Origin of the sequence: Streptomyces sp. NPDC048751 (genome assembly GCF_043198595.1) — a bacterium.
In the GTDB taxonomy this organism is placed as follows: Bacteria; Actinomycetota; Actinomycetes; order Streptomycetales; family Streptomycetaceae; genus Streptomyces.
Genome location: NZ_JBICUX010000002.1, coordinates 169,435 through 224,302, shown reverse-complemented (window position 1 = coordinate 224,302; position 54,868 = coordinate 169,435). Strand labels below are relative to the sequence as shown.

The 54,868-nt window shown below is 70.3% G+C and carries 56 protein-coding genes (2 of these 56 running past the window's edge); 28 read left to right on the top strand and 28 right to left on the bottom strand.

The window, feature by feature from the left end; all coding sequences use genetic code 11:
• Window positions 1-1,094: the 3' portion of an NACHT domain-containing protein gene (locus tag ACGFNV_RS07915; RefSeq protein WP_393620353.1), read on the top strand. 2,512 nt of this gene lie to the left of the window's left edge; 1,094 of the gene's 3,606 nt are visible here — the last part of the coding sequence; its start codon lies beyond the left edge, outside the window; its stop codon occupies window positions 1,092-1,094.
• 97 nt (window positions 1,095-1,191) lie between these two features.
• Here ACGFNV_RS07915 and mctP read toward each other — a convergent pair whose 3' ends face one another.
• The 3 genes from mctP to ACGFNV_RS07900 form a co-directional block, all read right to left on the bottom strand.
• A complete protein-coding gene (gene mctP, locus ACGFNV_RS07910) occupies window positions 1,192-2,820 on the bottom strand; it encodes a monocarboxylate uptake permease MctP (RefSeq protein ID WP_393620352.1) in 1,629 nt (542 codons plus the stop codon).
• Window positions 2,817-3,083 carry a DUF3311 domain-containing protein gene (locus ACGFNV_RS07905; RefSeq protein ID WP_393620350.1) on the bottom strand — a complete coding sequence of 89 codons (267 nt, stop codon included), beginning with the start codon at window positions 3,081-3,083 and terminating at the stop codon, window positions 2,817-2,819. The genes mctP and ACGFNV_RS07905 overlap by 4 nt, the downstream gene beginning before the upstream one ends.
• 137 nt (window positions 3,084-3,220) lie before the next feature.
• On the bottom strand, window positions 3,221-3,985 hold the full coding sequence (locus ACGFNV_RS07900; protein WP_393620348.1) for a GntR family transcriptional regulator: 765 nt from the start codon (window positions 3,983-3,985) through the stop codon (window positions 3,221-3,223).
• Between the two features lie 340 nt (window positions 3,986-4,325).
• On the opposite strand from ACGFNV_RS07900, the gene ACGFNV_RS07895 reads away from it, so the two are divergent.
• The 4 genes from ACGFNV_RS07895 (at window position 4,326) to ACGFNV_RS07880 (ending at window position 9,190) form a co-directional block, all read left to right on the top strand.
• A complete protein-coding gene (locus ACGFNV_RS07895) occupies window positions 4,326-5,609 on the top strand; it encodes an extracellular solute-binding protein (protein ID WP_393620347.1) in 1,284 nt (427 codons plus the stop codon).
• Between the two features lie 235 nt (window positions 5,610-5,844).
• Window positions 5,845-6,834: a carbohydrate ABC transporter permease gene (locus tag ACGFNV_RS07890; RefSeq protein WP_393620345.1), complete on the top strand. Its 990-nt coding sequence runs from the start codon at window positions 5,845-5,847 to the stop codon at window positions 6,832-6,834.
• A complete protein-coding gene (locus ACGFNV_RS07885; RefSeq protein ID WP_393620344.1) occupies window positions 6,831-7,673 on the top strand; it encodes a carbohydrate ABC transporter permease in 843 nt (280 codons plus the stop codon). The genes ACGFNV_RS07890 and ACGFNV_RS07885 overlap by 4 nt, the downstream gene beginning before the upstream one ends.
• Before the next feature lie 8 nt (window positions 7,674-7,681).
• On the top strand, window positions 7,682-9,190 hold the full coding sequence (locus tag ACGFNV_RS07880) for a glycoside hydrolase family 3 protein (protein ID WP_393620342.1): 1,509 nt from the start codon (window positions 7,682-7,684) through the stop codon (window positions 9,188-9,190).
• 146 nt (window positions 9,191-9,336) lie between these two features.
• On the opposite strand, the gene nagB is transcribed toward ACGFNV_RS07880, so the two are convergent.
• A complete protein-coding gene (gene nagB / locus ACGFNV_RS07875; protein WP_393620340.1) occupies window positions 9,337-10,122 on the bottom strand; it encodes a glucosamine-6-phosphate deaminase in 786 nt (261 codons plus the stop codon).
• Between the two features lie 510 nt (window positions 10,123-10,632).
• Between nagB and ACGFNV_RS07870 the strand changes: the two genes are divergently transcribed.
• Window positions 10,633-12,108: a sensor histidine kinase gene (locus ACGFNV_RS07870; protein ID WP_393620338.1), complete on the top strand. Its 1,476-nt coding sequence runs from the start codon at window positions 10,633-10,635 to the stop codon at window positions 12,106-12,108.
• A 218-nt stretch (window positions 12,109-12,326) separates the two neighbouring features.
• On the opposite strand, the gene ACGFNV_RS07865 is transcribed toward ACGFNV_RS07870, so the two are convergent.
• Both ACGFNV_RS07865 and ACGFNV_RS07860 read right to left on the bottom strand, forming a co-directional pair.
• Entirely contained in the window at window positions 12,327-12,584 is a 258-nt protein-coding gene (locus ACGFNV_RS07865; protein WP_003992873.1) for a WhiB family transcriptional regulator, read from the bottom strand.
• Between the two features lie 317 nt (window positions 12,585-12,901).
• Window positions 12,902-13,870: a diacylglycerol/lipid kinase family protein gene (locus ACGFNV_RS07860; protein ID WP_393620336.1), complete on the bottom strand. Its 969-nt coding sequence runs from the start codon at window positions 13,868-13,870 to the stop codon at window positions 12,902-12,904.
• A gap of 116 nt (window positions 13,871-13,986) precedes the next feature.
• Between ACGFNV_RS07860 and ACGFNV_RS07855 the strand changes: the two genes are divergently transcribed.
• Entirely contained in the window at window positions 13,987-14,451 is a 465-nt protein-coding gene (locus tag ACGFNV_RS07855) for a hypothetical protein (RefSeq protein WP_393620334.1), read from the top strand.
• 30 nt (window positions 14,452-14,481) lie between these two features.
• Here the strand turns inward: ACGFNV_RS07855 and ACGFNV_RS07850 are convergent, their stop codons facing one another.
• The 3 genes from ACGFNV_RS07850 to ACGFNV_RS07840 all read right to left on the bottom strand — a co-directional run bounded on the left by ACGFNV_RS07850 (window position 14,482) and on the right by ACGFNV_RS07840 (window position 16,553).
• The gene (locus ACGFNV_RS07850; RefSeq protein WP_393621451.1) at window positions 14,482-15,600 is read right to left on the bottom strand and encodes an RNA polymerase sigma factor SigF; all 1,119 of its coding nucleotides are present in this window, start codon (window positions 15,598-15,600) and stop codon (window positions 14,482-14,484) included.
• Window positions 15,601-15,617: 17 nt separating this feature from the next.
• On the bottom strand, window positions 15,618-16,031 hold the full coding sequence (locus ACGFNV_RS07845) for an anti-sigma regulatory factor (protein WP_004925829.1): 414 nt from the start codon (window positions 16,029-16,031) through the stop codon (window positions 15,618-15,620).
• Window positions 16,032-16,292: 261 nt separating this feature from the next.
• A complete protein-coding gene (locus tag ACGFNV_RS07840) occupies window positions 16,293-16,553 on the bottom strand; it encodes a UBP-type zinc finger domain-containing protein (RefSeq protein ID WP_393620332.1) in 261 nt (86 codons plus the stop codon).
• Window positions 16,554-16,613: 60 nt separating this feature from the next.
• Between ACGFNV_RS07840 and ACGFNV_RS07835 the strand changes: the two genes are divergently transcribed.
• On the top strand, window positions 16,614-18,212 hold the full coding sequence (locus ACGFNV_RS07835; RefSeq protein ID WP_393620330.1) for a Na+/H+ antiporter: 1,599 nt from the start codon (window positions 16,614-16,616) through the stop codon (window positions 18,210-18,212).
• A gap of 29 nt (window positions 18,213-18,241) precedes the next feature.
• Here ACGFNV_RS07835 and ACGFNV_RS07830 read toward each other — a convergent pair whose 3' ends face one another.
• Both ACGFNV_RS07830 and ACGFNV_RS07825 read right to left on the bottom strand, forming a co-directional pair.
• Window positions 18,242-19,150, bottom strand: a complete 909-nt coding sequence (locus ACGFNV_RS07830; protein WP_393620328.1) for a 1-aminocyclopropane-1-carboxylate deaminase/D-cysteine desulfhydrase — start codon at window positions 19,148-19,150, stop codon at window positions 18,242-18,244.
• 54 nt (window positions 19,151-19,204) lie between these two features.
• Entirely contained in the window at window positions 19,205-19,795 is a 591-nt protein-coding gene (locus ACGFNV_RS07825) for an N-acetylmuramoyl-L-alanine amidase (RefSeq protein ID WP_393620326.1), read from the bottom strand.
• Window positions 19,796-20,101: 306 nt separating this feature from the next.
• On the opposite strand from ACGFNV_RS07825, the gene ACGFNV_RS07820 reads away from it, so the two are divergent.
• The 3 genes from ACGFNV_RS07820 (at window position 20,102) to ACGFNV_RS07810 (ending at window position 23,552) form a co-directional block, all read left to right on the top strand.
• Complete coding sequence (locus ACGFNV_RS07820; RefSeq protein ID WP_393620325.1) at window positions 20,102-21,508, top strand: family 2B encapsulin nanocompartment shell protein; 1,407 nt, start codon at window positions 20,102-20,104, stop codon at window positions 21,506-21,508.
• Window positions 21,509-21,533: 25 nt separating this feature from the next.
• Window positions 21,534-22,667 carry a family 2 encapsulin nanocompartment cargo protein polyprenyl transferase gene (locus ACGFNV_RS07815; RefSeq protein ID WP_393620324.1) on the top strand — a complete coding sequence of 378 codons (1,134 nt, stop codon included), beginning with the start codon at window positions 21,534-21,536 and terminating at the stop codon, window positions 22,665-22,667.
• A gap of 285 nt (window positions 22,668-22,952) precedes the next feature.
• Window positions 22,953-23,552 carry a GNAT family N-acetyltransferase gene (locus ACGFNV_RS07810; protein ID WP_393620322.1) on the top strand — a complete coding sequence of 200 codons (600 nt, stop codon included), beginning with the start codon at window positions 22,953-22,955 and terminating at the stop codon, window positions 23,550-23,552.
• A gap of 35 nt (window positions 23,553-23,587) precedes the next feature.
• On the opposite strand, the gene ACGFNV_RS07805 is transcribed toward ACGFNV_RS07810, so the two are convergent.
• Window positions 23,588-24,178 (bottom strand): TetR/AcrR family transcriptional regulator, encoded by a 591-nt coding sequence (locus ACGFNV_RS07805; protein ID WP_393620321.1) that lies wholly within the window; start codon window positions 24,176-24,178, stop codon window positions 23,588-23,590.
• Window positions 24,179-24,297: 119 nt separating this feature from the next.
• On the opposite strand from ACGFNV_RS07805, the gene ACGFNV_RS07800 reads away from it, so the two are divergent.
• From ACGFNV_RS07800 to ACGFNV_RS07790, 3 genes are all read left to right on the top strand, one after another.
• Entirely contained in the window at window positions 24,298-24,882 is a 585-nt protein-coding gene (locus ACGFNV_RS07800; RefSeq protein ID WP_393620319.1) for a dihydrofolate reductase family protein, read from the top strand.
• A gap of 26 nt (window positions 24,883-24,908) precedes the next feature.
• Window positions 24,909-25,115, top strand: a complete 207-nt coding sequence (locus tag ACGFNV_RS07795; RefSeq protein WP_393620317.1) for a hypothetical protein — start codon at window positions 24,909-24,911, stop codon at window positions 25,113-25,115.
• Between the two features lie 73 nt (window positions 25,116-25,188).
• Window positions 25,189-25,449 (top strand): hypothetical protein, encoded by a 261-nt coding sequence (locus ACGFNV_RS07790; RefSeq protein WP_393620315.1) that lies wholly within the window; start codon window positions 25,189-25,191, stop codon window positions 25,447-25,449.
• A gap of 47 nt (window positions 25,450-25,496) precedes the next feature.
• Here the strand turns inward: ACGFNV_RS07790 and ACGFNV_RS07785 are convergent, their stop codons facing one another.
• The 3 genes from ACGFNV_RS07785 to ACGFNV_RS07775 form a co-directional block, all read right to left on the bottom strand.
• Window positions 25,497-26,252, bottom strand: a complete 756-nt coding sequence (locus ACGFNV_RS07785; protein ID WP_393620313.1) for a VOC family protein — start codon at window positions 26,250-26,252, stop codon at window positions 25,497-25,499.
• A 42-nt stretch (window positions 26,253-26,294) separates the two neighbouring features.
• Window positions 26,295-26,711, bottom strand: coding sequence for a VOC family protein (locus tag ACGFNV_RS07780; RefSeq protein WP_133927149.1), 417 nt, complete (start codon window positions 26,709-26,711; stop codon window positions 26,295-26,297).
• Between the two features lie 72 nt (window positions 26,712-26,783).
• Window positions 26,784-27,176 (bottom strand): helix-turn-helix domain-containing protein, encoded by a 393-nt coding sequence (locus ACGFNV_RS07775; RefSeq protein ID WP_393620311.1) that lies wholly within the window; start codon window positions 27,174-27,176, stop codon window positions 26,784-26,786.
• Between the two features lie 102 nt (window positions 27,177-27,278).
• Here ACGFNV_RS07775 and ACGFNV_RS07770 point away from each other — a divergent pair, with 102 nt between their 5' ends.
• The 4 genes from ACGFNV_RS07770 (at window position 27,279) to ACGFNV_RS07755 (ending at window position 30,551) form a co-directional block, all read left to right on the top strand.
• The gene (locus tag ACGFNV_RS07770; RefSeq protein WP_393620310.1) at window positions 27,279-28,433 is read left to right on the top strand and encodes an anion permease; all 1,155 of its coding nucleotides are present in this window, start codon (window positions 27,279-27,281) and stop codon (window positions 28,431-28,433) included.
• Window positions 28,434-28,451: 18 nt separating this feature from the next.
• Entirely contained in the window at window positions 28,452-28,688 is a 237-nt protein-coding gene (locus ACGFNV_RS07765; RefSeq protein ID WP_133927146.1) for a hypothetical protein, read from the top strand.
• A 63-nt stretch (window positions 28,689-28,751) separates the two neighbouring features.
• Window positions 28,752-29,663 (top strand): polyphosphate kinase 2, encoded by a 912-nt coding sequence (gene ppk2 / locus ACGFNV_RS07760; protein WP_393620308.1) that lies wholly within the window; start codon window positions 28,752-28,754, stop codon window positions 29,661-29,663.
• 69 nt (window positions 29,664-29,732) lie between these two features.
• Window positions 29,733-30,551, top strand: a complete 819-nt coding sequence (locus ACGFNV_RS07755) for a class I SAM-dependent methyltransferase (RefSeq protein ID WP_393620306.1) — start codon at window positions 29,733-29,735, stop codon at window positions 30,549-30,551.
• A gap of 135 nt (window positions 30,552-30,686) precedes the next feature.
• Here the strand turns inward: ACGFNV_RS07755 and sodN are convergent, their stop codons facing one another.
• Window positions 30,687-31,082, bottom strand: coding sequence for a superoxide dismutase, Ni (gene sodN / locus ACGFNV_RS07750; RefSeq protein ID WP_133927143.1), 396 nt, complete (start codon window positions 31,080-31,082; stop codon window positions 30,687-30,689).
• Window positions 31,083-31,227: 145 nt separating this feature from the next.
• Here sodN and sodX point away from each other — a divergent pair, with 145 nt between their 5' ends.
• Window positions 31,228-31,680, top strand: coding sequence for a nickel-type superoxide dismutase maturation protease (gene sodX, locus ACGFNV_RS07745; protein ID WP_393620304.1), 453 nt, complete (start codon window positions 31,228-31,230; stop codon window positions 31,678-31,680).
• Here sodX and ACGFNV_RS07740 read toward each other — a convergent pair.
• Window positions 31,566-32,213, bottom strand: coding sequence for a CGNR zinc finger domain-containing protein (locus ACGFNV_RS07740; protein WP_393620302.1), 648 nt, complete (start codon window positions 32,211-32,213; stop codon window positions 31,566-31,568). The genes sodX and ACGFNV_RS07740 overlap by 115 nt on opposite strands.
• Window positions 32,214-32,313: 100 nt before the next feature.
• Here ACGFNV_RS07740 and ACGFNV_RS07735 point away from each other — a divergent pair, with 100 nt between their 5' ends.
• Entirely contained in the window at window positions 32,314-33,084 is a 771-nt protein-coding gene (locus tag ACGFNV_RS07735) for a class I SAM-dependent methyltransferase (RefSeq protein WP_393620300.1), read from the top strand.
• 68 nt (window positions 33,085-33,152) lie between these two features.
• Here the strand turns inward: ACGFNV_RS07735 and ACGFNV_RS07730 are convergent, their stop codons facing one another.
• Genes ACGFNV_RS07730 through ACGFNV_RS07720 form a run of 3 tightly spaced genes read right to left on the bottom strand, consistent with a single transcriptional unit; the run spans window position 33,153 to window position 35,898 of the window.
• Entirely contained in the window at window positions 33,153-33,905 is a 753-nt protein-coding gene (locus tag ACGFNV_RS07730) for an amino acid ABC transporter ATP-binding protein (protein ID WP_393621449.1), read from the bottom strand.
• A 50-nt stretch (window positions 33,906-33,955) separates the two neighbouring features.
• Window positions 33,956-34,894 (bottom strand): amino acid ABC transporter permease, encoded by a 939-nt coding sequence (locus ACGFNV_RS07725; protein WP_393620299.1) that lies wholly within the window; start codon window positions 34,892-34,894, stop codon window positions 33,956-33,958.
• A 38-nt stretch (window positions 34,895-34,932) separates the two neighbouring features.
• Window positions 34,933-35,898, bottom strand: coding sequence for an ABC transporter substrate-binding protein (locus ACGFNV_RS07720; RefSeq protein WP_393620298.1), 966 nt, complete (start codon window positions 35,896-35,898; stop codon window positions 34,933-34,935).
• 550 nt (window positions 35,899-36,448) lie between these two features.
• On the opposite strand from ACGFNV_RS07720, the gene ACGFNV_RS07715 reads away from it, so the two are divergent.
• The 4 genes from ACGFNV_RS07715 (at window position 36,449) to ACGFNV_RS07700 (ending at window position 39,700) form a co-directional block, all read left to right on the top strand.
• Complete coding sequence (locus tag ACGFNV_RS07715) at window positions 36,449-37,672, top strand: NADP-dependent malic enzyme (RefSeq protein WP_393620297.1); 1,224 nt, start codon at window positions 36,449-36,451, stop codon at window positions 37,670-37,672.
• A 174-nt stretch (window positions 37,673-37,846) separates the two neighbouring features.
• Entirely contained in the window at window positions 37,847-38,815 is a 969-nt protein-coding gene (locus ACGFNV_RS07710; RefSeq protein ID WP_393620296.1) for a zinc-binding dehydrogenase, read from the top strand.
• A gap of 112 nt (window positions 38,816-38,927) precedes the next feature.
• On the top strand, window positions 38,928-39,137 hold the full coding sequence (locus tag ACGFNV_RS07705; protein ID WP_018571396.1) for a helix-turn-helix domain-containing protein: 210 nt from the start codon (window positions 38,928-38,930) through the stop codon (window positions 39,135-39,137).
• The gene (locus ACGFNV_RS07700) at window positions 39,137-39,700 is read left to right on the top strand and encodes a Clp protease N-terminal domain-containing protein (protein WP_393620295.1); all 564 of its coding nucleotides are present in this window, start codon (window positions 39,137-39,139) and stop codon (window positions 39,698-39,700) included. Before ACGFNV_RS07705 ends, ACGFNV_RS07700 begins: the two co-directional genes overlap by 1 nt.
• Window positions 39,701-39,739: 39 nt before the next feature.
• On the opposite strand, the gene ACGFNV_RS07695 is transcribed toward ACGFNV_RS07700, so the two are convergent.
• Both ACGFNV_RS07695 and ACGFNV_RS07690 read right to left on the bottom strand, forming a co-directional pair.
• The gene (locus ACGFNV_RS07695) at window positions 39,740-40,831 is read right to left on the bottom strand and encodes a helix-turn-helix transcriptional regulator (protein ID WP_393620293.1); all 1,092 of its coding nucleotides are present in this window, start codon (window positions 40,829-40,831) and stop codon (window positions 39,740-39,742) included.
• A gap of 1 nt (window position 40,832) precedes the next feature.
• Window positions 40,833-41,858, bottom strand: a complete 1,026-nt coding sequence (locus ACGFNV_RS07690; RefSeq protein WP_393620291.1) for a DUF4097 domain-containing protein — start codon at window positions 41,856-41,858, stop codon at window positions 40,833-40,835.
• 139 nt (window positions 41,859-41,997) lie between these two features.
• On the opposite strand from ACGFNV_RS07690, the gene ACGFNV_RS07685 reads away from it, so the two are divergent.
• A complete protein-coding gene (locus tag ACGFNV_RS07685) occupies window positions 41,998-42,861 on the top strand; it encodes a hypothetical protein (protein ID WP_393620289.1) in 864 nt (287 codons plus the stop codon).
• Between the two features lie 55 nt (window positions 42,862-42,916).
• Here ACGFNV_RS07685 and ACGFNV_RS07680 read toward each other — a convergent pair whose 3' ends face one another.
• The 5 genes from ACGFNV_RS07680 to ACGFNV_RS07660 form a co-directional block, all read right to left on the bottom strand.
• Window positions 42,917-43,096, bottom strand: coding sequence for a DUF6104 family protein (locus tag ACGFNV_RS07680; RefSeq protein ID WP_385280322.1), 180 nt, complete (start codon window positions 43,094-43,096; stop codon window positions 42,917-42,919).
• A gap of 250 nt (window positions 43,097-43,346) precedes the next feature.
• Window positions 43,347-47,150: a multifunctional oxoglutarate decarboxylase/oxoglutarate dehydrogenase thiamine pyrophosphate-binding subunit/dihydrolipoyllysine-residue succinyltransferase subunit gene (locus ACGFNV_RS07675; protein ID WP_393620287.1), complete on the bottom strand. Its 3,804-nt coding sequence runs from the start codon at window positions 47,148-47,150 to the stop codon at window positions 43,347-43,349.
• 292 nt (window positions 47,151-47,442) lie between these two features.
• Entirely contained in the window at window positions 47,443-48,549 is a 1,107-nt protein-coding gene (locus ACGFNV_RS07670) for an ATP-binding protein (protein ID WP_133927132.1), read from the bottom strand.
• Window positions 48,546-49,286 (bottom strand): response regulator transcription factor, encoded by a 741-nt coding sequence (locus tag ACGFNV_RS07665; protein WP_133927131.1) that lies wholly within the window; start codon window positions 49,284-49,286, stop codon window positions 48,546-48,548. The genes ACGFNV_RS07670 and ACGFNV_RS07665 overlap by 4 nt, the downstream gene beginning before the upstream one ends.
• A 123-nt stretch (window positions 49,287-49,409) precedes the next feature.
• Window positions 49,410-50,087, bottom strand: a complete 678-nt coding sequence (locus tag ACGFNV_RS07660) for a spermidine synthase (RefSeq protein WP_393620285.1) — start codon at window positions 50,085-50,087, stop codon at window positions 49,410-49,412.
• A gap of 163 nt (window positions 50,088-50,250) precedes the next feature.
• On the opposite strand from ACGFNV_RS07660, the gene ACGFNV_RS07655 reads away from it, so the two are divergent.
• From ACGFNV_RS07655 to ACGFNV_RS07645, 3 genes are all read left to right on the top strand, one after another.
• Complete coding sequence (locus ACGFNV_RS07655; RefSeq protein WP_393620283.1) at window positions 50,251-51,054, top strand: rhomboid-like protein; 804 nt, start codon at window positions 50,251-50,253, stop codon at window positions 51,052-51,054.
• A 342-nt stretch (window positions 51,055-51,396) separates the two neighbouring features.
• Window positions 51,397-53,820: an endopeptidase La gene (lon, locus tag ACGFNV_RS07650; protein ID WP_393620281.1), complete on the top strand. Its 2,424-nt coding sequence runs from the start codon at window positions 51,397-51,399 to the stop codon at window positions 53,818-53,820.
• A 203-nt stretch (window positions 53,821-54,023) separates the two neighbouring features.
• Window positions 54,024-54,485, top strand: coding sequence for a MarR family winged helix-turn-helix transcriptional regulator (locus tag ACGFNV_RS07645; RefSeq protein WP_393620280.1), 462 nt, complete (start codon window positions 54,024-54,026; stop codon window positions 54,483-54,485).
• A 41-nt stretch (window positions 54,486-54,526) separates the two neighbouring features.
• Here ACGFNV_RS07645 and ACGFNV_RS07640 read toward each other — a convergent pair whose 3' ends face one another.
• Window positions 54,527-54,868 carry the 3' portion of a hypothetical protein gene (locus tag ACGFNV_RS07640; protein WP_393620279.1) on the bottom strand. 447 nt of this gene lie beyond the right edge of the window, so only the last 342 of its 789 coding nucleotides appear in the window; its start codon lies beyond the right edge, outside the window; the stop codon is at window positions 54,527-54,529.

The following is a 54,868-nucleotide window of genomic DNA, read 5'->3' as shown; positions in this document are numbered from 1 at the left end:
CCGTCGACGAGGCCCACCGCGACGAGGCCCAGGAGCGCCTCGCCAAGTGGCTGCGCCACCTCGACCCGGCCCACGCCGGCAGCGCCGATCTGCCGCTCCCCCTGGAGGCGGCGCTGGCCAAGGGCTTCAAGTTCGCGGCGAACCGGCGCCGGACCCACCCGCACACGGACCAGGGCAGCCGCGCCGACCTGATCCGGCAGGCCGAGACGTTCCTGCAACGGTCCCGCTGCTGGTACGCGCAGCTCAGCCTGCTCCACGCGCTGTGCCTGTGGGAGCTCCCGGACACCGTCGGCCTCCCCCCTGGGCAGGGCGACGGCGACCCGTCGGCACGGCCGTCCAGGAGGATCGGCGGCACGACCGCCGTGGACACCGTCCGGCGCTGGCTGTCGACGGCCGGCACGGTCAACAGGCCGCCGGGTCAGCTCAGCGGGAACGGCGAGGACGGCGAGAACGGGGCCTCGCCCCGGCGGCGTCTGCACCCCTTCGTCAGCGAGGCGGGAGACCTGGTGGCCCTCGCCCTGGAGACCGGGCAGCCCGAACGCTTCCTCTGGATCGACGAGAAGGGCGTGGCCGACAACATCGGCTCCCGGGTGGGCCAGCTCGACGGGTCCCGTCGGCACAACCTGTGGATCCCGCCCTCGGTCGGCTGGAGCACCCTGGACGGGCGCGCCCAGCGACTCGTCGCCGATGTGCTGGTCCTGCTCAACCTCGTCGAACGGGACGGCAATCCCGACGAGGTCGAGGACCGGATGGCCCGCGTGGAGCAGCCCGGCCTGTCGCTCCCGCCGTGCATCCGTACCAAGCGCGAGCCGCTGGAACCCGGCAGGCCGGCCGGTACCGCCGTTCCGCCCGCGCCGGGTTCGAACTGCCTGCCCGACTGCAAGTTCAAGCTGTGCCCGTATCCGCCGCGCGGGAGTGTGCCCCGGGACGAGATACGCGAGCCGTTCTGCCGGCAGCAGCAGGCACTGCTGCCCGGGCGGGTGCGGCGGTGCTTTCCCCGGGGGCTGCGGAGGAAGACGCCGCCGTGGGTCAGCATGCGGGTGCGGGAACTGGACCGGTTCTGGGACGCGATGGCCCGGCGTACGCGTTCGTAGCGACGGTGGGGGACAGGCAGGCGGGCCGCCGTTGGTCCTGCTCTCGGCGGCCCGCTGCTGGTGGTTCGTGCGTTCCCGCGCCCCTGTGGGGCGGGTTTCAGTGGGAGCTGCCCGCGGTGGCCGGCGGCAGTTCCACCTGGACGCCCGGGTCGCCCGCGTCCGCCGTGTAGTCCTCCGGGCTCGTCTCGTCGATGCCCTCGGGGGCCTTGAGGGCCTTCAGGACGAAGGTCAGGACCACGGTCACCGCGACGTTCAGGACGAACGCCGTGAAGCCGATGTAGCCGATCTCGCCGATGCCGGGGATCTCCTTCGCCGAGCCGCCGAAGTGCTTCTGCGTCGGGGAGGCGACGCCGTACGCGGCGACCGTGCCGTAGACCATGCCGACGGCCCAGCCGGCGAGGAGGGCCCAGCGGTGGAACCAGCGGGTGAAGAGGCCGCCGACGAGGGCCGGGAAGGTCTGCAGGATCCAGATGCCGCCGAGGAGCTGGAAGTTGATGGCGACCGTCTTGTCCATGGTGAGGACGAAGACCAGGGCGCCGACCTTCACCAGGAGTGAGACGAGCTTGGAGACGCGGGTCTCCTCCTTGGGCGTGGCGTCCGGCTTGATGAAGTCCTTGTAGATGTTGCGGGTGAAGAGGTTCGCGGCCGCGATCGACATGATGGCCGCCGGGACGAGCGCGCCGATGCCGATCGCCGCGAAGGCCACGCCCGCGAACCAGTCCGGGAACATGTTCTCGAACAGCTGCGGGATCGCCAGCTGACCGTTGGTCACCTTGACGCCGGCCGCGATGGCCATGAAGCCCAGCAGGGCGAGCAGGCCCAGCATCAGCGAGTACAGGGGCAGGATCGTGGTGTTGCGCCGGATCACCTCACGGCTGCGCGAGGACAGCGTCGCCGTGATCGAGTGCGGGTACATGAACAGGGCCAGTGCCGAGCCCAACGCCAGTGTGGCGTACGTCCACTGGCCGGCCTCGGCCGGTGCCAGGGCGCCGCGCGGCTTGCCGGTCGCGGGGTTGGTCTGGCTGAACGCCTCGCCCGCCTTGGCGAAGATGTCGTCGAAGCCGCCGAGCTTGATCGGGATGTAGATGATCGCCACGGCGATGACGATGTAGATCAGCGTGTCCTTCACGAACGCGATCATCGCCGGGGCCCGCAGGCCCGAGGAGTAGGTGTACGCCGCAAGCACGCCGAACGCGATCAGCAGCGGGAGGTCCTTGACGAACCAGTTGGTGTCCTCGCCGCCGCCGACGCCCATGACGTCCAGCACCGCCTGGATGCCGACCAGTTGGAGCGCGATGTACGGCATGGTCGCGAGGATGCCGGTCAGCGCCACCGCGAGGGACAGGCCCTTCGAGCCCCAGCGGCCGCGGACGAAGTCGGACGTCGTCACGTACCCGTGCTTGTGGGAGACCGACCACAGGCGGGGCAGGAAGGTGAAGATCAGCGGGTACACGAGGATCGTGTAGGGCACCGCGAAGAAGCCGGCCGCGCCCGCCGCGTAGATCGCCGCCGGTACGGCGACGAAGGTGTACGCCGTGTACAGGTCGCCGCCGAGCAGGAACCAGGTGATCCAGGTGCCGAACGACCGTCCGCCCAGGCCCCATTCGTCGAGGCTGTGCTCGTTCTCGGCCCTGCGCCAGCGCGAGGCCAGGAAGCCCATGACCGTGACGGCCAGGAAGAAGAAGATGAAGACGCCGAGCGCGACGCCGTTGACGCCGTCGTTCACTTCGACGCACCGCCCTTCTCCGTCGCGCGGGCGCGCTGGTCACGCTGCCACAGCTTGTACGCGATCATGGTCAGCACCGTGGAGAGCAGCACCCACAGCATCTGGTACCAGTAGAAGAACGGGATGCCGATGAAGGCGGGGTCTGTCTTGGCGTACGAGCCCACCCACAGCATCGCCACGAAGGGCGCGAGGAGGCAGAGGGCGATGACGACGCGCGCGGGCGTCACCACCGGCCCTCGGCTCACTTCCGGGGCTTCTGACATTGTGACTCCGTCCCCTCACTGATCACCTGTAATGCGCAGGAAATCTAGGTGACGGCGTCCCGACAGCGAAAGCCCCCGTCCGCATATCGGTCCCCAAACGTTGCCGTTGAGCTGCGGATACGGGGGCTCGGACCTGCCTACTCGGTGGGCCGCTTGAGTCGCGCGACGAACTTGTAGCGGTCGCCCCGGTACACCGACCGCACCCACTCCACCGGCTGCCCCTCCTTGTCCAGCGAGTGCCGGGAGAGCATCAGCATCGGCAGGCCCACGTCCGTGCCGAGCAGACCGGCCTCGCGCGGGGTGGCCAGGGACGTCTCGATGGTCTCCTCGGCCTCCGCGAGGTGGACGTCGTAGACCTCCGCCAACGCCGTGTAGAGGGACGTGTACTTGACCAGCGACCTGCGCAGCGCCGGGAAGCGCTTGGCGGACAGGTGGGTGGTCTCGATGGCCATCGGCTCGCCGTTGGCCATGCGCAGTCGCTCGATGCGCAGGACGCGGCCGCCCGCGGTGATGTCGAGGAGGTCGGCCAGGGTGTCGTCGGCCGTGATGTAGCCGATGTCGAGGAGTTGCGAGGTGGGTTCGAGGCCCTGGGCGCGCATGTCCTCGGTGTACGAGGTGAGTTGCAGGGCCTGCGAGACCTTCGGCTTCGCGACGAACGTGCCCTTGCCCTGGATGCGCTCCAGGCGGCCCTCGACGACCAGTTCCTGGAGTGCCTGGCGGACGGTGGTGCGGGAGGTGTCGAACTCGGCCGCGAGAGTCCGCTCGGGCGGGACCGGCGTACCGGGCGCCTGGGTCTCCGTCATGTCGAGCAGGTGCCTCTTCAGGCGGTAGTACTTGGGCACACGCGCGGTACGGACGGTCGCCCCAGCCTCGTTCTCCGCACTGCTGACGTCGGTGCTCATGGCCTGCCTTCCCGGCTCCGGATGCGGGTCACATCGTGGCACGTGTGCGGCGGTGCCGGCCCGCCGCTTGCGTGATCTGTTCTGTATACCGCCGCAGCCTTCGCTGGTCTAGTCCACCAGGGCAAGTGGTCTACCGGGATCCCTTCTCCGGTGTCCATGTTTTCGACGGTTTCTTACTTAAAGGTTCCTGCATATGTAGGTCGCATAACGGCTGGTCGGAGGGGGTTCGGCCACCCTTGACAGGCTTATTGGTCTGAGCCAAGCTCTGCGCACTGGTCTACACCATTGGTCCAGGTCCCGGCCCGTGGGCGGGGGATGTGGCATCCCTGAGGAGGGTGGCGTGAAGCGCAAGCTGATAGCCGCGATCGGTATCGCGGGCATGATGGTCTCCATCGCGGCGTGCGGTGACGACAAGGGCAGCGGGGGCTCGGACAAGGGCGCGGACGCGAAGGAACTGACCGTCTGGCTCACCGTCGACGCCCAGAACAACTGGCCGGACCTGGTGAAGGCCGCCGACGCGGCGGTGCAGAAGAAGCACCCCGGCGTCAAGATCAACCACGAGTACTACGGCTGGCCCGACAAGAACGCCAAGCTCGACGCGGTCCTCGCCACCGACAAGGTCCCCGACGTGGTCGAGATGGGCAACAGCGAGATGCTGAGCTACATGGTCAAGGGCGCCTTCGCCCCGGTCGACCCGGCGAAGTTCACCAACTCCGACCAGTGGCTGGACGGCCTCAAGACCTCCGTCACCTACGACGGCAAGACCTACGGCGTGCCGTACTACGCGGGCGGCCGGGTCGGCAACTGGCGCAAGGACATCTTCGCCTCCGTCGGCGTCAAGTCCACCCCGAAGACGTACAAGGAACTGACCGCCGCCCTGGACAAGGTCCAGAAGAAGGAAGGCAACAAGTTCAGCGCCTGGTACCAGCCCACCCGCGACTGGTACGCGGCCATGTCCTTCGTCTACGACGCCGGCGGCTCGATCGCGGTCGATTCGGGCGGCCAGTGGAAGGCCAACCTCTCCTCGCCCGAGTCCGTCAAGGGCCTGAAGGAGTTCAAGAACGTCGTCGACAAGTACATGCACGGCGACAAGACCAAGGACGAGTCCGACCGCTACATCGTCTACGGCCAGGGCAAGTCCGGCATGATCTTCGGTGCCGCCTGGGAGGGCGCGACCTCCGAACTCCCCGACAACGACAAGTCCGGCAAGCTCAAGGGCAACCTCGAGAACTTCGTGATGCCCGGCCCGTCCGGCAAGAACCTCCCCGTCTTCCTGGGCGGCTCCGACCTCGCCATCCCGGTGAAGTCCGACGCGCAGGCCCTCGCCGCCGAGTGGATCAACGCCTTCACCGGGCCCTCCGGCCAGAAGGGCCTGATCGCCAAGGGCAACCTGCCCAACAACAAGATCGACCTCGCGCCCCTGAAGAACGACCCCGCGACCGCGGTCCCGGCCACCGCGGCCGAGTCCAACTGGTTCGTCCCGATGGCGCCCGGCTGGGGCCAGGTCGAGAAGGCCCAGATCCTGCAGACCATGCTGCAGAACATCGGCACCGGCAAGGAGACCGTCGCGGCGGCGGCCAAGGAGGCCGACGCCGCGATTGACAAGGTCATCAACACCAATTGAACCCTTCACCGCCACTCGGGGCGGTGAATCCCTGGCTCACGTTGCCCGGTCGCTCACCGAGCGACCGGGTCTCACACGATCAGCACCAGCCGGGTTGGAACCAGCCCGGATGCGCAAAGCCTGCAAGGACGTTGCTGCGCCAGCTTGGTTCTCGCCAGCACACCGTAACCGTACCACTTCGTACAGCTACCGAGCTTGATTTCCTGTACGACGAGGGACCGCTGAGGAGCGCGCCATGAGTGCCGCAGACACCACCACCCCTGCCAAGGTGCCGCAAGCGCGGCAGGCACCACCGCCACCACCGGCCGTCGTGAAGCAGCCACCCGGAAGACGGCGCTCCGGTGCCGCCGTCCCCTGGCTCCTGCTCGCGCCCTGTCTGCTGATCCTCGCCCTCGTCATGGGCTATCCGATGGTCCGCCTGGTCACCCTGTCGTTCCAGAAGTTCGGGCAGTCCCAGCTGTGGGGCTTCCAGCCCGCGGAGTCGGTCGGGTTCGACAACTTCACGAACGTGCTCGGCGACGGGGAGTTCTGGCAGGTCGTCGTCCGCACGATCGTCTTCGCCGCCGGCTGCGTGATCTTCACGATGGTCGCAGGCATGCTGATCGCGCTGCTGCTCCAGCGGGTCTCCGGCTGGGTGAAGACCCTGGTCAACATCGCGCTGGTGGCCAGCTGGGGCATGCCGATCATCGTCGCCACCACCGTCTTCAAGTGGCTCTTCGACGCCGACTACGGCATCCTCAACGCCCTGCTCAGCAAGCTGCCGGGCGTCGAGCTGATCGGCCACAACTGGTTCGCGAGCGGGCCGCAGGGCCTGGCCGTGATCATGCTCCTGGTGGTGTGGGGGGCGGTGCCCTTCGTGGTGATCACCCTGAGCGCCGGTCTCACCCAGGTCCCCGCCGAGTTGGAGGAGGCCGCCCGGCTGGACGGCGCGGGCTCGTGGGGCGTCTTCCGGTACGTCACCCTGCCCGTCCTCAAGCCGATCGTCGTGATGCTCACGACCCTGTCGGTCATCTGGGACATGGGCGTCTTCCCGCAGGTCTTCGTGATGCGCAACGGCCACCCCGAGGCCGAGTTCCAGCTCCTCACCACCTACTCCTACGACCGCGCCTTCGTGGTCAACGACTACGCGCAGGGCTCGGCGATCGCCCTCATCACCGTGGTGCTGCTGCTCGGTGTGGTCGCCGTCTACATGCGTCAGATGCTGAAGATCGGAGAGGTCGAATGAGTGCGCTCACCCCTCCTGCGCGCCGCAGGTCCAAAGCCGGCTGGAACCTCCTGGGCCTCCTCGTCTTCGCCACCGCCGGCTTCCCCGTCTACTGGATGCTCAACACGGCGTTCAAACCGGCCAAGGACGCGATCGACCCGGACCCGAGCCTCCTGCCCACCAGCCTCACCCTGGCCAACTTCCGCCGCGCGCTCGCCATCGCCGACTTCTGGGGCCCGGTCGGCCGCAGCCTGGTCGTCTCCCTCGCGGTGGTGGCGATCGGCATCGTGGTCGGCATGCTGGCCGCGCTCGCCATCTCCCGGTTCGCCTTCCGCGGCCGCAAGATCGTGATCGTGGGCATCCTCGCGGTCCAGATGGTCCCGTTGGTCGCCATGATCATCCCGGTCTTCCTGCTCCTCAACGACCTGGAGCAGTACGACAAGCTCACCGGCCTGATCATCACCTACCTGACCTTCATCCTTCCCTTCACGGTGTGGACCCTGCGCGGCTTCATCGTCAACATCCCCAAGGAGCTGGAGGAGGCCGCGATGGTCGACGGCTGCTCCCGCACCGGCGCCTTCGTCCGGGTCGTCTTCCCCCTCCTCGCCCCCGGCATGGTCGCCACCTCCGTCTACGGTTTCATCCAGGCCTGGAACGAGTACCTGTACGCCCTCATGCTCCTCAGCCAGAAGCACCAGACCGCGACCGTCTGGCTCGGCAACTTCACCACCAAGCACGGCACGGAGTACGCCCCGATGATGGCCGGCTCCACGATGATGGCCGTGCCGATCGTGGTCCTGTTCCTCCTCGTCCAGCGCAAGATGGCCGCGGGTCTGACCGCGGGCGCCGTGAAGGGATGACACCACCCGTGACGACAACCGCCCACGGCACCGACACCCTGACCCGGGACGCCCTCACCGTCCTCCAGCCCGGCTTCACCGGCACCACCGCCCCCGACTGGCTGCTGCGCCGCCTCGGTGAAGGGCTCGCCTCCGTCGGCCTGTTCGGCCGCAACATCACCTCGCCCGAGCAACTGGCCGCCCTCACCGCCCAGCTGCGCGCCGAACGCGACGACGTGCTCGTCGCGATCGACGAGGAGGGCGGCGACGTCACCCGCCTCGAGGTCCGCACCGGCTCCAGCTTCCCCGGCAACCACGCCCTCGGCGCGGTGGACGACGTCACCCTCACCCTGGAGGTCGCCGCCGAGCTGGGCCGCCGGCTCGCCGCCTGCGGGGTCAACCTCAACTGGGCCCCGTCCGCCGACGTGAACTCCAACGCCGCCAACCCGGTCATCGGAGTCCGCTCCTTCGGCGCCGACACGACCCTCGTCGCCCGCCACACCGCGGCCTACGTCACGGGTCTGCAGTCCGCCGGCGTCGCCGCCTGCACCAAGCACTTCCCCGGCCACGGCGACACCGCCGTGGACTCCCACCACGCCCTCCCCCGCATCGACGTCGACCCCGGGGTCCTCGCGGAACGCGAGCTGGCCCCGTTCCGCGCCGCGATCGCCGCCGGGACGCGCGCCATCATGAGCGCCCACATCCTGGTCCCCGCCCTGGACCCCGACCGCCCGGCAACGTTGTCCCGCGGCATCCTCACCACCCTGCTCCGCGGCGAACTCGGCTACCGGGGCCTGATCGTCACCGACGGCATGGAGATGCAGGCCATCGCCGGCACCTACGGCATCGAACGCGGCAGCGTCCTCGCCGTCGCGGCCGGCGCCGACGCGATCTGCGTGGGCGGCGGCCTGGCCGACGACGAGACCGTACGACGCCTGCGGGACGCCCTCGTCACGGCGGTGCGCGCCGGGGAACTCCCCGAGGAACGCCTCGCCGACGCGGCGGAACGCGTACGGGCCCTGGCCCGCTGGGCGACGACGGCGGCCCCCGAGGATGGCGTCGGGGGCCGGCCCGACGTGGGCCTCGTCGCCGCCCGCCGCGCCCTGCGCCTGACCGGTGCGGAGCACTTCAGCCCGCTCACCGAGGCGCCCTACGTGGTGGCCCTCACGCCCGTCGCCAATTTCGCCGTCGGTGACGAGACCCCCTGGGGCGTCGCCGCGGAACTCGCCCGCCGGCTGCCCGGCACGCGGACCGGCAGCTTCGCCGGAGAGGACGCCGCGACCTCGGCGCTCGCGGCGGCCGGGGAGCGGCGGATCGTCGCCGTCGTCCGCGACGAGCACCGCCACCCCTGGATGACGAAGGCCCTCGACACCCTCCTCACGGCCCGCCCCGAGACCGTCGTCGTCGAGATGGGCCTCCCTCAGGCACCCCCTCGCGGCGCCCTCCACATCGCCACCCACGGCGCCGCCCGCGTCTGCGGCCGAGCGGCAGCCGAGGTCATCACGGGGGACCGGGACGGGGGGAGTGGCCCGGAGTAGGAGGAGGGGAGTAGGGCGGAGCAAGATCGGAGCCGGAGCAGGAAAAACGCCGGATCAAGAGTTGCAGGAAGGCGCCGGGTTCCCCGAGGGAGCCCGGCGCTTTCGCGCGTGGGGCCGCGTCGGCCCACGTCGGTCCGTGTCGGGCCTTAGATCCCCTGCCAGTCCGGCTTGTTGGCGTAAGTGTGCCGGAAGTAGTCCGCGAGCTTCAGCTTGGAGGCGGCGGCCTCGTCGACCACGACCGTCGCGTGCGGGTGCAGCTGGAGCGCGGAGGCGGGGCAGACCGCCGCGACCGGCCCCTCGACGGTCGCCGCGACCGCGTCGGCCTTGCCCTCGCCCGTGGCGAGCAGCACCAGGTGGCGCGCCTCCAGGATCGTGCCGATGCCCTGGGTGATGACGTGGTGCGGGACCTGCTCGATGTCGCCGTCGAAGAAGCGGGCGTTGTCGATCCGGGTCTGCTCGGTCAGCGTCTTGATCCGGGTGCGCGAGGCGAGCGACGAGCACGGCTCGTTGAACCCGATGTGCCCGTCGGTCCCGATCCCGAGCAGCTGGAGGTCCACCCCGCCGGCCTCGGCCAGCGCCCTGTCGTACGCCTCGCTCGCCGCCTGCACGTCCTTGGCCGTGCCGTCCGGCCCCAGGAAGGCGCCCATGCCGATGCCCAGCGGCTCCAGCACCTCGCGCCGCAGCACCGAGCGGTACGACTCCGGGTGGTCGGCCGGCAGCCCCACGTACTCGTCGAGCTGGGCTATCCGCGCGCGGGAGGTGTCCACGGCGCCGGAGCGCACCTTGGCCACCAGCGCCCGGTAGATGGGCAACGGGGTGGAGCCGGTGGCCACACCGAGCAGCGCGTCGGGTTTGCGCCGCAACAGCCCCGCCATGGCCTCGGCGATGAGCTCGCCGCCCGACTTCGCGTCCGGAACGATGACAACTTCCACGCTGGGCCTGCCGTTCTGGAGAGATCTGTAGGAGCTGAGGGGGCCGAATGCGGCTATGTGGTTTAGACCAATCTAGCAGAGGCGGATTAAATTGCCATGGCATCCGGCCCCGCACATGAACCCACAAGCGTTAGGCTGCGTGGTGGATGTAAGGGCACCCCGCCGGTGTGGTCCGCCCGGGGAAAGCGCCAACAACAAACAGGCTCCAACGCATGGACACGCCCAGTGGTCTAGTCCACAATTGCGTGGGAGAAGTGCACAGCGAGAACAACGCAGACCTCCGTCTTCCCCGCACAGGAAGGCGGACCGAGGATCCGGAGCTCTCTGCCCTGACTGCCCCGGTTCCTCATCCTTCGGCCGGACGGGACCGCACACCCCGCGGCCGATGTTGCTCCGGGCTGCGGTGCCGGGAGGGTTGAGGGTCCCTCCCAGGCGCCGCGGCCCGCGGGTGTTCTCAGGCCCCGTCACTGGTCGCGAACCTTGTCCGTACCGCCAGGTACGCTCGCACACGTGCCCTCCATGAACGAACTCGTACGCCAGCACACCGCCCTCGACGACTCCGATCTCGAGTGGCTCCACCTGCTGGTCTCGGAGTGGCAGCTGCTCTCCGACCTCTCCTTCGCCGACCTCGTCCTGTGGGTCCCCACGCGCGACGGCACCCGCTATGTCTCCGTCGCCCAGATGCGGCCCAACACCGGCCCCACCTCCTACCAGGACGACATGGTCGGCCACCTCGTCCCGCGCGGCCGCCGCCCCATGCTGGACGCCGCGCTCGACGAGGGCCGGATCGTGCGCGAGGGCGACCCCGAGTGGCGCGAGGAGGTTCCGGTGCGGGTCGAGTCGATCCCCGTACGACGTGACGGCTGCGTCCTCGGTGTGATCGCCCGCAACACCAACCTCCTCACCGTGCGCACCCCGAGCCGCCTGGAGCTGACCTACCTCCAGAGCGCGTCCGACCTCGCGCAGATGATCGCGGCGGGCTCCTTCCCCTTCCCCGACCAGCAGATGGACATGGACGCCGCGCCCCGCGTCGGCGACGGTCTGATCCGCCTGGACGCGGACGGCCTCGTCCAGTACGCCTCCCCGAACGCGCTGTCCGCCTACCACCGCATGGGCCTCGCCTCCGACCTGGTCGGCCAGCACCTGGGCCGGACCACCGCCGAACTGGCCCCGACCCGGGGCCCGGTGGACGAGGCGCTGTCCAAGGTCGCCAGCGGTTGGGCGCCGCGCGAGTTCGAGATCGAGGCCAACGACGGGGTCATCCAGTTCCGGGCGATCCCGCTCAAACCCAAGGGGATCCGCATCGGTTCGCTGGTGCTGCTCCGTGACGTCACCGAACTGCGGCGGCGTGAGCGCGAGTTGATCACCAAGGACGCGACCATCCGGGAGATCCACCACCGGGTGAAGAACAACCTCCAGACGGTCGCGGCCCTGCTGCGTCTCCAGGCCCGGCGCATCGACTCCGAGCGCGGCCGCGAGGCCCTCGAGGAGGCCGTCCGGCGAGTGGGCTCGATTGCGATCGTGCACGAGACGCTCTCCCAGAACCTCGACGAGCGCGTGGAGTTCGACGAGATCGCCGACCGCGTCCTCGCGATGGTCGCCGAGATCTCCCCGGGCAAGGTCGCCGGCCGGCGCAGCGGCCGCTTCGGCATCCTGGACGCGGAGGTGGCCACCCCGCTGTCGATGGTCCTGACGGAGATCCTCCAGAACGCCCTGGAGCACGGCTTCCGCGAGGGCGACACCGGCACCGTCGAGGTCTCGGCGGTCCGCGGCGGTACGACGAAGGAGGCCCGCCTCCTGGTCACCGTCCAGGACGACGGCGTCGGCCTGCCCGAGGGCTTCGACCCGCACACCTCCGGCAACCTGGGCCTTCAGATCGTACGGACGCTGGTGGAGGGCGAGTTGGGCGGCACCTTCGACATGGTCCCGGCACCGGAGCGGGGCACCCGGGTCATCCTGGACGTCCCGGTGCAGGCGCAGAAGTAGCGGGCCGGCGAGGGGACTTCCGAACAGCCGGAGCTTCGCAACAGCCGAGCGGCTTTTGGACAGCAAAGAGCCCCGGCCCGTTCAGGGGGCCGGGGCTCAACAGCTCGTTGCCAGCGTGTGCTGCGCATCGGGGGTACTGCGCGCTGCGGCTCGGGGGCGGGAGAAGCGTACGCGGTGTACGCGCCGCCAAGCTCAGGCTGTCAGCAGGGGTGGGTGTGTCAGGCGGAGGCCTGACGGGCCCGGTTGCGGGCGGCGCGGCGCTTCATGGCGCGGCGCTCGTCCTCGCTGAGACCACCCCAGACGCCGGAGTCCTGGCCGGACTCGAGCGCCCACTGCAGACACTGCTCGATCACCGGGCAGCGACGGCAGACGGCCTTGGCTTCCTCGATCTGCAGCAGCGCAGGACCGGTGTTGCCGATGGGGAAGAAGAGCTCGGGGTCTTCCTCGCGGCAAACGGCGTTGTGACGCCAGTCCATGGCTGCTACCTCTCCTTGATTACGTGCAGGTTGCTTGTGAATGTGAACGCTTTCACGAATCCCTCAACAAGTGAAGGGCCGACTGCCAGGTTCCCTGGTGTGGTCCTGTGATTCGTGGAGGGGTTCTGGTGATCAGTGGAGGCTGGTGTTGCGGGCCGTCCCGATCGCCACGTAGAGACTCGCAAACCTCAGCGGCGGATACAACCCCTTCTGGAAAGTTTTTTTTGATTCCTCGGTGTCGACTAGGTCACAGCCGTACTTCCATGGGGTGGATCCTGGCCTAAACGTTCGAGTGAAAGGAGTTTAGCCAGTTCTGCTCACACAATCACACGCAGTGCACGGCGTACGCCTGTGAACGTCACGCTCGTTCGCAGCCCGAGGTGGTCGCCGTCCATCTGGAGGGGCAGCGGGGCCTTCGAATGCAAGGTGAACTCGCTCAGATCGTGCAGGGAGACGGCGTGCTTTCCACGGGGTCCGCGCTCGGGGGACGAAGTGAGCAACTGGGTGCCATACCGGGCAACCGAGGCGGTGGACAGACGGCTGAGACCGAAGAGATCGAGGCCGGTATCGAACGAGGCCTTAGGTGACGCGTACACCGGGCGATTGCCCAGATAGGTCCACGGAGACGTGTTGCAGATTATGGACAACACCAAATCGGTCACCGGGTCGCCGTCCGGCCGCTCCAGCGTGATCGTCCCGTGCCGGCGGTGCGGCTCCCCCAGGAGTTGGCGAACGGCCTGGCGGACGTAAAGAGCGTGTGTGGATTTCTTGCCGCGTTCGCGGTGCTGTTCCACCCGGCCCACCACACCCGCGTCGAAGCCGAGCCCCGCGTTGAAGGTGAACCAGCGTGACGGGACCGCCTCGTCCTCGGTGCCCGGCGTGCCCGAGGTCAGCCCGAGACCGACCGTACGCTCGCTGCCCTCACGCAGGGCGTCCAGCAGGGCGCCGGTGGCCTCCACCGGGTGGTTGGGCAGACCCAGGGCGCGGGCGAAGACGTTGGTGGAGCCGCCGGGGACCACGGCGAAGCCGGGCAGGCGGTCCGGGTCGGGGCCGGCGTGCAACAGGCCGTTGACGACCTCGTTGACGGTGCCGTCACCGCCGAGGGCCACCACCAGGTCGACGTCCGAGCTCTCGGCGGCCTGTCGGCCCAGGTCGCGCGCGTGGCCGCGGTACTCGGTGGTGACCGCGTCGAGCTTCATCTCGCTCGCCAGCGCGTGGATCAGGACATCGCGCGTACGTGCGCTTGTGGTGGTAGCCGCCGGATTGACCACGAGAAGTGCACGCATGCATGGCAGCGTACCTACTGGGTGGTACCGGGCACAGGGCGAGGTGGGGATCTGGTAAGAGATCCCCGCGTGAGCCTCGACACGGGTGCGCGCGGTGTGCGGGCTACCCTTCAAGGGTGAGCAGTGAGCAGATCTCCAGCAGCCCCGCAAGCGCCCCGGAAGGCAGCCCCGGAACCGAGGGTCCGCGTCCGCGGCGGCTGACGTATGCCGCCCTGCTCGCCGCGGCGGAGGGTCTCGCGCTGGTGGTCGGCGGGGTCTGGATCCTCGTCCTCGGGCTCACGGGGGACCCTGACGACCGGCAGCAGGCCGTCACCGGTGGGGTGACGCTGGTCGTCCTCGCGCTGCTGCCGCTGCTCGCCGCCCGCGGACTGCTCGCCCGGCGCAGCTGGAGCCGGGGGCCCGCCGTCATCACGCAGATCATGGCGCTGCCGGTGGCCTACAACCTGCTCCAGGCCGACAGCATCGCGATCCCGGCGGGCATCGCGCTGGCGGCCGTCGCCGTCACGGCGCTCGTCCTGCTCGTCAACGGCGAGACGACCCGGGCCCTCGGGATCCGCGGGCCCGGCAACGCGCAGAAGTAGCCCTCGCTTCCGCGCCGTCACTCGCGCCGTTCACTCCTCCACGAGGAGCTTCTCCCGCAGCTGGGCCAGCGTCCGTGCCAGCAGCCGGGAGACGTGCATCTGTGAGATGCCGACCTCCTGCGCGATCTGCGACTGGGTCATGTTGCCGAAGAACCGCAGCAGCAGGATCCGCTTCTCGCGCGGCGGCAGGTCCTCCAGGAGCGGCTTGAGGCTCTCCCGGTACTCGACGCCCTCCAGCGCCTCGTCCTCCGCGCCCAGGGTGTCCGCGACCGCCGGCGACTCGTCGTCGGTGTCGGGCACGTCCAGGGACAGCGTGGAGTACGCGTTGGCGGACTCCAGGCCCTCCAGGACCTCCTCCTCCGAGATCGACAGCTTCTCGGCGAGTTCATGGACCGTGGGGGAGCGGCCGTGCAGCTGCGACAGCTCGGCCGTCGCCGTCGTGAGCGCCAGGCGCAGCTCCTGCAGCCTGCGTGGGACGCGCACCGCCCAGCCCTTGTCGCGGAAGTGCCGCTTGATCTCGCCGACGACCGTCGGGGTCGCGTACGTCGAGAACTCCACGCCGCGGTCCGGGTCGAAGCGGTCGACCGACTTGATCAGACCGATCGTGGCGACCTGGGTGAGGTCGTCCAGCGGCTCACCGCGGTTGCGGAACCGGCGCGCGAGGTGCTCCACGAGCGGCAGGTGCATGCGGACCAGCTTGTTGCGCAGCTCCGCGTACTCGGGGCTGCCGTCCTGGAGTCCGCGCAGCTCGACGAACATCGCCCGCGCCCCGCTGCGGTCGTGGGGCTCGTGGCGCGTGGCCTCCACGGCCCGCGTCTGATGGTCGTCGTCTCGCTCGTGCTCGCTCATCGTCCCGCCCGTCGCCCTTCCCCGAGCTCTCGCCTCGTCCCCCACCGCCGGCTTCGCTCGAGCGGGGGCGCCTCCATGGACGTGGGAGCTCCCGATCGGCTGCTCCCGAGGCGCGCTGCGCACGGCACCTTCCCGATCCCACTGCCGGTCGTCGTCCGGGAAGCCGGCCTCCGCGGAGTCCTCCTCCGGATGCGGCCGGGCCTGTTCGGGGATGCCGTCGATGCCGTCCGCCATGCGTCGGGAACCACCCGGAGCCTGCTCGGCCGGGAGCTCCCGTGTGCCGCGCTCTTCGTCCCGCACCGGCCCGTCCCCGTTCCTCACGCCGGCCCGGGTCCCGCGCCGCGCTGTTTGTAGAGGCTGATCGACACGGTTTTGTCCTCGTCCACGGCGGAGGAGACCTTGCCCGCGAGCGCGGACAGCACCGTCCAGGCGAACGTGTCCCGCGAGGGGGCGTGACCGTCGGTGGTCGGCGCCGAGACGGTGACCTCCAGCGAGTCGTCGACCAGTCGGAAGACGCAGCTCAGCACGGAGCCGGGGACGGCCTGCTGGAGCAGGATCGCGCAGGCCTCGTCGACCGCGATGCGCAGGTCCTCGATCTCGTCCAGGGTGAAGTCCAAACGGGCCGCGAGGCCGGCCGTGGCCGTCCGCAGCACCGACAGGTAGGCACCCGCAGCCGGCAGCCGGACTTCCACGAAGTCCTGGGTCGCGGGCTCGCCTGCGATCTGGGACACCCTCACCTCCATGGTGGTACAAGCTTTTCGGGGCCGAGGGTCGCCCCCCGGGGTAACGCGAAGTGTGGTTCAGCGGTGACGCTACCGCGCTCGGAACTTTCCTGTCCGCAGGACCCCAACCCCTTGCTGTCACTCATAGTAAACACATGAATACACACAGTGGCTAGAGGTTCTGCGGGCCCAAATGGGAAGAGCGCGCGCCGGATTGACGTACCCAGACGTCAGACGGTCGAACCGTCCGGGCCCGAGGGCGTCCCGGCGTCATACGAGTACATGGTCCACGAAGCACCAACGCCAGTTCTCGCCGGGTTCGAAGGTCCTCATCACGGGGTGGTCGGAGCCTTTGAAGTGCTCCGTGGCGTGCCGCCCCGGTGAGGTGTCGCAGCAACCGACGTAACCACAGACCAGACACTTCCGCAGTTGTACCGGGTGGGTACCGTCGGCCAGGCACTCCGGGCACGTCTCGCTGAGCGGTTCGGGCTCGGGGTGCGGCAGCGCGTCGGCGTGCGTGCACTGTTTCATGATTGCCAGATTACGACGGGCGTGCGGGCAACCGCGCGGAAAAACGAGGGCGGGCCGGACATGGACGTGATGCCACTGCTGTTGCTGGTGGCGGGCAGCGCCGTGATCGCGGCGGCCGCCCGGCGCACTCCGGTGCCCGCACCGCTGCTGCTGGTCGCGGTGGGCCTCGCGGCGTCGTACCTCCCGGGGGTGCCCGACTACACCCTCGATCCCGACGTCGTCCTGCCCCTCCTGCTGCCGCCGCTGCTGTACACCTCGGCCACCGACAGCTCCTACCTGGACCTGCGGGCCCAGCTGCGGCCGGTGGCACTGCTGTCGGTCGGGTACGTCCTCTTCGCGACCTTCTTCGTCGGCTGGGCCGCCTATGTGATCGTGCCCGGGCTGCCGCTCACGGCGGCGCTGGTGCTGGGCGCGGTGGTGGCGCCGCCGGACGCGGTCGCGGCCACCGCGGTGGCACGCCGGGTCGGACTGCCGTCGAGGATCACCACGATCCTCCAGGGCGAGTCCCTGCTGAACGACGCCACCGCGATCACCGCCTACAAGGTGGCCCTCGCCGCGGTGGTCGGCGAGGGCGTGACCTGGGCCGGCGGCGTCGGCGAGTTCCTGCTCGCGGCGGTCGGCGGCGTCGGGGTCGGCCTGGTCCTGATGGCACCGCTCCACTGGCTGCGCACACACCTGAAGGAGCCGTTGCTGCAGAACACCCTCTCCCTGCTGATCCCGTTCGTCGCGTACTCGACCGCCGAGCAGTTCCACGCCTCCGGCGTCCTCGCCGTGGTCGTCGTGGCCCTCTACCTGGGCCACCGCGCGTGGGAGGTCGACTTCGCCACCCGCCTCCAGGAGGAGGCGGTGTGGAAGATGGTCGCCTTCGTGCTGGAGTCGGCGGTCTTCGCGCTGATCGGACTGCAACTGCAGGTCGTCCTGAGGGGCCTCGGCGAGTACGAGGGTGTCGACGCCGCCTGGTACGCGATCGCGGTCTTCCTCGTGATCGTGGCGGGCCGGTTCCTGTGGGTGTATCCGGCGACGTTCCTGCCGCGCCTCATGTCCGCGCGGATCCGGGAACGCGAGGACAACCCGACCTGGCGGGGCCCGATCGTCATCGCCTGGGCCGGGATGCGCGGGGTCGTCTCCCTCGCCATCGCCTTCTCCATCCCGATCACCGTGGACCACGGCGACGCCCCCTTCCCGCAGCGCAACCTCATCCTGTTCCTGACCTTCACGACCGTCATCGGCACACTCGTCGTACAGGGCCTCACGCTGCCCCCGCTGATCCGGCTGCTGAAGTTCCCCGAGCCCGACCCTCAGCAGGCGACGCTCGCCGAGGCCAACGCCCAGGCACAGGCGTCCCGGCGCGCCGAGGAGCGACTGGACGCCCTCCTGTCCGACGAGCGCAACGCCCTGCCGCCGCCTCTCGCCGACCGGCTGCGCAGCGTCCTGGAGCGGCGCCGCAACGCCGTCTGGGAGCGACTGGGGCAGGTCAACCCCATCACCGGCGAAACCGTCGACGACACCTACCGGCGGCTCGCCGGCGAGATGATCAGCACCGAGCGCGAGGTGTTCGTCCGGCTGCGCGACGCCCGCTACATCGACGACGAGATGCTGCGGACGCTGCTGCGCAGGCTCGACCTGGAGGAGGCGGCCGCCTATCGGGAGGCGACGTAGGGCGTCCTTCTCAGCTCTCGGGCCGCCTCTCAGCTCTCGGGCCGCCCCGTGACGATCGCCGCGAGCGTGGTTCCCCGGGGGAAGGCGCCCTCCCCCGTGAGGGTGACAAGTCCGTAGAGCAATTTGGCGACATAGAGACGCTCGACGGGCAGGCCGTGCCGCTCTTCGAAGTCGTCGGCGAAGGCGTGCAGTTCGGGGGTGGTGCGGGCGTAGCCACCGCAGTGGAAGCGGTCGTCGAGGGTCCAGTCGCCGCGGAGGGAGCCGAAGGCCCGTATCTGGAGGGCCTCGGTGTCGGCGGTCAGGAAGCCGCCCCTGAGGACGGGTATGCCGAGCGCGCGCTGACCGGGGGCGAGCCCGGCGGCCAGACCGGCGAGCGTTCCGCCGGTGCCGCACGCGACGGCCACGACGTCGGCGTGCCCGCGCAGCTCCTCGCCGAGGGCACGGCAGCCCCGGACGGCGGTCTCGTTGCTGCCGCCCTCGGGGACGACGTACGCGTCCTCGGCGCCGGTCGCGCGGAGGATCGCCGTGAGGGTGTCGGACTCGGTCTTGCGGCGGTACGTCGCCCGGTCGACGAAGTGCAGCCGCATGCCGTCGGCCGCGCAGCGGGCCAGGGACGGGTTCAGGGGGCGGTCGGCCAGCTCCTGACCCCGGACCACGCCCACGGTGCGCAGGCCCAGCAGGCGGCCAGCGGCGGCGGTGGCGCGCAGGTGGTTGGAGTACGCGCCACCAAAGGTGAGGACCGGCCGCCCCGCTGCGACGGCCAGGTTGGGCGCGAGCTTGCGCCACTTGTTGCCGATCAGCTCCGGGTGGACGAGGTCGTCGCGCTTGAGGAGCAGCCGGACGCCGCGCCGGTCGAACCGCTCGTCCTCGACCTCCACCAGGGGCGAGGGCAGCCGGGGGCGCAGGGCTGCGAGGTCGGTGACGTCGTGGCTGCTCACGGCACCATTGTCGCCCGCGCCCCCGGCCGGTTCCCCGGGGGTTTCGGGCGACGCTCACTTCAGGCGGTCGCGCACCCGCTCCCGCATCGACGCCATCGTGAACCCGAGCGGGTCGACCTTGCCCGGTCGCCACTCCAGGTGCCCGATGACCGACCGTTCGGACCAGCCGTGGTGCCGGCAGATGGCCGCGGCGGCCCGCCCGATGGCCTCCAGCTGGACCGCGGGCCAGGGGTCCTCGCCGTCGCCGAGGTTCTCGCACTCGAAGCCGTAGAAGTGCCGGTTGCCGTCGGAGTTCTTCTCGTTGTCCGGGGGCAGCGCCTCCTCGGAGATGACCGCGCGCAGCACGTCGTCGTCCCCGGAACCCGCGTGGTTGGCCCGCCCGTAGCCGACGAGGTGGACCGTGCCGTCCTTGGCAATGACACCGTGGCACAGCGGCCCCGGCAGGTCGTCGCGGCCGTCCCGGCAGATCCGCACGGTCCGCGCGGTGCCCTCGGTCACCGAATGGTGGATCATCACGCCGTGGACAGGGCCCCAGGGCCCCTTGTGGTTGCGGTTGTGGTGCCGCCAGTCACCGACTTCGACGACCTCGAGCCCCTCGGCTCTCAAGGCCTCCAGGAACGTGCCCGCGGACATGGGAAGGGCCATGACCCCCTCCTTCGCGCTGCGGACGGCCGCCGGTCGCGGCCGCCTCGTACCGCATGCTTCTACCGAAACCGGACGTTCCGAGTCACCATCATTCGCACGGTGTGCGAGCGGATCAGGACAAGTCGGAAATCTCGCACTTGAGTGGGTGAGGGCCGGGTGAAGCCCCCTCTCTGCCCCGTCGACCGATGATCCATTCCCGCTCTTTCGGGTAATAGCACCGCCACGTTCCGTGATGGAAGGCTTGCTCGCGAGATCAGTGCCCGGCGCAGATCGGCGCCGGTGCATTCCTTTGGAGGGCATTTCTCTATGTCGGTAGGCGAAGAGGTCCGCACGGATCAGGGCAAGCCGCAGCAGAGCCTCGGCACGGCGGCAGCGCGGAACCTGGCCACCACCACCAAGTCCGCACCGCAGATGCAGGAGATCAGCTCCCGCTGGCTGCTGCGGGTGCTGCCCTGGGTGAACGTGCAGGGCGGCACGTACCGGGTGAACCGGCGCCTGACCTACGCCGTCGGGGACGGCCGCATCACGTTCGTCAAGACCGGCGACCGCGTCGAGGTCATCCCCGCGGAACTGGGCGAACTGCCCGCCCTGCGCGCCTACGAGGACGAGGAGGTGCTGTCGGAGCTCGCTCAGCGCTGCCGGCAGCGGGAGTTCGCCCCCGGCGAGGTGATCGCCTCCTTCGGCAGCCAGACCGAGGAGGTGTACCTGCTCGCGCACGGCAGGGTCGAGAAGATCGGCACCGGGCCCTACGGCGACGACGCGGTCCTGGGAGTGCTCGCCGACGGCGGCTACTTCGGCGACCAGGCCCTGCTCGACCCCGAAGCCATCTGGGAGTACACCGCCCGGGCGGACACCGCCTGCACGGTGCTGATCCTCTCCCGTCAGGACGTCGACCAGGTCGCGGAGCGCGCCGACACCCTGCGCGAGCACCTCCAACGGCTGCGGGCCATCCCCGAGCAGCGCACCAACAAGTACGGCGAGAAGGAGGTCGACCTCGCCGCGGGGCACTCCGGCGAGCCCGACATCCCGCACACGTTCGTGGACTACGACGCCCGGCCGCGCGAGTACGAACTGAGCATCGCCCAGACCGTGCTGCGCATCCACTCGCGCGTGGCCGACCTCTACAACCAGCCCATGAACCAGACCGAGCAGCAGCTGCGGCTGACGGTCGAGGCGCTGAAGGAGCGCCAGGAGCACGAACTCATCAACAACCGGGAGTTCGGTCTGCTCAACAACTGCGAGTACGACCAGCGGATCCAGCCGCACGACGGCGTGCCCAGCCCCGACGACATGGACGAACTGCTCAGCAGGCGGCGCGGGACGAAGCTGTTCCTCGCCCATCCGCGGGCGATCTCCGCCTTCGGCCGCGAGCTCAACAAGCGCGGGCTCGTCCCCGAGACCATCGACGTGGGCGGCAACCGCATCCCCACCTGGCGCGGCGTCCCGATCTACCCGTGCAACAAGATCCCGGTCACCGAGGCCCGGACCAGCTCCATCATCGCCATGCGTCTCGGCGAGGAGGACCAGGGCGTCATCGGCCTGCGTCAGGCCGGCATCCCCGACGAGATCGAGCCGAGCCTGTCCGTGCGGTTCATGGGCATCAACGAGCAGGCGATCATCAAGTACCTGGTGACGGCCTACTACTCGGCCGCGGTGCTCGTGCCGGACGCGCTCGGCGTCCTGGAGAACGTCGAGATCGGCCGCTGGCGGTGACCGCGGCTCAGCCGAGGGGGACCTCATGGCCGAGTCCCTGACGGACCTGACCCAGCCGCCGGTGGCCGGGGGCACCGAGACGCTCGAAAGGCGGAGGCCCATCGGGTCCCAGAAGGACAACCGGGCCGGTCCGCCCGACGGGCACGAGGCAGCGGTGATTCTCGAGCGCGCCCGGGCGTCGGTCGACCCCGAACTGCGCGCCGCGGTCGACTCGCTGCCCGGCTCGATGCGGCGGATCGCGCTGTATCACTTCGGCTGGGAGCACGCCGACGGCACTCCGGCGGCCGGGCACGCGGGCAAGGCCATCCGCCCCGCGCTCGTCCTGACCGCGGCCGCGGCGCTCGGTGGACCGACGGCCCGGTCGACCGCCGTACGGGCGGCCACGGCGGTGGAACTGGTCCACAACTTCACGCTGCTGCACGACGACGTGATGGACCGCGACACCACTCGTCGGCACCGGGCCACCGCGTGGACCGTGTTCGGCGAGGCCGGCGCGATCCTCGCCGGTGACGCCCTCCAGGCGCTCGCGCTCAGACTGCTGGCCGAGGACCCGCACCCGGCGTCCTCGGCGGCCGCCGCCCGGCTCGCGGACTGCGTCGTCGAGCTGTGCGCGGGCCAGCACGCGGACACCGCCCTGGAGCGGCGCCCACCCGCCGAGGTCACCCTCGACGAGGCGCTCGCCATGGCGGAGGCCAAGACAGGGGCGCTGCTGGGCTGCGCCTGCGCCCTCGGCGCGCTGTACGCGGGCGCGTCGGCCGACGAGGTGGACGCCCTCGACGCGTTCGGCCGTGAGGCCGGGCTCGCCTTCCAGCTCATCGATGACGTCATCGGCATATGGGGCGACCCGACCCGCACCGGCAAGCCGGCCGGCGCGGACCTCGCCGCCCGCAAGAAGTCCCTGCCGGTGGTCGCCGCGCTCTCCTCCGGCACCCCGGCGGCCGCCGAACTCGCCGAGCTGTACGGGGTGCCGTACGAGGAGGGCGAGCTGGAGCGCACCACCCTGGCCGTCGAGCGGGCCGGTGGCCGCGACTGGGCACAGGGCCAGGCGGCCGACCGCATGGCCCGCGCGATGGACGAACTGTCCCGCGCCGTCCCCGACCCGGAGGAGGCGGGTGGCCTGCTGGCCCTGGCGGAATTCGTGACCCGCCGCAGCAACTGAGCCGGCGGCCCGGCACGGACGGCGGACGATCGTGTTCGTGGTCGTGGCGGCCGGTGAGGACCGGTCGGTGTCGGCTGATCAAGACCCGGGGCGCCGGGCCGCGAGGTTCCTGACCCCGCGCGGTCGTCGGTGGCCCCGGTCCGGCGGGTCCCGCACATCCCCACGGTGTGCGGGGCCCGTCCTCGTCGCCGCGGGTGGGCCCAGCCCGCGCGGCCGTGTCCGAAGCCCCTCCCGATAGGCTCAACTGGCGTACGTTCGACGGTGATTGAGCGAAGGGGACAGAACATGGGCGTGGCGATCCGGGCGGCGGGCGAGGGCGATCGTGAGCTGGTCGTCCGGCTGCTGGACGAGTCCTTCCAGGACGACCCGGTGAGCACCTGGGTGTTCCCCGGTGCGGAGCAGCGCCGCACGTTCCACCCGCGCCTCATGGGCGCGTTCACCGACATCGTGTTCGCCGAGGGCCGTGTCGACCTCACCGAGGACGGTGCCGCGTGTGCGCTGTGGCTGGACGTACCGGCCGGAGGGGAGGACGAGCACGCCGAGGACGACGGCCCCGCCCAGGTGCGCGAGGCGGTCGAACCGGCGAACGAACGCGTCGAGACGGTCGGTCGGCTGACGGCGGCGATCCACCCCTCGGACCGCGCCCACGCCTACCTGTGGATGATCGGCGTGGCACCGGAGCGCCAGGGCGAGGGGCTGGGCACCGCGCTCATCGCGCACGTCCTCGACCGCTGTGACCGTGAGGGGCTGCCCGCCTACCTGGAGGCGAGCAACGCCCGCAGCCGTGTCCTGTACGAGCGGCTCGGCTTCGAGTTCACCGGCCGCGCGCTGGACCTCCCGGACGGCCCGACCATGTGGCCGATGTGGCGCGAGCCGAGGGGCTGAACGGTCCCCAACCGGCCAGGCCGTGCCGGCGGCGCCTACTCCTCCGGCAGGATCGTCGCCGCGATCCGTTCCACCAGTCCCTCCGGCACGCTGACGCCCGGCAGTACCCCGTCCAGTACGTCCGGCAGGGTCAGATGCTCCAGGAGCAGGCCGAGCATCGCCAGGTAGAGCACGGTGACGGCCTCGTCCCCGCCGGGCAGCCCGGCGCCGCGGTGGAATTCCAGGGCTTCGTCGAGGTCCCCGCGTACCGACTTGGTGAACGACGCCCGCAGTTCCGGACGGCGGGTGGCCTCCAGGCGCATTTCCATCAGGGCCAGATATCCGGTGCGGTCCTTGGTCGCGCGCGCCATCAGGTCGTGCATGAACGCCGTGACCAGCGAGCGGTCCCTCGGCCGTGTCAACAGCGCGCCCATCACCCCGGGGTCGGGCGCCAGCCGTACGTGCAGCCGGGCGTCGATCTGGCGCAGCAGGTCGTCGCGGTTGGTGAAGTAGTTGGAGGCGGTGCCCACCGGCACCCCGGCCGAGGCGTCGACCGAGCGGAACGTCAGCCCGCGTGCCCCCTCGCGTGCGAGCACCTCGACCCCCGCGTCGACGAGGGCGGCACGGCGCTCCGGATTGCCGGCCATGCGGAATCCCTTCTCCCACTTGATCCGTCGCTTGATCCGTTTCGGGAAATCCCTTGCAACCACTACAGCTGAAGTACTACAACTGACGTGGTTCACACACCCTACGGAAAGAGACCGGCTTGCGAAAGCTCACGTACTTCATCGCCTGCTCGCTCGACGGCTTCATCGGGGACGTGAACGGTGACGCCTCGGCGATGTACCCCTTCGTCGACGAGGAGTTCCTCGAGTTCCTCAAGACGGAGTACCCGGAAACCGCCTTCACCCCGGGACGCAGGTCCCTCGGCTTCGACGACTTGCCCAACAAGAGGTTCGACACCCTCATCCAGGGCCGGGCCAGCTACGACGAGGCCCTCAAGCAGGGCGTCACCAGCCCCTACGCCCATCTGCGCGAGTACGTCGCCTCGCGCACCCTGGGCGAGTCGCCCGACCCGAACGTCGAGATCATCGCGGACGACCTGGTCGGCAAGGTGCGCGAACTGAAGGCCGAGGAGGGCGAGCTCGGCATCTACCTGTGCGGAGGTGCGCAGGTCGCGGGCGCGCTGCTCGACGAGATCGACGAGCTGGTGATCAAGAGCTATCCGATCGTCTACGGCACGGGCATGCCGATGTTCGGCTCGGACTTCGCCGTCACGGAGTTCACCCTCGACGAGGTGCGCGCCTTCGGCAACGGCACAGTGGTGCGGACGTACAGCAGGAAGCGCTGAGTCCGCTCGCGTCCTAGGCTGAGGACATGGACAGTCAAGGACACGTCTGTCCCGCCTGCGGACAGCCCGTCGAGACGGTCGTCCGGCGCCACAAGACGCTGGGTGCCTGGGTCCCCAAATGGGTCGCCGGCCCCTGCCGGAACCCCCAGTGCGACGCGCACGTCGTCGAGGGGGCCCACCCCGAGGTACGGTCCGCCGCGGAACAGCAGCACACGTTCTCGCCGGGGGACTAGGTGTATTGATCACGAGCGTTGGCCCTAGCCTGGTCTCGAACTGCCGTCAGGTGGGTGGGCCGAAGGAGCGGGAGTGACGGACACGGGGGGACGCCGCCGGTGGTGGCGCTGGATCGTCGTCGGATGGGCGGTGACCGTCGCCGTCGGAGGCGGGCTCACGCTCTGGTTGCAGGACTCGGCCGAGCCGCCGGGGCCGTACGTCTGGGAGAACTACGACCCGAGCGAGGCGCCTGCCCCGCTGCTGCAGCTGGACGCAACCGAGCTGCCCTGCCCGGCGGAGACGGCGGCGCGGGAGGGCGAACAGATCCTCTGCGCGTACGCGACGATCCGCTAGCCGAGCGGATGTGAGCCCGCCTGGGCGACCGCCGGAGTGCCGTCGTCCTATCCGCCCGTCCGGCGTGGCAGCCCGCCCGTGATCGGGTCGCGGCCCGTCAGGCAGTACGTGCCGCCCGCCGGGTCCCGCATGACCGTCCAGTGCCGTTCGCGGGCGACCAGGCTCGCGCCCAGCCGTTCGTGCTGGGCCCGGGTCGCCTCGATGTCCGCGCAGGCCAGGTCGATGTGGGCGGAGGCGGGGCGTTCCTCGCCGATGCGCTGGAGGAGGATGCGGATCGGCAGCCCGGGCGGCGGCGCGATCACGTGGAACTCGGGGAGCGAGCCGGACAGGGAGTCCCAGCCGGGCAGCAGCTCGCTCCAGAAGTCGACCTCGGCGTCGTAGACGGAGGGCGCCACGTCGACGCACACCTGGTCGAGCCGGCTGCGGCGCACCACCGGCGGCCGGACCGACTCCCCGTGCCACCACGGACCGACGCAGAACAGAAGCCCGGCCGGCGAGCCGAGGACCGCCCACCGCCCGTGGTCGGTCACGAGCTCGGCGCCCATTTCCAGCGCCGCCCGCACGAACTCCGGGACATGGTCCACCGCGAAGTCGAGATGCGCGCCGCCCTCACCCGACAGGACGCCCTGCACCTTCACACAGGCGTCGGCAGCGGCCGGCACCAGGGTGACGAACTCCTGCCGGTCGCCGCGCAGCCGGGACAGTCGCGTGTTCGTGACGGCCGACCAGAACGCGCAGGCGGGGTCGAAGAGTTGCAGGGGCCGGTCGATGAAGGCATGGGTCCACAGGATGGGTTGGGGCATGGAGAGATCGTAGGGCGGCGACGGGGCCGCCCGTCGCGCGCGTCACCCCCGCGGGCGCTCCAGGAACCGCAGTACGTTGCCGGCCGGGTCCCGGAACGCGCAGTCCCGCACCCCGTACGGCTGGTCCGTCGGGCTCTGGAGCACCTCGCCGCCGGCCTCCTCGACCTTGGCGTAGAGCGCGTCGCAGTCGGTGGTCGTGAAGATGACACCGCGGAGCACTCCCTTGGCCAGCAGCTCGGCCATCGCCTGCCGGTCGGCGGGGGAGAAGTCCGGGCTGGCGGCCGGGGGCTCCAGGACGATCTCCACGTCCGGTTGCAGCGGGGAGGCGACGGTCACCCAGCGCATCCCCTCGAAACCGACGTCGTTACGGACCTCCAGGCCCAGGACGTCACAGTAGAAGTGCAGCGCCTTGTCGTGATCGTCGACGGCGATGAAGCACTGGTGGAGTTTCAGGTCCATGACCCGAGCCTAGGCCTGTCCCGTTGTCCCTGGCGGGCGCACGCTGATCCGCCAGGGACAACGGGACAGCCCTTAGAACCGCCTGGGACGGGTGTACGTCCGCGCCACGCACGGCGGGATCACAGCGCCGGCCTCGTGCGACCGGGCCCGGTACGCGCTCGGCGTCTCGCCCACCAGCTCCGTGAAACGGGAGCTGAAGGAGCCCAGCGAGGTACAGCCGACCGCGAGGCACACCTCCGTCACCGTCAGGTCGCCGCGGCGCAGCAGGGCCTTGGCGCGTTCGACGCGGCGGGTCATCAGACAGGCGTAGGGCGTCTCGCCGTAGGCCCGGCGGAAGCTGCGCTGGAAGTGGCCGGGGGACATGAGCGCGGTGCGGGCCAGTGCGGGAACGTCCAGAGGCTCGGCGTACTCGCGGTCGATCCGGTCCCGTGCCCGCCGCAGCCGGACCAGTTCCTCGGTGTTCACCACATCAGGGTCGCACGGTCTCCACCGAGTGCGCGCGGGGTTCTGGAACAGCCTTTGCCCGCAGTTCGCCGCGCATTGGTCTGAGGCTGTTCGCATAAAGGAATGGATCACATCACGCTCCTGGTAGCGGTGGTCATCGTCACGGCGTTGGCCTTCGACTTCACCAACGGATTCCACGACACGGCGAACGCGATGGCCACGTCCATCGCCACCGGCGCGCTGAAACCCAGAACAGCGGTGCTGGTGAGCGGAGCTCTCAACATCGTCGGCGCCTTCCTGTCCACCGAGGTCGCCAAGACGATCTCCGGCGGCATCGTGGACGACGCCCTCGTCACCCCGGGGATGATCTTCGCGGGGCTGGTCGGGGCGATCCTGTGGAACTTGCTGACCTGGCTGGTGGGACTGCCGTCGAGTTCGTCGCACGCGCTGTTCGGCGGGCTGATCGGAGCGGTCTGGGTCGGCGCCGGCTCGCACGGCGTGCACTTCGACAAGGTGGTCGAGAAGGTACTGATCCCCGCCGTGGCCTCGCCGCTCGTGGCGGGCGTGGCGGCGCTCATCGCGACGTACCTCGCCTACCGGCTCACCGCCCGTGCCCGCGAGAAGTCCGTCACGAAGGGCTTCCGGGCCGGGCAGATCGCCTCGGCCTCGCTGGTCTCCCTGGCGCACGGCACGAACGACGCCCAGAAGACCATGGGCGTCATCACGCTGACCCTGATCTCGGCCGGCGCGCTCGGCCACGACGCCGGTCCGCCGGTGTGGGTGATCGCCTCGGCCGGCCTCGCGATCGGCCTCGGCACCTACCTGGGCGGCTGGCGGATCATCCGCACCATGGGCAAGGGGCTGACCGAGATCCAGTCCCCGCAGGGGTTCGCCGCCGAGACGGCCTCCACGACCGTCATCCTCACCTCCGCCCACCTGGGCTTCGCCCTGTCCACCACCCAGGTCGCCTCCGGCAGCATCCTCGGCGCGGGGCTCGGCAGGCGGCTGGCGGAGGTGCGCTGGGGCGTCGCCGGGCGCATGGCGCTCGCCTGGCTGATCACGCTGCCCGCAGCCGCACTGGTCGGCGGGGTCGCGGCGAGCGCGGTCACGCACGGCGGGAACCTCGGCACGGTGGTCGTGGCCCTGGTGGGCGTCGCCCTCGCCGGCGGCATCGTCCTGATCTCCCGCCGCAACCCCGTGAGCGCGCACAACGTCAACGACGCCCACGAGGTCACCCTCCGTACCGCGGAGCCGGCCGGCGTCGGAACCGCCGCCTGATTCAGGGGAGTTCACAGCATGAGCATCGACTGGACCGCACTCGGCCAGGTCACCGCGGTGAGCGTCGGAGTCACCGTCGCCGTGGTCGTCGTCTTCGCCCTCGGCGTGCTGGGCCTGGCCCGCTTCGAGGGGGCGCAGGAACGACAGGGCGGCGCCGGCTCCCCGCTCGGCCTCGCGCAGGCGGGCCTGTGCTTCCTCGCCTGCGCGGCGGTGGTGGCGTACGGGATCTATCTGATCGTGCCGCAGTTCCACTGAGAGGTGTGCGTCAGAGATGTATGCCTTCGAGACGTGTACCTCGAGACCGGGAGGTAGGACGGGATGACGACGCCGCCCCTGCTGTCCGCGCTGGCGGATCTGCGGGTCGACTACAGCGACCACGACGACCCCGTGCTCGTCCGGCCGGACGGGAGCCCGGTCGACACCTGGCGGGAGAACTACCCGTACCGGCAGCGCATGGAGCGCAACGAGTACGACCTGCACAAGCGGCTCCAGCAGATCGAGCTGCTGAAGCTGCAGAGCTGGATCAAGGAAACGGGACGCCGGCTCGTCATCGTCTTCGAGGGCCGCGACGCGGCCGGCAAGGGCGGCACCATCAAGCGGTTCACCGAACACCTCAACCCGCGCGGCGCACGGGTGGTGGCACTGGAGAAGCCGACCGAACGCGAGCGCGGGCAGTGGTACTTCCAGCGGTACGTCGAACAGCTGCCGACCGCGGGCGAGATCGTGCTGTTCGACCGCTCCTGGTACAACCGGGCCGGTGTCGAACGGGTCATGGGCTTCTGCACCGACGACGAGTACCAGCGCTTCATGCGCCAGGCGCCGCTGTTCGAGCGGATGCTCGTGGACGACGGCGTGGACCTGGTGAAGTTCTGGTTCTCGGTGTCGCAGAGCGAGCAGCGCACCCGCTTCACGATCCGGCAGATCGACCCCGTACGGCAGTGGAAGCTCAGCCCGATGGACCTCGCCTCACTGGACCGCTGGGACGACTACACGGCGGCCAAGGTCGCCATGTTCCGCGAGACGGACACGACGTACGCGCCGTGGACGGTGGTCAAGAGCAATGACAAGAAGCGGGCGCGCGTGGAGGCCATGCGCAGCGTGCTGGCCCGTTTCGACTACTCCGACAAGGCCGAGGACGTGGTCGGCACCCCGGACCCGCGCATCGTCGGTGCGGCGGCGGGGCTCCTGGAGGCGGGGGAGGACGACACGGCCGACAACGGTGTGAGCTGACGGACGCCGTGGCCGACAACCGCCCGGCGCCCTTGTCGGACCGGTCGCGGCTGCGGTTCGCTCACCCTCGTGACCGAACCGTCCGACGCACGTGAGACCGCCCTCACCGACCGGGAGCGGCTGGCGGGGAGCGCCTACCGGAGCGGCCGGGACCTGGCCGCCCGGCAGGCGTTCCACCGCCGGCGGACGCCCCGCTACGACCTTCCCGGCCTCGCGGCCGAGCGACTGGCCGGGGTACGCGGGAGCGTGGTGGACGTCGGCTGCGGCAACGGCACGTTCGTACGGCGGATCCGTGCCGAGCGGCCCGATCTGACCGTCCTCGGCCTGGACCTCTCGCCCGGGATCCTCGCGGACGTTCCGGGGCCGGTGGCCGTGGCGGACGCCGGGCGGCTGCCGCTGGCGTCCGAGAGTGCCGGGGCGGTCCTGGCGATGCACATGCTGTACCACGTTCCGGACATCCCCGGCGCGGTCGCGGAGCTGGCCCGGGTGGTGCGGCGGGCCGGGCCGGTGCTCGTCTCCACCAACGGCGAGCGCGACAAGGCCGAACTGGACGAGCTGTGGCAGCGGGCCGCCGCCGACGTCCTCGGCACCGGCCGCGGCCCGGACCGCCTGGTGTTCAGCGACCGCTTCACCCTGGAACGGGCGCCGGCCCTGCTGCGGGCGGAGTTCCGGCAGGTGGAGACACTCGCTCTGCCCGGCGTCGTCACGGTCCACGACCCCGCGCCGATCGTCGCCTACCTGACCTCCTACCGGGCCTGGGCCGACCAGTACGAGGCCCCCTTCGAGGCAACCGTCGAGCGGGCCCGCGCCATCGTCGCCGACCACATCGTCCGCACCGGTTCGTTCCGCGTCACCTGCCGGGCCGGCCTGCTGGTCTGCCGACGGTGAGCCGACGCACGGCTCAGCGGGCCGTAGAGGCGGTCACGCATCACGAAAGGGGCCGGTCGCTCATGGACCGGCCCCTTCATGATCCCCTCGCCCGCGGTGATGCACCGACCGCCGGTCCGGGGAGCAGCCTTGCCGTCAGGCCTTCTTGGTCTCCCAGAAGATCTTGTCGATCTCGGCGATGAGCTGCAGGGCCTTCTCACCCGTCGCCGGGTCGGTGGAGCCCTTGGCGGCCGACAGGGCCTTCAGGGTGTCGTTGACGAGCTGGTGGAGCTGGGGGTACTTCTCGAAGTGCGGGGGCTTGAAGTAGTCGCTCCAGAGCACCGAGACGTGGTGCTTCGCGAGCTCGGCGCGCTGCTCCTTGATGACGGTGGCACGCGCCTGGAAGTGCGGGTCGTCGTTGGCGGCCATCTTCTCCTGGACGGCCTTCACCGACTCCGCCTCGATGCGGGCCTGGGCCGGGTCGTACACACCGCAGGGCAGGTCGCAGTGTGCGCTGACCTTGACCTTGGGGGCAAACAGGCGGGAAAGCATGGAGCATTCCTTCCTCGTGATCGTCTTCTCAGGTGGGACATTACTCCCTGCGGAAGCGGTTTTCGCGAGTGCCCCCTTGGGCTTAGGACAAAAGTCCGGGGCGAGACTGAGACTGGGAGAGGAACGGACCGGGGAGGTGCCGGGGATGCCGGAGCTGTCGCAGGAGACCGAGCGGGGGAGGTCGGCGGTGCCCTTCGGGCTGGCCGAGGTGACCGGGCCGTCCATGGTGCCCACGCTGTACCACGGGGACCAGCTGGTGGTGCAGTACGGAGCGAGGATCAGGGCCGGGGACGTGGTCGTCCTGCGCCACCCCTTCCAGCAGGACCTGCTCGTCGTCAAGCGGGCCAGCGAGCGGCGCGAGGGCGGCTGGTGGGTGCTCGGGGACAACGCGTACGCCGGGGGTGACAGCACGGACTACGGGACCGTGCCGGACGAGCTGATCCTGGGCAGGGTCCGCTTCCGGTTCCGGCCGCTGGGGCCGGCTCAGCGCTCGCCGTTCGCGCTGGTGCGCTGGGCGCTGTCGGCGGCCAGGCCGGTGCGTGCGGGCCGCGCGGCCCGTTCCGAGCGGTCGGCCTCCTGGCGCTTGCGGGCGCGGTAGGCGGCCACGTTGGCGCGGGTGGCGCAGCGGTCGGAGCAGTAGCGCCGGGAGCGGTTGGTCGAGGTGTCCAGGTAGGCGTTGCGGCAGGGGGCGGCCTCGCACAGGCCCAGGCGGTCGACGCCGTATTCGGTCAGGTGGAAGGCCAGGCCCATCGCGGCGATGGCGGCGTAGCCCGCGGTGACGTTGGACGGATGGTCCGCCAGGTGCATGTGCCACAGCGGGCGGCCGTCGTCGTCGCGGAAGTCGTGCCCGGAGATCTGCGGGCTCACCGGGAACTCCAGCAGCAGGGAGTTCAGCAGGTCCACGGCGAGGGTCTCGTCGCCGGAGTCCGCCGCCTCGAAGACCGCGCGCAGCCGGCCTCTGACCGCACGGAACCGCGTCACGTCCGCGTCGGAGGCGCGGCGGGCGCTCTGCTGGCCGGGACCGAAGAGGTCGCGGACCGCCTCGACCGAGGTGAGCGTGTCCGTGCCGCGCAACGGCTCCTCGCTGTTCACGAGCCGTACGGCATAGTCCGAGTAATAGGCCAGTTCCACTTGTAGTCCTTACGGCGGCGCTCTATGGTCGTGACTGCGGTCGGGTAACAGACGGTCGTGCTTCCAGGGTATTACGCGACATATCTGGTGGAGGGTTTCGATGACGGACGCGCACATGACCACGACCGGCGCCGACTGGCCGGCCTGGCAGGAGAGCTGGGACCGGCAGCAGGAGTGGTACATGCCGGACCGCGAGGAACGCTTCCGGGTCATGCTCGACATGGTCGAGGCCCTGGTCGGCACCGCACCGCGCGTCCTCGACCTCGCCTGCGGCACCGGCAGCATCACCGCCCGGGTCCTCGCCCGGTTCCCGGAGGCCACCAGCACCGGCGTCGACCTCGACCCGGCGCTCCTCGCCATCGCCGAGGGCACCTTCACGGGCGACGAACGGGTCTCCCTCGTCACCGCCGACCTCAAGGACCCCGACTGGCCGGCGAAGCTGCCGCACGACTCCTACGACGCCGTCCTGACCGCCACGGCCCTGCACTGGCTGCACAGCGAACCCCTCGCGACCCTCTACGGTCAGGTCGCGGAGCTCGTCCGCGACGGCGGTGTCTTCATGAACGCGGACCACATGATCGACGAGACGACCCCCAGGATCAACGCGGCCGAGCGCGCACAGCGGCACGCCCGCATGGAACAAGCCAAGCAGGGCGGCGCCCTCGACTGGGCCGACTGGTGGCAGCTCGCCGCCAAGGACCCCGTCCTCGCCGGCCCCACGGCCGCACGCTTCGAGATCTACGGCGAACACGCCGACGGCGACACGCCCTCCGCGACCTGGCACGCGCGCGTACTGCGCGAGAAGGGCTTCGCGGAGGCGCGCGCGGTGTGGGCCTCGCCCTCGGACACGCTCCTGCTCGCCCTGAAGTAGACCGGTTCGGGCCGCGAGGACGCGTAAGGGGCGGTACGGGGATCCCGTACCGCCCCTTCTGACGTCGGTTACAGCACCTTCGACAGGAACGCCTGCGTCCGCTCGTGCTGCGGGTTGGTCAGCACCTCGCGCGGGTTGCCGGCCTCGACGACCACACCGCCGTCCATGAAGACCAGGCTGTCGCCGACCTCGCGGGCGAAGCCCATCTCGTGGGTGACGACGACCATCGTCATCCCGGACTCGGCGAGGTCGCGCATGACGTCGAGGACGTCGCCGACCAGCTCCGGGTCGAGGGCCGAGGTCGGCTCGTCGAACAGCATCAGCTTCGGGTCCATCGCCAGGGCTCGGGCGATCGCCACACGCTGCTGCTGGCCGCCGGAGAGCTGCGCGGGGTAGCTCTTGGCCTTGTCGGCCAGGCCCACGCGCTCCAGGAGCTGCATCGCGCGCTCCCTGGCCTGGGCCTTGCTGACGCCCCTGACCTGGACTGGGGCCTCCACGACGTTCTCCGCCGCCGTCATGTGCGGGAAGAGGTTGAAGCGCTGGAAGACCATGCCGATGTCCCGGCGCTTCAGGGCGACCTCGCTGTCCTTGAGCTCGTACAGCTTGTCGCCCTTCTGGCGGTAGCCGACCAGCTCCCCGTCGACGTACAACCGCCCGGCGTTGATCTTCTCGAGGTGGTTGATGCACCGCAGGAAGGTCGACTTGCCGGAGCCGGAGGGGCCGATGAGGCAGAACACCTCGCCGGACCTCACCTCCAGGTCGATGCCCTTGAGGACCTCGATCAGGCCGTACGACTTGTGGACGCCCTCGGCCTTGACCATGAACTGGGTCGACTCCTTCACGGGAGTCTCCGTCTTGCTGAGCTTCTCGGTCATGCCATGCCTCCCTTCGGACGGCCGAGCGACAGGAGGTTGGCCCTGATCTTCTGCAGGGGCGTCGGCGGCAGCGACCGGGTGGCGCCGCGGGCGTAGTACCGCTCCAGGTAGTACTGGCCGACGCTGAAGACCGAGGTCAGCAGCAGGTACCAGGCCGCGGCCAGGAACAGCATCTCGGCGGGGGCGCCGGAGACCTGGCCGATGTCCTGGGCGACGCGCAACAGCTCGGAGTACTGGACGACGGACACCAGCGAGGTCGTCTTCAGCATGTTGATGACCTCGTTGCCCGTCGGCGGCACGATCACGCGCATCGCCTGCGGGATGACGATCCGGCGCAGCGTCTTGGCGTGGCTCATGCCCAGCGCGTGCGCGGCCTCGGTCTGACCCTCGTCGACCGCGAGCAGACCGGCACGGCAGATCTCGGCCATGTACGCGGCCTCGTTCAGGCCCAGGCCGAGCAGCGCGGTCAGGAACGGGGTCATGAAGTCCGACCACTCGTCCTTGTAGAACGGTCCGAGATTGATGTACTCGAAGACCAGGCCCAGGTTGAACCAGACGATGAGCTGCACCAGGACCGGCGTACCGCGGAAGAACCAGATGTAGAACCACGCGATGGCCGAGGTGACGGGGTTCTTCGACAGCCGCATCACGGCGAGCAGGATGCCGCCGAGGATGCCGATCACCATGGACAGGACGGTCAGCAGGAGCGTCTTGCCCACGCCGCTGAGGATGCGGTCGTTGAAGAAGTAGTCCGGGATCGCGCCCCAGTTGATCCTGCCCTGGGAGAACGCGTAAACGACCCCGCCCAGGAGGGCGAGGGCGACGACGGCGGAGACGTACCGCCCGTAGTGCCGGACCGGGATGGCCTTGATGGCCTCCGGTCCGGCCGGGGGCGTGTCTGCCGGTCCCGTCGTCTTGTGGGTGTCAACAGTCACGGGTGTTGCCTTTCAGTGCCCGCTTGCGGATCTTGCGGTCACTTGCCGCCGTTGACGACGGCTTCCTTGACGGCGCCGTCGGCGACGCCCCACTTCTGGATGATCTTGTCGTACTCACCGTTCTTGATGATCGCGTCCAGCGCGTCCTTCAGGGCGTCCCGCAGCTGGGCGTTGTTCTTGGCGACCGCGATGCCGTACGGGGCGGCCTCGACCTGCTCGCCGACGATCTGGAAGTCGTTGCCGCCGCCGGAGGTCTTCACGGCGTACGCGGCGACGGGGAAGTCGGAGGAACCGGCGTCGGCGCCGCCCGCGCGCAGGCGCGTCTGGGCCTGCTGGTCGTTGTCGAAGGCCTGGATGGCGATCTTCTTGCCGCCGGCGCACTTCTTGGACTCGGCCTTGGCCATGTCCTCGGAGACGGTGCCGCGCTGCACGACGATCTTCTTGCCGCACAGGTCGGACCAGGTCTTGATGCCCTGGTCGTCGCCCTTCTTCGTGTAGATCGACACACCGGCGGTGAAGTAGTCCACGAAGTCGACGCCCTCACCGACCTTCTTGCCGGTCTCGGCGTCGACGCCCTCCTGGCGGCCCTTGGTGTCGGTCATCGCGGACATCGCGATGTCGTAGCGCTTGGAGCGCAGACCGGTGATCAGGGTGTCGAACGTGCCGTTCTCGAACTCGAACTTCACGCCGAGCTGCTTGCCCAGCGCGTCGGCGACGTCCGGGTCGATGCCGACCGTCTTGCCGGAGCTGTCCTTGAACTCGACCGGCGCGTACGCGATGTCCGAGCCGACCTTGATGACGCCCTTGTCGCGAATGGCCTGGGGCAGCTTGTCGGCGAGCGGGGCCGAACTCGAGGCGGAGGCGGTGTCGCTGCTCTTCGAACCGGAGTCCTTGGTCTGGTCACCGCAGCCGGCGAGGAGCAGGGTGCCCGCGACCGCGATTGCACCGACCGCTGCTAGCCGGGAGCGCGCGGCGGTCGTACGACGGGTGGAGCTTGCGGTCATTTTGGGTTCCTCCGGCGGATGGGTGGAGTTGCCGATGGTCGACGGGAGCACACGTCATCGGGTGTCGCGACCTTGTGTGATTACGGCATCTTGCCATTCGGACTGAACCAATCAGGGGACCGGCCATGTCAAAATCGGATAACGGGCGACCCCCGAACCGCACCACTCCGGTACATCACGGCCGGACCTTCTGCGGGATTCCATGCTTCCAGCCGGAAGATCTGCGGCTTGTCCCGCGATGCGCGCGACCCAGGTGTCTGGCGTGTGACCACTTGAGCCCTTGTCAAGAGGTTGTCCAGAACTTGTCCCCATATTCCGTCATCGGTGCTCTCATGACGTGTGACCTTCACGTTATGGACTCGTCCTGAGCGCGGTCCGTCGGGTAAGAAGGTTCTTTACACCCCTCATCCGGGGCCCAGGGCGCGTGTGCGGCGCGCCCGTCGCGCACGAGCTCGTACGTATCAGTGACAGGGCCGTGCGTGGTGCCCGCCCACCCCTCACCAGGGAGTGGCCAACCCTCAAACCATGAACATCTAAGGGGTAAGACACAGTGGCAGCGGAGATCTTCAATCCTCGCAGCGAAGACAAAGCGGACCAGGAGGGCGGTGCGGAGCCCCTCGATTCCTTCGATCCGGCGTTCGCACTGCACCGCGGCGGAAAGATGGCCGTGCAGGCCACCGTGCCCGTCCGTGACAAGGACGACCTGTCTCTCGCGTACACCCCCGGCGTCGCGCGCGTGTGCACCGCGATCGCGGAGCAGCCGGAGCTCGTCCACGACTACACGTGGAAGTCGTCCGTGGTCGCCGTGGTGACCGACGGTACGGCCGTCCTGGGGCTCGGGGACATCGGCCCCGAGGCCTCCCTCCCGGTGATGGAGGGCAAGGCGATCCTCTTCAAGCAGTTCGGCGGCGTGGACGCGGTGCCGATCGCGCTGGCCTGCACGGAGGTCGACGAGATCGTCGAGACCGTGGTGCGGCTGGCTCCCTCCTTCGGCGGCGTCAACCTGGAGGACATCTCGGCGCCGCGGTGCTTCGAGATCGAGCGCAAGCTCCAGGAGCGGCTGGACATTCCCGTCTTCCACGACGACCAGCACGGTACGGCGGTCGTGACGCTGGCGGCGCTGCGGAACGCCGCGCGGCTGAGCGGGCGGACGATCGGGGATCTGCGGGCCGTCATCTCGGGTGCGGGGGCGGCGGGCGTCGCCATCGCGAAGATGCTGGTCGAGGCGGGCATCGGGGACGTCGCGGTCGCCGACCGCAAGGGTGTCGTCTCCCGTGATCGGGACGACCTCACGTCGGTCAAGGCGGAGCTCGCGGCCTTCACCAACAAGGCGGGGATCTCCGGATCGCTGGAGGTGGCGCTGGAGGGTGCGGACGTCTTCATCGGTGTCTCCGGCGGTACGGTCCCGGAGCAGGCCGTGGCCTCGATGGCCGAGGGTGCGTTCGTGTTCGCCATGGCCAACCCGAACCCCGAGGTGCATCCGGACGTCGCGCACAAGTACGCGGCGGTCGTGGCGACCGGGCGGTCCGACTTCCCGAACCAGATCAACAACGTGCTGGCGTTCCCCGGCATCTTCGCCGGCGCGCTTCAGGTGCGGGCCTCCCGGATCACCGAGGGCATGAAGATCGCGGCGGCCGAGGCGCTGGCGGCGGTCGTCGGCGACGATCTCTCGGCCGACTACGTCATCCCCTCGCCCTTCGACGAGCGGGTCGCTCCGGCGGTCACGGCGGCGGTGGCCGCTGCGGCTCGCGCGGAGGGGGTCGCCCGGGCGTGAGCCCGAGCTCGCCCTGAGCCGAATGGCCTCGCCTGTGCGGGCGGGGCCATTTCCTTTGCCGTGGTGGCGGGCAGCGACTCACCCCGCTGCGGTTCGCGCAGCGCCGCGCAAGAGGGGATGTCTCACACGGCCGCGCGGTTTCGTCGGTGGCGTCAGGACCCTATCGTCGGCTTCATGTTCGCCGTCTACGCCGCCCGAATCGACCGTGACCAGCCGCTTTCCGGCCTGGAGTTGGGGGAGCGTCCGGCTCCCGAGGCCCGGCCGGGCTGGAGTGTCGTCGATGTCAGGGCCGCTTCCCTCAACCACCACGACCTCTGGTCCCTGCGCGGTGTGGGCCTCGCAGAGGACAAGCTGCCGATGATCCTCGGATGCGACGCCGCCGGCGTCGACGAGGACGGCAACGAGGTCGTCCTGCACTCCGTCATCGGCCAGACCGGGCACGGTGTCGGGCCCGCCGAACCCCGCTCCATCCTCACCGAGCGCTACCAGGGCACCTTCGCCGAGCAGGTCGCCGTGCCGACCTGGAACCTCCTGCCCAAGCCCAAGGAGCTCTCCTTCGAGGAGGCCGCCTGCCTGCCCACCGCCTGGCTCACGGCCTACCGCATGCTGTTCACCAACGCCGGCGTGCGGCCGGGCGACTCGGTCCTCGTCCAGGGCGCCGGAGGCGGTGTCGCCACGGCCGCGATCGTTCTCGGGAAGGCGGCGGGGCTCCGCGTCTTCGCCACCAGCCGGGACGAGGCCAAGCGCAAGCGGGCCCTGGAACTCGGCGCCGTCGAGGCGGTCGAGCCGGGAGCGCGGCTGCCCCAGCGCGTCGACGCCATCATCGAGACCGTCGGCGCCGCCACCTGGTCCCACTCGGTCAAGTCGCTGAAGCCCGGCGGGACGCTCGTCATCTCCGGCGCGACGAGCGGCGACCGGCCCTCGCATGCCGAGCTGACCCGCATCTTCTTCCTCGAGCTCAAGGTCGTCGGCTCCACCATGGGCACCAAGGACGAACTGGAGGACCTCCTCGCCTTCTGCGCCGCCACGGGTGTACGCCCCGTCGTCGACGAGGTGCTCCCGCTGGACCGGGCCCGCGACGGCTTCGCCCGGATGGCCTCGGGCGAGCAGTTCGGGAAGATCGTCCTCACGAACAACTCCTGACACACGCTCTGCCTCTGTCACGGGCGGGTCCGGGTCGCCGGGCCCGCCTTTCGCGCGACTCATGTGTCAACCCTGGTTGACATTGCACGGCGTGTCAACGTAAGTTGACGTCATGACCGAAGCAACGGATCTCGCCGAGCGCGCGGGTGACCGCGATCCACGGGTCGGACTGCGCGCCGTCGCCGCGCTGCGCAGGCTGCTGGAGCAGCTGGAGGCGGTGCAGGTACGCAGCGCGCGCAATCAGGGCTGGTCGTGGCAGGAGATCGCCGCCGAACTCGGCGTCAGCAGGCAGGCCGTGCACAAGAAGTACGGGAGGCAGTGATGTTCGAACGGTTCACGAAGGACGCGCGTGAGGTGGTGCGGGGAGCAGTCGTTCACTGCGAACGCTCCCGTGCGCGCCATGTCGACGCCGAGCACATCCTGCTCGCCGTGCTGGACCGCGAGGCCGGCCGTGCCGCCTTCGCGCTGACCGCGCTGGGGCTCGCCGAACGAGCGGAGTCGGTGCGGCGGGAACTGGACGAGGCACGTCGGCACGCGGGGCTGTCCCGGGCGCAGACCGACGCCCTCGCCGGCCTCGGCATCGACGTCTCCGAGATCGTCTCCCGGGTGGAGGAGGTGCACGGCGTCGGCGCCATGTCCGGTGACCGCAAGGACGGGCGCGGGTGGTCGGGCCGCCGCCCCTTCGGCCGGGACGCCAAGGACGTCCTCGTCAGGGCCCTGCGAGCCGCCCTGGCCCACAGCGACCGCCACATCGGCGACGAACACGTCCTCCTGGCCCTGACTACCGGCCCCGGCGTCCCCGCCGAGGTCCTCGCCGACCACGGGGTGACCTACGAGTCGCTGACACGCGTGCTGTACGGCGGGGGAGAGGCACGGGCGAGCTGAGCTCTCCGCCCGCGCCGGCTTGTCGCCCCCCGCTGCCCCTCAGCCTCTCGGCGTCCGCAGTATCGCCCCGATGTGCGCCGCCGCCGTCGACAGATGGCGGCGGGCGTCACGGAGCTGGTCGGAGGTGATGCCGTGGTCACGGGCCGCGTCGCGGATGTCGTCGCGGAAGCGGTCGAGCAGGCGGTCCAGGTCACGGGCGGGGTCGCCGGTGGGGTCCTCGTGCGCCCAGGCGGGCTCGTAGTCGGCGGGGAAGTCCTCCGGGGTCTGCCCGTACTCCGGCTCCGCGGTCGCCGTCCTGCCGCCGGGGCCGCTCCGGCCGAACCCGAAGTCCTTGCCGAACTCCTTCCCGAAGTCCTTTCCGAACTCGCCGAACTCCTTCGCCAGTTCGGTCAGCCCCTCCCGCAGTCCCGTGGGCCAGTCGCCCCGCGCGAAGTGGTCCTGCACCTGCTCCTGGACCCGCCGGGCGATGCGCTGCACCTCCTCCTGCGTCTGGGTCCGGGCCCGGTCCTGGGCCTCCTTGGCCTGGCGGCGAGCCCGCTGGGCCTCGTCACGGGCACGGCGGCTCTCGTCCTTGGCGCGCCTCGCCTGCTCCTTCCACTCCTGCTTGACGCGGCGCATCTCCTCCTTCGCGGCGCGCCACGCCTCGCTGTCGGCGTACTCGCCGAACTCACCGTGGTCCCCGAACCCACCGAAGGGGCCGTTCGTGCCGGTCCCGGTCCCGCCGGTGCCGGTGCCGGTGCTCCGGCGGGCCTCGGAGGCCGCCGCCCGCATCTCGCGCCGCAGGTCGCCCGCCGCGCCCCGGACGTCGGCCCGGATCTCGGCGGCCAGCTCCGCGACCGACTCGCGGATCTCCAGCTCCAGGTCGGCCAGCTCACCGCTGCGGTCGGCCAGTTCGGCGCGGCCCGCGTCCGTGATGGCGTACACCTTGCGGCCGCCCTCGGTGGTGTGGGTGACCAGCCCCTCGGCCTCCAGTTTGGCCAGGCGGGGGTAGACGGTTCCCGCCGACGGGGCGTACAGCCCCTGGAACCGTTCCTCCAGGAGGCGGATCACCTCGTAGCCGTGACGCGGGGCCTCGTCCAGCAGCTTCAGCAGGTAGAGGCGGAGGCGGCCGTGTGCGAAGACGGGAGGCATGTCAGAGCACCTTCTTGTCGGTCGTGCCGTCGGCGGGGGCGTCGGTCGCACGCGCGTCCCCGCCCGGGCCGGAACCGGAATTGTCCCCCGAGTCGGCCTGTCCTCTGTCCGCAGGGTCCGTCGGGTCCACCGGGTCGGAAACGGAAGCGGAGCCGGAGTCGTAGCCGGAGTCTGTCGGTGGGGCGGGCTCGTCCGCCCAGGCGCCGTCGCCCTCCCCGTCCTCCTGTGGTCGCCGCAGCAACGCGATGGAGCCGGACACCGTCGTCGCCTTCAGTCGCCCGTTGCCCGCGCCCAGGCGCCCGGTGATCCGCTTGGCACCCCACTGGCCGCTGACCCGCAGGTCCTCGAAGGCGTTGGAGACCGCGCCGCTGGCCGTGTTCGCCTCAACCTCCGCGTCCGCCGGATGGGGCAGCCGGATGGCGATCTCGCCCGAGATGCTGGTGAGGCCGACGTGGGTGGGCCGGGCCGTCGGGTCCAGGTCGACGATCATCGAACCGCTCACCGAGTCGGCCTTCACGGAGGAGCCCGCGCCGTCGACCACGGTCAGGTCCCCGGAGACGGAGTTGAAGCGCAGGTCGCCGGAGAGTGCCTGGGCCTCCACGTTCCCCGAGACGGTGTCCGCGCGCACGGGCCCCGCGAGGCCCACAAGTGTGGTGTCCCCGGAGACCCCCCTGACCTCGGCGGGCCCCTCGATCCCGGAGACCACGGCCGCGGCGCCCACCACGCCCACCTCCACGCGCGTGGGCGCCGGAACGGCCAGGGAGACCACGGCGCTGCGGCGCCATCCCTTGCGGTCGAGCCACTTGAGGAAGCCCTTCCAGGGCAGGTCCTCGTACGCCACCGTGAGCGTGCCGTCCTCCTGGGTGACCACCAGGGGCGGGCCGTCGATCTCGGAGACCTCCAGACGGGCGGAACCCTCGTCGGTCCCCACGACGTTCACCGTTCCATGGACGATGCGCACCTGGAGCTTGCTCACCGGCTCGTCGAAGGTGAGCTTCCCCGGCTCTGACACGGACCACTCGGACATGCTGACGACCTCCCCGCCGACACGACACGCCATATCGCGTCTTACGTGAAACACGATATATCGCGGCGGTCGAAAGTCAAGACACCCTTTCCGGTGATCGACAAGACCCAAAGATGACGAATTGTCCTAGCGTGTGGGCATGTCGACGGCACGCCGATCCGCCCGCTCCCCTGCGGGCGCCGCGCCCGGTGCCCTGCTGCTCTGCCGGGCGGCCCCGGACTCCGTCGCCCCCGTCGCCCCCCTCCTGCGCGAACCCCTGCTGCTGACGGGCGCCGGCGACGGCTGGAGCGTCCTGGTCCCCGAGGGCACCCCGTGGCAGCGCGGCGGGGATCCGGTCGACCGCGTCCTCACCGGCTGGGCCACCGCCCTGGCCGTCGGCGCCTCCACGCCCGTACTGGCGCTCTGGTGGGACGCCGACCGGGCCGGCTACACCCTCGCCTCCGGCTTCCGCCGCACCGTCGCCTACGTCTGGCTCGCCGACGGCACCCCCGCGGGCGAGGACGAGGCCATGCGCACCTTCGCCACCCGTCTGGGCCTGGACCCCGTCCTGGACGTGCAATCCCTCGACCCGCTCACGCACCCGGGCTCCGGCGCCGACGCCCCCGCCCGCCTGCGCGCCCTCCTCGCCGTCCTCACACGCGCGGGCGTCTGTCTGCCGGCCGACCTCACCCCCGGCGCCCCCACGAGCCACCTGCGCGAGGCGGCGCGGGCGGAGCCCGGCACCCGGGAGATCGCAGGGCCGGTGGGACGCGAAACGGCCCGTACGGAGACCCATGCGCGCGTGGAGCCCCAGCCCCTCACCGACAGCCTCCCGAACCCCTGGCTGCCCTGGTCCCCGACGCCCCGTTCCCGGGCCCTGGCCCTGGCTCAGATCGCCGCGGGCCTCCCGCTGGCGGTCGTGGGCCTACAGCGGCGCAGCGGCGGCTGGACGGCCGCAGGAGCGCTCCTCCTGGCCCACGGCGTACTCGCCCTGGTGTACGACCTCAGCCACCCGCCCGACTGACGGACGCGCAAAAGGGGCGCCACAGAGGCGCCCCGCAGTACCCGCTACGACCGACCTACTCCTCGTCCTCGTCGTCCAGCCGAGCCAGCCACGTGGCCAGCCGCTCCACCGGGACCTCGAAGTCCGGGTTCAGGTCGACGAACGTCCGCAGCTGCTCGGCGAGCCACTCGAAGGTGACCTCCTCCGCGCCGCGCCGCTTCTCCAGCTCTTCGATGCCACGGTCCGTGAAGTACATGGCTCAAGGATAAGAGCTCCGAACAACAGTGGAGCCCGGCTCGCGACGCCTGGCACGCACGCTCGCCGCGTTACCGAAAGCCCCTGGTAGCTCCGCTACCAGGGGCTTTCGGCGCCTTGCGATCGCACGCACCAGACGCCGCGAGCTGATCGGACTCCACTGTTGTTCGGAGCTCTAAGTGCGCGCAAACGGCCGGGCCGCACCCCCGAAGCGGGGGTGCGGCCCGGTCACGTACGGCCCGCGAGAGCGGTTACGCCTCGAACACCTCGCGTACGAGCTGCTCCTGCTCGGCCTGGTGGCGCTTGGCGGAGCCGACGGCCGGGGACGAGCTGTGCGGGCGCGAGATGCGCCGCAGACGCTCGCCGTGGGGCACGTCGGCGCCGACCGCCAGGTCCAGGTGGTCGATCAGGTTCAGGGCGATGAACGGCCAGGCACCCTGGTTGGCCGGCTCCTCCTGGGCCCACAGGTACTTCTCGGCGTTCGGGTACTTGTTGACCTCCGCCTGGAGCTCGGCACCCGGCAGCGGGTACAGGCGCTCGACGCGGATGATCGCCGTGTCCGTGACACCGCGCTTCTGACGCTCGGCCTCCAGGTCGTAGTAGACCTTGCCCGCGCAGAAGACGACCTTGCGGACCGCGGCCGGGTCGACCGACGCGTCGCCGATGACCGGGCGGAACTGGCCCGTCGTGAACTCGTCCGCCTTCGAGGCCGCCGCCTTCAGGCGCAGCATCGACTTCGGGGTGAAGACGACCAGCGGCTTGTGGTGCGGGTTGTGCACCTGCCACCGCAGGAGGTGGAAGTAGTTCGACGGCAGCGTCGGCATGGCGACCGTCATGTTGTTCTGGGCGCAGATCTGGAGGAACCGCTCCGGGCGGGCGGACGAGTGGTCCGGGCCCTGGCCCTCGTAGCCGTGCGGGAGCAGCAGGGTGACGCCGGACGTCTGGCCCCACTTCTGCTCGGCCGAGGAGATGAACTCGTCCACGACCGTCTGGGCGCCGTTGACGAAGTCGCCGAACTGCGCCTCCCACATCACGAGCGCGTCGGGGCGGGCCAGCGAGTAGCCGTACTCGAAGCCCATCGCCGCGTACTCGGAGAGCAGGGAGTTGTAGACGTTCAGCCGTGACTGGTCCTCGGAGAGGTAGTTCAGCGGCGTGAACTCCTCGCCGGTCGCCCGGTCGATGATCACCGCGTGGCGCTGGCCGAACGTACCGCGCTGGGAGTCCTGGCCGGCCAGCCGGACCGGCACGCCCTCCAGGAGCAGCGAACCGACCGCGAGGGTCTCGCCCATGCCCCAGTCGATCGTGCCGTCCTCGACCATCGCGGCGCGGCGCTGCAGCTGCGGCAGCAGACGCGGGTGCGCGGTGATGTGGTCGGGGACGTTGACCTGGGACTCGGCGATCCGCTTGACGACCTCGGCCGAGATCGCGGTGTTCACCGCGACCGGGAAGGTGTCCTGGCCGTCGCGGGAGTCGCCGGCGACGGGCTGCGAGGTGGCCTCGCGGACCTCGGTGAAGACCTTCTCCAGCTGGCCCTGGTAGTCCTGCAGGGCCTGCTCGGCCTCTTCCAGGGTGATGTCGCCGCGACCGATGAGGGACTCGGTGTACAGCTTGCGCACCGAGCGCTTCTTGTCGATCAGGTCGTACATCAGCGGCTGGGTGAAGGCCGGGTTGTCCGACTCGTTGTGACCGCGGCGGCGGTAGCAGATGAGGTCGATCACCACGTCCTTGTTGAACGCCTGGCGGAACTCGAAGGCGAGGCGTGCGACGCGCACGACGGCCTCGGGGTCGTCGCCGTTCACGTGGAAGATCGGGGCCTCGATCATCCTCGCCACGTCCGTCGCGTACATCGACGAGCGGGAGGACTCGGGGGCCGCGGTGAAGCCGACCTGGTTGTTGATGACGATGTGGACCGTGCCGCCGGTGCGGTAGCCGCGCAGCTGCGACATGTTCAGGGTCTCGGCCACCACGCCCTGGCCCGCGAAGGCCGCGTCGCCGTGGATCGCCACCGGCAGGACCGTGAAGTCCGTGCCGCCCTTGTTGATGATGTCCTGCTTGGCGCGCGAGACGCCCTCAAGGACCGGGTCCACGGCTTCGAGGTGCGAGGGGTTCGCGACCAGCGAGACCTTGATCTGCTCGCCGTCGAGGCCGGTGAAGGTGCCCTCGGCGCCCAGGTGGTACTTCACGTCGCCGGAGCCGTGCATCGACTTCGGGTCGAGGTTGCCCTCGAACTCGCGGAAGATCTGCGCGTACGACTTGCCGACGATGTTGGCGAGGACGTTCAGGCGGCCGCGGTGGGCCATGCCGATGACGACCTCGTCCAGGCGGGACTCGGCGGCGCTGTCGATGACCGCGTCCAAAAGCGGGATGACGGACTCGCCGCCCTCCAGGGAGAAGCGCTTCTGGCCGACGTACTTCGTCTGCAGGAAGGTCTCGAAGGCCTCAGCCGCGTTCAGACGGCGCAGGATGCGCAGCTGCTCCTCGCGCTCCGGCTTGGTGTGCGGGCGCTCGATGCGGTCCTGGATCCACTTGCGCTGCTTGGGGTCCTGGATGTGCATGAACTCGATGCCGGTGGTGCGGCAGTAGGAGTCGCGCAGCACGCCGAGGATGTCGCGCAGCTTCATCAGGGACTTGCCGGCGAAGCCACCGACGGCGAACTCGCGCTCCAGGTCCCACAGGGTGAGCCCGTGCTCGGTGATGTCCAGGTCGGGGTGCTTGCGCTGCTGGTACTCCAGCGGGTCGGTGTCGGCCATGACGTGGCCGCGGACCCGGTAGGAGTGGATCAGCTCGAAGACGCGGGCGGCCTTGGTGACGTCGTCGTCGTGGCTGGCGTCGATGTCCTTGAGCCAGCGGACCGGCTCGTAGGGGATGCGCAGCGACTCGAAGACGTCGTCGTAGAAGCCGTTCTCGCCGAGCAGGAGGTTGGCTACGGCGCGCAGGAACTCGCCGGAGGCGGCGCCCTGGATCACTCGGTGGTCGTACGTCGACGTGAGCGTCATGACCTTGGAGATGCCGAGCTTGTTCAGGGTGTCCTGGGAGGTGCCCTGGAACTCCGCCGGGTAGTCCATGGAGCCGACGCCCATGATCACCGACTGGCCGGGCATCAGACGCGGCACCGAGTGGACCGTGCCGAGGCCGCCGGGGTTGGTCAGGGAGACCGTGACACCGGTGAAGTCGTCCATCGTCAGCTTGTTGTCGCGGGCGCGACGGACGATGTCCTCGTAGGCCTGCCAGAACTCGAAGAAGTTCAGCGTCTCGGCCTTCTTGATCGCCGCGACGACGAGCTGGCGGTCGCCGTTGGGCTTGACCAGGTCGATGGCGAGGCCGAGGTTGACGTGCGGCGGCTTGATGAGGGTCGGCTTGCCGTCCTTCTCGCCGAACGCGTGGTTCATGGACGGCATGGCCTTGATGGCCTGCACCATCGCGTAGCCGATCAGGTGCGTGAAGGAGATCTTCCCGCCCCGGGCGCGCTTGAGGTGGTTGTTGATGACGATGCGGTTGTCGAAGAGAAGCTTCACCGGCACCGCGCGCACGGACGTGGCCGTGGGCAGCTCCAGGGAGGCGTTCATGTTCTTCGCGACCGCGGCGGACGGGCCGCGCAGCGTCACGAACTCGGGACCCTCCGCGGGCGCGGCGGCCTCGGCGGCCGGCGCGGCCTTCGGCTTGGCGGCCGCGGGCTTCGCGGGAGCCGGTGCCGGGGCGGCGGCCTTGGCGGGAGCCGGAGCGGCGGCCGCGGGCTTCGGGGCCGCGGGGGCCGGAGCGGCGGCGGGGGCCGCCGGAGCAGCGGCGGCCGGGGCGGCGGGCGCCGCCGGGGCCGTGGTGGTCTCTGCGGCCCCCGCGGCCGCAGTACCCGCCGGAGCCGGGGCGCCCGCGGCGCCCGGCTTGTAGTCGGCGAAGAAGTCCCACCAGGCACGGTCGACCGAATTCGGGTCCTGGAGGTACTGCTGATAGATCTCGTCGACGAGCCACTCGTTCGGACCGAACGCGGCAGCGGGGTTCTTGCCCGCTTGATCGGTGTCGGTCGAGATGCTCGAGTTACTGGGGGACTGTGGCGACACGGCGGCAACCGCCCTCTTCCGCTTCACAAGGTGATGGACAGCGGGAATAAAGGCTACGCCCCCAACACGGTGAAGGTCAGGTCGGGCCCGTTCATCGTCGCGTAAGTCACATCACGAAGTGTGTTTCGGGGCTGGAAATGGCGGGAAACAAGCGTGGTTCCGCTCAAGAAGTGCCGCACGGGGATGCGGAGATGAGGGTCGTACGTGCGCAGCGCGCAGACCTGTGCCCTGATCACACGTGTCCGTCAGCGCGGACAGTGGTGGATCTTGGGACTCCGGTTCGGACTTTACGTCAACTTGGCACGGATGTCTCTCCCGGAAGAGTGATAAGAATCCGGCAACCTCGCTCGGATTCAGCCACTCCGATCCGGCCCCCGTGCAGATCCACGGCCCAGCGGGCGATCGCCAGACCGAGCCCCGTACCGCCGTCACTGCCCGGCCCGTGCGGCCGGCGCACCGCGCCCCGGTTGAACCGCTCGAACACGCGGTGCCACTCCGACCTGGGGATGCCGGGGCCCTCGTCCAGGACTTCGATGGCCAGCGACTCCGGCTGCGGCCCGCGCCGCGCCTTGACCGTCACACGGCCGTGCGGCGGGCTGTGCTTGACCGCGTTGTCGATCAGGTTGGCGACCACCTGGTGGATGCGCTCCGGATCGGCGTGCGCGGTCAACTCCGGCGGGGAGACGTCCAGGTGCAGATGGACGTCGGTACGGGTGTGACTGCCGCCCGAGCCCATCGTCGCGCGCGCGGAGGCGACCATGTTGGCCTCCTTCAGCACGCCCGAGAGATAGGGCCACACCTCGAAACGCCGCTTGCGCAGCGGTACGACGCCGTTGTCGAGGCGGGAGAGGTCGAGGAGCGTCTCCACGAGACGCCCCAGTCGCTCGGTTTGCTTGAGGGCCGTGCGCATGGTCTCGGGGTCGGCCTCGGCGATGCCGTCCACGACGTTCTCCAGGACGGCGCGCAGACCCGCGATGGGCGTGCGCAGCTCGTGCGAGACATTGGCCACGAGCTCCTTGCGCTGGCGGTCCTGCGCCTCCAGCTCGTCGGCCATGGCGTTGATCGTCTGGGCCAGGTCACCCAGCTCGTCCCAGCGGTTCTCCCGCACCCGGCGGGTGTAGTCGCCGTGCGAGATGGACCGGGCGACCGTGTTCATCTCGTCGAGCGGGGCGGTGAGCGAATGCGCCACGAACTGCGTAATGAGCAGTGTGGCGATCATCGAGAAGACCGTGATGAAGCGCAGTTCCGTCTTGGTGTGCACCGCGATCATCGACAGACCGGTGGTGATCAGCACCGAGATGACGACGAGCGCGCCCAGCTTGGTCTTGATCGAGAACGGGCGTACGCCGCCCCAGGGCTCCCCGGGGCTCCTCCGTGCGGCCGACCGCCCGTCGCTCATGGAGTCGGGGTCTCCAGCGCGTAACCCACGCCGTGCACCGTACGGATGCGCTCGGCGCCGATCTTCCGGCGCAGCGCCTTGATGTGGCTGTCGACCGTGCGGGTGCCGGAGGCGTCCGCCCAGTCCCACACCTCCGCGAGGAGCTGCTCACGGGAGAGCACCGCGCGCGGGGTGTTGGCCAGGCAGACCAGCAGGTCGAACTCGGTCGGCGTGAGGTGCACGTCCTCCGAGCGCACCCGCACCCGGCGCTGCGCGTGGTCGATCTCCAGTTCGCCGAGCCGCAGGATCCCGCTGCGCGGGGTGGTCGCGGCCAGCGCGGCCCGCTCCACGCGGCGCAGCAGGACGTGCACGCGCGCGGCCAGCTCCCGCATCGAGAAGGGCTTGGTCATGTAGTCGTCGGCGCCGACACCGAGCCCGACCAGCATGTCGGTCTCGTCGTCGCGCGCGGTGAGCATCATCACCGGCACCGGACGGGCGGCCTGCACACGACGGCAGACCTCCAGGCCGTCGAAGCCGGGCAGCATGATGTCGAGGATCAGCAGATCGGGCTGCCATGCCTCTGCGGTGTCGACGGCCGCCGGACCGTCGCCCGCCGTTTGCACGAGGAATCCCTCGGCGCGCAGTCGGGCTGCGATGGCGTCGACGATCGTCGGGTCGTCCTCGACCACCAGGACTCGCCGCTGCGCGCCCGGGGTCGCCGTCGTCGTGCCGTTGTGGGAGGTGTGTGTCTGCTCCATCGCCCGCCCCTGAGTGTGCTTTCCGGAACCAGTGGGGTGATTCCTCGGTCTGCGCATGGTTGCGATTGACGCTTGAATGATCCGCGTCAGGGGAGCAGCGTACGGGGAGGCACCGTGGCTTTGCTATCCAGGGTTTACGGCAACGTGCACGACGTCGGGAACGCCTCGGGCAACCGGGATCTCTTCGGTACGCACCTGTTGGAACCCGGCATTCCTCAAGGTTCCCTCGAAATCCGGCGACGGCTGTGCCGACCACACCGCGAGCACCCCGCGCGGTCTCAACGCCCTTGCGCAGCTTGCCAGTCCGGCCGGACCGTACAGCCCGTGGTTGCCGTCGGTGACGGTCCAGTCGGGCCCGTTGTCGATGTCCAGGCACAGCGCGTCGTACGTGTCGCATCTCTCATTGACGAAATCGAGCAGGTCCGCTTCGACGATCTCCGTGCGCAGGTCGGCGAGGGCGTCGCGGGACAGCGCGGACAGGGGGCCGGAGCGGTGCCAGTCGATGACGGCGGGCTCACGCTCGACGACCGTGATCCGTCCCCAACGGGGGTCGGCGGCGGCATGGGCGAGGGAGAAGCCGACGCCTAGCCCGCCGATCAGGACATGCGGTGCGGCCCGTCCGTCCAGGGCGTTCAGGGCGGCGTCGACGAGTAGACGTTCCGAGCGGCCGTCGGAGGTGTCCATCAGGAAGCAGCCGTTGGCGATGATCTGGAGCAGCTCGCCGTGCCGGCGCAGTACGACCTCGCCGTACGGGCCCTCACGACGGTCCAGCACTTCGGGAATGTCGTAAGCGGTGGGCATGCGCTCATCCTGACACCGATGTGACGGACCGTTGAAGGAATTAAGACGCTGGTGAGCGCGGGCTGGGAACTCGCTGTGAATCGGCCTCCGGGTGGCGTCGGTCACAGACAGGCGGTTCGTGCGGCGCGAAGGGTGGTGGGGCGAACGGAAGGAGCGCTTCACCTTGGAACGGACTGTGCGGGCCGACGCGTCGACGCCCGCGCCCCAGCCCCGCTTGGACGGCATACCGAGCCAGCGCGGACCGGTGGGGAGTGCGACCGCCCTGCCCCGCACGGTCGCTGTCGTCCCGTCCGAGGCGCCGCGCGTCCGTGTCCGTCGTGTCCCGCGTCCGTGGCGCCTGCTGCCGACCCCCACCGGCACCCCGTTCACCTTCGCCTACGTCGCCGTTCTCGCCGTCACCTCACTTGTCGCCGCACACGCCGGTCCCGCACTCGTGCACGCCCTCTACCAGGGGTCCAGTACGGATGTGGTGCACCTGGTGCGCACGCCGGTGCTGGTGCTGGTGGGGAGCGCGATGTGGATCGCGGGCGGGGTCCTCTCGCCGTACGCGATCGGGCTCCTCCTCGTCCTGACCGTGCTGGAGCGGCGGATCGGCGGTGCGCGCACGGCCGCCGTCTTCCTGCTGGGGCACGTCCTGGCCACCCTCGCCACCGAGGTTCCGGTGGGCATCGCGGTGCTCGTCGGTCACCTGCCCGAGAGCTCCCTGCACCGCCTCGACTACGGCGTCAGCTTCGGTGTCGCGACGAGTGTCGGCGCCCTCGCCGGCCTGCTCACGCCGCGGCTGCGGTGGCCTCTTCTGGCCGCGGTCGGCTGGACGCTCGTCTCCGACCTCGTCGCCTTCACGGACCCGATGACCAACTGGGGCCATCTGATCTCGCTGGGCATCGGCGTCGCGGTGTGGCCGCTGGTCCGGCGGTGGCGCGACGCCCACACCGCTGTCCGGGCCCTGCGGGTCGCAGGCCGCTGAGGCGGCTCCGGCGCCACGTCGAGGGCGTGCTCGTAGCCGATGACCGAGCGCTTCACCGTGCCGTCACCGCAGGCGACCGTGACCCGTACGTCCCGGCCGCTGCCGTTGCGGTACAGCAGGCCCCGGCCGTGGCCGTCCGGGTGTCGATCCACATGCCGCGGAGGGAACGATTCGCCATCTCGCGGTGCTGAAGGGGAGACGACAACAGGCATCGGCCGTCCCGGACACCGTCGGACCTGCGATTGCCGGGTGATCGCTCAGAGCGAACGAGGGTTGGGGAACATTCGAAAGCCCCCAAGCATTGAGTCGGCATAACTCAACTTGACTGCCAAAGGGGAGATCATGGCTGCTGAGTCCACGCCGTTCACACCGCTCACCCTGCCCGTGCTGCCGCTCGACGACGAGGTCGTGCTGCCCGGGATGGTGGTTCCGCTGGATCTGAGTGACGCCGATGTACGTGCCGCGGTGGAGGCCGCCCAGGCCGCCGCCCGCTCGGAGCCGGGCAAGCCCAAGGTGCTGCTGGTTCCGCGCATCGACGGGACCTACGCGAGCACCGGCGTCCTCGGCACCGTCGAGCAGGTCGGACGGCTGGCCGACGGTGACCCGGGCGCCCTGATCCGCGGCCGAGGCCGCGTGCGCATCGGCGCCGGGACGACCGGGCCGGGCGCCGCGCTGTGGGTCGAGGGCACGCGGATCGACGAGAACGTGCCCGAACCCCTGCCGGGCCACGTCGCCGAACTGGTCAAGGAGTACAAGGCCCTGGCCACCGCCTGGCTGCGCAAGCGCGGCGCCTGGCAGGTCGTGGACCGCGTCCAGGCCATCGACGGTGTCTCCGCCCTCGCCGACAACTCCGGTTACTCGCCCTTCCTGACCGTCGAGCAGAAGGTCGAACTGCTCGAGACCGCCGACCCGGTGGCCCGCCTCAAGCTCGCCACCCAGCAACTGCGCGACCACCTCGCCGAGCAGGACGTCGCCGAGACCATCGCCAAGGACGTCCAGGAGGGCGTCGACAAGCAGCAGCGCGAGTTCCTCCTGCGGCGCCAGCTGGAAGCCGTGCGCAAGGAACTGCGCGAACTCAACGGCGAGAGCGACGGCGAGGAGTCCGACGACTACCGCGCCCGCGTCGAGGCCGCCGACCTGCCCGAGAACGTCCGCGAGGCCGCCCTCAAGGAGGTCGACAAGCTGGAGCGGTCCAGCGACCAGTCCCCTGAGGGCTCCTGGATCCGCACCTGGCTCGACACCGTCCTGGAGCTGCCCTGGAACGAGCGCACCGAGGACGCCTACGACATCCAGGGCGCCAAGGCGGTGCTCGACGCCGAGCACGCGGGTCTTGAGGACGTGAAGGAGCGGATCACCGAGTACCTGGCGGTGCGCAAGCGGCGCGGCGACCGTGGGCTGGGTGTCGTCGGAGGGCGGCGCGGCGGTGCCGTGCTGGCGCTCGTAGGCCCTCCGGGTGTCGGAAAGACGAGTCTCGGCGAAAGCGTGGCCCACGCCATGGGCCGCAAGTTCGTCCGCGTCGCCCTCGGCGGCGTGCGCGACGAGGCCGAGATCCGCGGCCACCGGCGTACGTACGTCGGCGCGCTGCCCGGCCGGATCGTGCGCGCGATCAAGGAGGCCGGGTCCATGAACCCGGTCGTGCTCCTCGACGAGATCGACAAGGTGGGGTCGGACTTCCGGGGCGACCCGGCCGCGGCCCTGCTCGAGGTCCTCGACCCGGCGCAGAACCACACCTTCCGCGACCACTACCTGGAGGTCGAACTCGACCTCAGCGACGTCGTCTTCCTCGCCACCGCCAACGTCCTGGAGGCCATCCCGGAGGCCCTGCTCGACCGTATGGAGCTGGTCCGCCTCGACGGCTACACCGAGGACGAGAAGGTCGTCATCGCCCGCGACCACCTGCTCCCGCGTCAGCTGGAGCGGGCGGGCCTGGACAGGGACGAGGTGACCCTCGACGAGGGCGCGCTGCGCAAGCTGGCCGGCGAGTACACGCGTGAGGCGGGTGTGCGCAACCTGGAGCGGTCCATCGCGAGGCTGCTGCGCAAGGTCGCGGCCCAGCACGAACTCGGCGAGCGCAAGCTGCCGTTCACCATCACGGACGGCGACCTGCGCGCCCTGATCGGCCGACCGCACCATGTGCCGGAGTCCGCCCAGGACCCGGCCGAGCGGCGGACGTCGGTGCCGGGCGTGGCGACGGGCCTCGCGGTGACCGGGGCGGGCGGTGACGTGCTGTACGTCGAGGCGTCGCTGGCCGACCCCGAGACGGGCGCGTCGGGACTGACGCTGACGGGCCAGCTGGGCGACGTGATGAAGGAGTCGGCGCAGATCGCGCTGAGCTTCCTGCGCTCGCACGGCGCCGAGCTGGAGCTGCCGGTCGGTGACCTGAAGGACCGGGGCGTGCACATCCACTTCCCGGCGGGCGCGGTCCCGAAGGACGGTCCGAGCGCCGGCATCACGATGACGACCGCGCTGGCCTCGCTGCTCTCCGGCCGCCTGGTCCGTACGGACGTCGCCATGACCGGCGAGGTCTCGCTGACCGGCCGGGTCCTGCCCATCGGCGGGGTGAAGCAGAAGCTGCTCGCCGCGCACCGGGCCGGGGTCACCACCGTGATCATCCCCAAGCGCAACGAGCCCGACCTGGACGACGTCCCGGCGGAGGTCCTGGAGAAGCTCGACGTCCACACCGTCACGGACGTCCGCCAGGTCCTGGAGCTGGCGCTGGCCCCGGTCACGAACGGCGCGGCGCCGGAGGTTCCGGTGGCGGCGTGACGGACGCCCCCGGATGAGGCGGAGCCCGGGCCCCGTGAGGGAGACCCGGGCCCTGCCGTGCCCGCCCGAGCGGGTGAACGGGCCCGTGCGCCGCCATTGGTCCACTCCTGCGAAATACTGGCGGAGCCGCGACGGCGACCGGACAGGTCCTGGGTGCGGCAGGATTTCGCGGAAGAGCGGGAAACCGGATCAGGGGTGCTGACGTGCACGAGGACGCAAACGTGGACGCGAACGTGGACCAGGAGTTCCTGTCCCTGGAACGGGAGCTGACCGTCCTGCTGCGGCGTGCCCGGGCCAGCCAGGGTGAGATGGCCCGCGAGGTCCACCCGGACCTGGAGTCCGCCGCGTACGGGCTGCTCGTCCGGCTGGAGGAGTGCGGACGCCAGCGCGCCACGGAACTCGCCAGCTACATCGGCGTCGGCAAGGCGACCATGTCCCGCCAGCTGCGCGCCCTGGAGGAGCTCGGCCTGGTGACCCGCGAGCCCGACCCGGCCGACGGGCGGGCCTGGCTGGTCGACCTCACCCCGGAGGGCCGCTCCCGGGTCGGCAAGGTCCGCGAGGCCCGCCGCGCCCGCTACGTCAGCAAGCTTTCCCACTGGGACCGCGGCGAGGTCGCGGAACTGGCCCGGCTGCTGCACGAGCTGAACCGGGGCATGGAGAGGTAGCCCAGAGGTAGCCCACCGGGCGGGCTTCCCCCGGCGCCGGCTCACAGCTCGACGTACACCACGCTCGCGTCGTCGTGGGTCTTGGCCCGGCCCAGGAACGCCCGCTCCTCACGGTCGGCCCGCTCCAGTGCCCGTACCCGGTCCACCAGGGCGCCCGCGCCCTCCTTGCGGACGAAGGTGAACAGGTCCGTCCAGTCGCCCTCGCGGAACGTCTCCACCCAGCGCGTCGCGCCGTCCGACAGGCCGGCCAGGGCGCGGACCTCGGCGCGGGGCAGGACACCGGTGACCGCTCGGCCGGCCACCGCGGGATCCGCGGCCGCCGTGAAGAACCCGCCCTCCTTGTTGCGGAGCGTGGCGTCGATCACGGCGTCCGAGCGCAGGGC

Coding starts and splice junctions, on each gene's coding strand:
- ACGFNV_RS07905 (WP_393620350.1), bottom strand. CDS start 3,083: ATGTCAGAAGCCCCGGAAGTGAGCCGAGGGCCGGTGGTGACGCCCGCG.
- ACGFNV_RS07900 (WP_393620348.1), bottom strand. CDS start 3,985: ATGAGCACCGACGTCAGCAGTGCGGAGAACGAGGCTGGGGCGACCGTC.
- ACGFNV_RS07890 (WP_393620345.1), top strand. CDS start 5,845: ATGAGTGCCGCAGACACCACCACCCCTGCCAAGGTGCCGCAAGCGCGG.
- ACGFNV_RS07885 (WP_393620344.1), top strand. CDS start 6,831: ATGAGTGCGCTCACCCCTCCTGCGCGCCGCAGGTCCAAAGCCGGCTGG.
- ACGFNV_RS07865 (WP_003992873.1), bottom strand. CDS start 12,584: ATGGACTGGCGTCACAACGCCGTTTGCCGCGAGGAAGACCCCGAGCTC.
- ACGFNV_RS07860 (WP_393620336.1), bottom strand. CDS start 13,870: ATGCGTGCACTTCTCGTGGTCAATCCGGCGGCTACCACCACAAGCGCA.
- ACGFNV_RS07840 (WP_393620332.1), bottom strand. CDS start 16,553: ATGAAACAGTGCACGCACGCCGACGCGCTGCCGCACCCCGAGCCCGAA.
- ACGFNV_RS07835 (WP_393620330.1), top strand. CDS start 16,614: ATGGACGTGATGCCACTGCTGTTGCTGGTGGCGGGCAGCGCCGTGATC.
- ACGFNV_RS07825 (WP_393620326.1), bottom strand. CDS start 19,795: ATGGCCCTTCCCATGTCCGCGGGCACGTTCCTGGAGGCCTTGAGAGCC.
- ACGFNV_RS07820 (WP_393620325.1), top strand. CDS start 20,102: ATGTCGGTAGGCGAAGAGGTCCGCACGGATCAGGGCAAGCCGCAGCAG.
- ACGFNV_RS07815 (WP_393620324.1), top strand. CDS start 21,534: ATGGCCGAGTCCCTGACGGACCTGACCCAGCCGCCGGTGGCCGGGGGC.
- ACGFNV_RS07810 (WP_393620322.1), top strand. CDS start 22,953: ATGGGCGTGGCGATCCGGGCGGCGGGCGAGGGCGATCGTGAGCTGGTC.
- ACGFNV_RS07805 (WP_393620321.1), bottom strand. CDS start 24,178: ATGGCCGGCAATCCGGAGCGCCGTGCCGCCCTCGTCGACGCGGGGGTC.
- ACGFNV_RS07795 (WP_393620317.1), top strand. CDS start 24,909: ATGGACAGTCAAGGACACGTCTGTCCCGCCTGCGGACAGCCCGTCGAG.
- ACGFNV_RS07785 (WP_393620313.1), bottom strand. CDS start 26,252: ATGCCCCAACCCATCCTGTGGACCCATGCCTTCATCGACCGGCCCCTG.
- ACGFNV_RS07780 (WP_133927149.1), bottom strand. CDS start 26,711: ATGGACCTGAAACTCCACCAGTGCTTCATCGCCGTCGACGATCACGAC.
- ACGFNV_RS07770 (WP_393620310.1), top strand. CDS start 27,279: ATGGATCACATCACGCTCCTGGTAGCGGTGGTCATCGTCACGGCGTTG.
- ACGFNV_RS07765 (WP_133927146.1), top strand. CDS start 28,452: ATGAGCATCGACTGGACCGCACTCGGCCAGGTCACCGCGGTGAGCGTC.
- ppk2 (WP_393620308.1), top strand. CDS start 28,752: ATGACGACGCCGCCCCTGCTGTCCGCGCTGGCGGATCTGCGGGTCGAC.
- sodN (WP_133927143.1), bottom strand. CDS start 31,082: ATGCTTTCCCGCCTGTTTGCCCCCAAGGTCAAGGTCAGCGCACACTGC.
- sodX (WP_393620304.1), top strand. CDS start 31,228: ATGCCGGAGCTGTCGCAGGAGACCGAGCGGGGGAGGTCGGCGGTGCCC.
- ACGFNV_RS07735 (WP_393620300.1), top strand. CDS start 32,314: ATGACGGACGCGCACATGACCACGACCGGCGCCGACTGGCCGGCCTGG.
- ACGFNV_RS07730 (WP_393621449.1), bottom strand. CDS start 33,905: ATGGTCAAGGCCGAGGGCGTCCACAAGTCGTACGGCCTGATCGAGGTC.
- ACGFNV_RS07720 (WP_393620298.1), bottom strand. CDS start 35,898: ATGACCGCAAGCTCCACCCGTCGTACGACCGCCGCGCGCTCCCGGCTA.
- ACGFNV_RS07710 (WP_393620296.1), top strand. CDS start 37,847: ATGTTCGCCGTCTACGCCGCCCGAATCGACCGTGACCAGCCGCTTTCC.
- ACGFNV_RS07705 (WP_018571396.1), top strand. CDS start 38,928: ATGACCGAAGCAACGGATCTCGCCGAGCGCGCGGGTGACCGCGATCCA.
- ACGFNV_RS07700 (WP_393620295.1), top strand. CDS start 39,137: ATGTTCGAACGGTTCACGAAGGACGCGCGTGAGGTGGTGCGGGGAGCA.
- ACGFNV_RS07695 (WP_393620293.1), bottom strand. CDS start 40,831: ATGCCTCCCGTCTTCGCACACGGCCGCCTCCGCCTCTACCTGCTGAAG.
- ACGFNV_RS07690 (WP_393620291.1), bottom strand. CDS start 41,858: ATGTCCGAGTGGTCCGTGTCAGAGCCGGGGAAGCTCACCTTCGACGAG.
- ACGFNV_RS07685 (WP_393620289.1), top strand. CDS start 41,998: ATGTCGACGGCACGCCGATCCGCCCGCTCCCCTGCGGGCGCCGCGCCC.
- ACGFNV_RS07680 (WP_385280322.1), bottom strand. CDS start 43,096: ATGTACTTCACGGACCGTGGCATCGAAGAGCTGGAGAAGCGGCGCGGC.
- ACGFNV_RS07670 (WP_133927132.1), bottom strand. CDS start 48,549: ATGAGCGACGGGCGGTCGGCCGCACGGAGGAGCCCCGGGGAGCCCTGG.
- ACGFNV_RS07665 (WP_133927131.1), bottom strand. CDS start 49,286: ATGGAGCAGACACACACCTCCCACAACGGCACGACGACGGCGACCCCG.
- ACGFNV_RS07660 (WP_393620285.1), bottom strand. CDS start 50,087: ATGCCCACCGCTTACGACATTCCCGAAGTGCTGGACCGTCGTGAGGGC.
- lon (WP_393620281.1), top strand. CDS start 51,397: ATGGCTGCTGAGTCCACGCCGTTCACACCGCTCACCCTGCCCGTGCTG.